The sequence below is a fragment of the Enterobacter sp. MGH 24 genome (genome assembly GCF_000493015.1).
Lineage (GTDB): Bacteria > Pseudomonadota > Gammaproteobacteria > Enterobacterales > Enterobacteriaceae > Enterobacter.
The window spans coordinates 2414560-2472230 of the sequence record NZ_KI535657.1 but is presented as its reverse complement, the minus strand read 5'-3'; the positions used below and the strand labels follow the sequence as shown (position 1 = coordinate 2472230).

General features: G+C 57.0%; 57 protein-coding genes (2 of these 57 only partly in view). 19 read left to right on the top strand and 38 right to left on the bottom strand.

Annotated features, from left to right (window positions below):
• Together cyoE and L370_RS10270 are read left to right on the top strand one after the other, a co-directional pair.
• On the top strand, positions 1-8 hold the 3' portion of the coding sequence (gene cyoE, locus L370_RS10265; protein WP_013095848.1) for a heme o synthase. 880 nt of this gene lie to the left of the window's left edge; the window shows 8 of its 888 coding nt (coding positions 881-888); the start codon falls outside the window, past its left edge; its stop codon occupies positions 6-8.
• A 213-nt stretch (positions 9-221) separates the two neighbouring features.
• The gene (locus L370_RS10270; protein WP_023334702.1) at positions 222-1583 is read left to right on the top strand and encodes an MFS transporter; all 1362 of its coding nucleotides are present in this window, start codon (positions 222-224) and stop codon (positions 1581-1583) included.
• 30 nt (positions 1584-1613) lie between these two features.
• On the opposite strand, the gene L370_RS10275 is transcribed toward L370_RS10270, so the two are convergent.
• Complete coding sequence (locus L370_RS10275) at positions 1614-2105, bottom strand: YajQ family cyclic di-GMP-binding protein (protein ID WP_023334701.1); 492 nt, start codon at positions 2103-2105, stop codon at positions 1614-1616.
• Between the two features lie 121 nt (positions 2106-2226).
• Here L370_RS10275 and panE point away from each other — a divergent pair, with 121 nt between their 5' ends.
• Together panE and yajL are read left to right on the top strand one after the other, a co-directional pair.
• Positions 2227-3138, top strand: coding sequence for a 2-dehydropantoate 2-reductase (gene panE / locus L370_RS10280; protein ID WP_023334700.1), 912 nt, complete (start codon positions 2227-2229; stop codon positions 3136-3138).
• On the top strand, positions 3101-3694 hold the full coding sequence (yajL, locus tag L370_RS10285; RefSeq protein ID WP_023334699.1) for a protein deglycase YajL: 594 nt from the start codon (positions 3101-3103) through the stop codon (positions 3692-3694). The genes panE and yajL overlap by 38 nt, the downstream gene beginning before the upstream one ends.
• A 120-nt stretch (positions 3695-3814) precedes the next feature.
• Here the strand turns inward: yajL and thiI are convergent, their stop codons facing one another.
• Positions 3815-5263 (bottom strand): tRNA uracil 4-sulfurtransferase ThiI, encoded by a 1449-nt coding sequence (gene thiI / locus L370_RS10290; protein WP_023334698.1) that lies wholly within the window; start codon positions 5261-5263, stop codon positions 3815-3817.
• Between the two features lie 191 nt (positions 5264-5454).
• On the opposite strand from thiI, the gene xseB reads away from it, so the two are divergent.
• The 4 genes from xseB to L370_RS10310 all read left to right on the top strand — a co-directional run bounded on the left by xseB (position 5455) and on the right by L370_RS10310 (position 9523).
• A complete protein-coding gene (xseB, locus tag L370_RS10295; protein WP_008503331.1) occupies positions 5455-5697 on the top strand; it encodes an exodeoxyribonuclease VII small subunit in 243 nt (80 codons plus the stop codon).
• Positions 5698-6597: a (2E,6E)-farnesyl diphosphate synthase gene (ispA, locus tag L370_RS10300; protein WP_023334697.1), complete on the top strand. Its 900-nt coding sequence runs from the start codon at positions 5698-5700 to the stop codon at positions 6595-6597.
• A gap of 24 nt (positions 6598-6621) precedes the next feature.
• The gene (gene dxs, locus L370_RS10305; RefSeq protein WP_023334696.1) at positions 6622-8484 is read left to right on the top strand and encodes a 1-deoxy-D-xylulose-5-phosphate synthase; all 1863 of its coding nucleotides are present in this window, start codon (positions 6622-6624) and stop codon (positions 8482-8484) included.
• 64 nt (positions 8485-8548) lie between these two features.
• Complete coding sequence (locus L370_RS10310; RefSeq protein WP_023334695.1) at positions 8549-9523, top strand: aldo/keto reductase; 975 nt, start codon at positions 8549-8551, stop codon at positions 9521-9523.
• A gap of 101 nt (positions 9524-9624) precedes the next feature.
• Here L370_RS10310 and thiL read toward each other — a convergent pair whose 3' ends face one another.
• The 5 genes from thiL to nrdR all read right to left on the bottom strand — a co-directional run bounded on the left by thiL (position 9625) and on the right by nrdR (position 13230).
• On the bottom strand, positions 9625-10596 hold the full coding sequence (gene thiL / locus L370_RS10315; protein ID WP_023334694.1) for a thiamine-phosphate kinase: 972 nt from the start codon (positions 10594-10596) through the stop codon (positions 9625-9627).
• Between the two features lie 77 nt (positions 10597-10673).
• Positions 10674-11093 carry a transcription antitermination factor NusB gene (gene nusB / locus L370_RS10320; RefSeq protein WP_006809908.1) on the bottom strand — a complete coding sequence of 140 codons (420 nt, stop codon included), beginning with the start codon at positions 11091-11093 and terminating at the stop codon, positions 10674-10676.
• A gap of 21 nt (positions 11094-11114) precedes the next feature.
• The gene (gene ribE / locus L370_RS10325) at positions 11115-11585 is read right to left on the bottom strand and encodes a 6,7-dimethyl-8-ribityllumazine synthase (protein WP_006176874.1); all 471 of its coding nucleotides are present in this window, start codon (positions 11583-11585) and stop codon (positions 11115-11117) included.
• An 87-nt stretch (positions 11586-11672) separates the two neighbouring features.
• Positions 11673-12776 carry a bifunctional diaminohydroxyphosphoribosylaminopyrimidine deaminase/5-amino-6-(5-phosphoribosylamino)uracil reductase RibD gene (gene ribD, locus L370_RS10330; protein WP_023334693.1) on the bottom strand — a complete coding sequence of 368 codons (1104 nt, stop codon included), beginning with the start codon at positions 12774-12776 and terminating at the stop codon, positions 11673-11675.
• Positions 12777-12780: 4 nt separating this feature from the next.
• Positions 12781-13230, bottom strand: coding sequence for a transcriptional regulator NrdR (gene nrdR, locus L370_RS10335; RefSeq protein WP_008503337.1), 450 nt, complete (start codon positions 13228-13230; stop codon positions 12781-12783).
• 152 nt (positions 13231-13382) lie between these two features.
• On the opposite strand from nrdR, the gene L370_RS10340 reads away from it, so the two are divergent.
• Together L370_RS10340 and L370_RS10345 are read left to right on the top strand one after the other, a co-directional pair.
• Positions 13383-13922 carry a SadB/YajI family lipoprotein gene (locus L370_RS10340; protein ID WP_023334692.1) on the top strand — a complete coding sequence of 180 codons (540 nt, stop codon included), beginning with the start codon at positions 13383-13385 and terminating at the stop codon, positions 13920-13922.
• Between the two features lie 267 nt (positions 13923-14189).
• Complete coding sequence (locus L370_RS10345; protein ID WP_025756198.1) at positions 14190-15074, top strand: nucleoside-specific channel-forming protein Tsx; 885 nt, start codon at positions 14190-14192, stop codon at positions 15072-15074.
• A gap of 88 nt (positions 15075-15162) precedes the next feature.
• Here the strand turns inward: L370_RS10345 and L370_RS10350 are convergent, their stop codons facing one another.
• From L370_RS10350 to queA, 7 genes are all read right to left on the bottom strand, one after another.
• A complete protein-coding gene (locus tag L370_RS10350) occupies positions 15163-15843 on the bottom strand; it encodes a helix-turn-helix transcriptional regulator (RefSeq protein ID WP_023334691.1) in 681 nt (226 codons plus the stop codon).
• Between the two features lie 14 nt (positions 15844-15857).
• Complete coding sequence (locus L370_RS10355; protein WP_023334690.1) at positions 15858-16223, bottom strand: VOC family protein; 366 nt, start codon at positions 16221-16223, stop codon at positions 15858-15860.
• A gap of 142 nt (positions 16224-16365) precedes the next feature.
• Complete coding sequence (secF, locus tag L370_RS10360) at positions 16366-17337, bottom strand: protein translocase subunit SecF (protein WP_023334689.1); 972 nt, start codon at positions 17335-17337, stop codon at positions 16366-16368.
• Between the two features lie 10 nt (positions 17338-17347).
• Entirely contained in the window at positions 17348-19195 is a 1848-nt protein-coding gene (gene secD, locus L370_RS10365) for a protein translocase subunit SecD (protein ID WP_071787442.1), read from the bottom strand.
• 27 nt (positions 19196-19222) lie between these two features.
• Positions 19223-19555, bottom strand: a complete 333-nt coding sequence (gene yajC, locus L370_RS10370) for a preprotein translocase subunit YajC (RefSeq protein WP_003859109.1) — start codon at positions 19553-19555, stop codon at positions 19223-19225.
• A 22-nt stretch (positions 19556-19577) separates the two neighbouring features.
• Positions 19578-20705: a tRNA guanosine(34) transglycosylase Tgt gene (gene tgt / locus L370_RS10375; RefSeq protein ID WP_023334687.1), complete on the bottom strand. Its 1128-nt coding sequence runs from the start codon at positions 20703-20705 to the stop codon at positions 19578-19580.
• Positions 20706-20758: 53 nt separating this feature from the next.
• Complete coding sequence (gene queA / locus L370_RS10380; RefSeq protein WP_023334686.1) at positions 20759-21829, bottom strand: tRNA preQ1(34) S-adenosylmethionine ribosyltransferase-isomerase QueA; 1071 nt, start codon at positions 21827-21829, stop codon at positions 20759-20761.
• A gap of 92 nt (positions 21830-21921) precedes the next feature.
• Between queA and acpH the strand changes: the two genes are divergently transcribed.
• Entirely contained in the window at positions 21922-22503 is a 582-nt protein-coding gene (acpH, locus tag L370_RS10385) for an ACP phosphodiesterase (protein ID WP_023334685.1), read from the top strand.
• A 127-nt stretch (positions 22504-22630) separates the two neighbouring features.
• Positions 22631-23233 carry a peroxiredoxin C gene (locus L370_RS10390; protein ID WP_010428037.1) on the top strand — a complete coding sequence of 201 codons (603 nt, stop codon included), beginning with the start codon at positions 22631-22633 and terminating at the stop codon, positions 23231-23233.
• Between the two features lie 43 nt (positions 23234-23276).
• On the opposite strand, the gene L370_RS10395 is transcribed toward L370_RS10390, so the two are convergent.
• From L370_RS10395 to phoB, 7 genes are all read right to left on the bottom strand, one after another.
• A complete protein-coding gene (locus L370_RS10395; RefSeq protein WP_023334684.1) occupies positions 23277-24662 on the bottom strand; it encodes a DUF3999 domain-containing protein in 1386 nt (461 codons plus the stop codon).
• A complete protein-coding gene (locus L370_RS10400) occupies positions 24659-27274 on the bottom strand; it encodes a DUF2339 domain-containing protein (protein ID WP_023334683.1) in 2616 nt (871 codons plus the stop codon). The genes L370_RS10395 and L370_RS10400 overlap by 4 nt, the downstream gene beginning before the upstream one ends.
• 88 nt (positions 27275-27362) lie before the next feature.
• Entirely contained in the window at positions 27363-29180 is a 1818-nt protein-coding gene (malZ, locus tag L370_RS10405) for a maltodextrin glucosidase (protein ID WP_023334682.1), read from the bottom strand.
• A gap of 564 nt (positions 29181-29744) precedes the next feature.
• On the bottom strand, positions 29745-31118 hold the full coding sequence (gene proY, locus L370_RS10410; protein WP_008503261.1) for a proline-specific permease ProY: 1374 nt from the start codon (positions 31116-31118) through the stop codon (positions 29745-29747).
• A gap of 81 nt (positions 31119-31199) precedes the next feature.
• On the bottom strand, positions 31200-32519 hold the full coding sequence (gene brnQ / locus L370_RS10415) for a branched-chain amino acid transporter carrier protein BrnQ (RefSeq protein ID WP_023334681.1): 1320 nt from the start codon (positions 32517-32519) through the stop codon (positions 31200-31202).
• Positions 32520-32928: 409 nt separating this feature from the next.
• Positions 32929-34224 (bottom strand): phosphate regulon sensor histidine kinase PhoR, encoded by a 1296-nt coding sequence (gene phoR / locus L370_RS10420; RefSeq protein WP_023334680.1) that lies wholly within the window; start codon positions 34222-34224, stop codon positions 32929-32931.
• A 21-nt stretch (positions 34225-34245) separates the two neighbouring features.
• The gene (gene phoB, locus L370_RS10425; RefSeq protein ID WP_008503265.1) at positions 34246-34935 is read right to left on the bottom strand and encodes a phosphate response regulator transcription factor PhoB; all 690 of its coding nucleotides are present in this window, start codon (positions 34933-34935) and stop codon (positions 34246-34248) included.
• Between the two features lie 187 nt (positions 34936-35122).
• Between phoB and sbcD the strand changes: the two genes are divergently transcribed.
• On the top strand, positions 35123-36328 hold the full coding sequence (gene sbcD / locus L370_RS10430) for an exonuclease subunit SbcD (protein WP_023334679.1): 1206 nt from the start codon (positions 35123-35125) through the stop codon (positions 36326-36328).
• The gene (sbcC, locus tag L370_RS10435) at positions 36325-39456 is read left to right on the top strand and encodes an exonuclease subunit SbcC (RefSeq protein ID WP_023334678.1); all 3132 of its coding nucleotides are present in this window, start codon (positions 36325-36327) and stop codon (positions 39454-39456) included. Before sbcD ends, sbcC begins: the two co-directional genes overlap by 4 nt.
• A 98-nt stretch (positions 39457-39554) precedes the next feature.
• Here sbcC and mak read toward each other — a convergent pair whose 3' ends face one another.
• The gene (mak, locus tag L370_RS10440; RefSeq protein WP_023334677.1) at positions 39555-40466 is read right to left on the bottom strand and encodes a fructokinase; all 912 of its coding nucleotides are present in this window, start codon (positions 40464-40466) and stop codon (positions 39555-39557) included.
• 123 nt (positions 40467-40589) lie between these two features.
• Here mak and rdgC point away from each other — a divergent pair, with 123 nt between their 5' ends.
• Positions 40590-41504 carry a recombination-associated protein RdgC gene (rdgC, locus tag L370_RS10445; protein WP_023310540.1) on the top strand — a complete coding sequence of 305 codons (915 nt, stop codon included), beginning with the start codon at positions 40590-40592 and terminating at the stop codon, positions 41502-41504.
• Between the two features lie 48 nt (positions 41505-41552).
• Here rdgC and ppnP read toward each other — a convergent pair whose 3' ends face one another.
• The 5 genes from ppnP to L370_RS10470 all read right to left on the bottom strand — a co-directional run bounded on the left by ppnP (position 41553) and on the right by L370_RS10470 (position 44189).
• The gene (gene ppnP / locus L370_RS10450; RefSeq protein ID WP_008503270.1) at positions 41553-41840 is read right to left on the bottom strand and encodes a pyrimidine/purine nucleoside phosphorylase; all 288 of its coding nucleotides are present in this window, start codon (positions 41838-41840) and stop codon (positions 41553-41555) included.
• Positions 41841-41911: 71 nt separating this feature from the next.
• Positions 41912-42589: an AroM family protein gene (locus tag L370_RS10455; RefSeq protein ID WP_023334676.1), complete on the bottom strand. Its 678-nt coding sequence runs from the start codon at positions 42587-42589 to the stop codon at positions 41912-41914.
• Between the two features lie 237 nt (positions 42590-42826).
• Positions 42827-43018, bottom strand: coding sequence for a protein YaiA (gene yaiA / locus L370_RS10460; RefSeq protein WP_023334675.1), 192 nt, complete (start codon positions 43016-43018; stop codon positions 42827-42829).
• Between the two features lie 44 nt (positions 43019-43062).
• Complete coding sequence (gene aroL, locus L370_RS10465) at positions 43063-43587, bottom strand: shikimate kinase AroL (RefSeq protein ID WP_023334674.1); 525 nt, start codon at positions 43585-43587, stop codon at positions 43063-43065.
• A gap of 143 nt (positions 43588-43730) precedes the next feature.
• Positions 43731-44189 carry a YaiI/YqxD family protein gene (locus tag L370_RS10470; protein ID WP_010428006.1) on the bottom strand — a complete coding sequence of 153 codons (459 nt, stop codon included), beginning with the start codon at positions 44187-44189 and terminating at the stop codon, positions 43731-43733.
• A 97-nt stretch (positions 44190-44286) separates the two neighbouring features.
• On the opposite strand from L370_RS10470, the gene proC reads away from it, so the two are divergent.
• A complete protein-coding gene (proC, locus tag L370_RS10475; RefSeq protein ID WP_023334673.1) occupies positions 44287-45096 on the top strand; it encodes a pyrroline-5-carboxylate reductase in 810 nt (269 codons plus the stop codon).
• Positions 45097-45112: 16 nt separating this feature from the next.
• On the opposite strand, the gene adrA is transcribed toward proC, so the two are convergent.
• The 6 genes from adrA to L370_RS10505 form a co-directional block, all read right to left on the bottom strand.
• On the bottom strand, positions 45113-46216 hold the full coding sequence (gene adrA / locus L370_RS10480; RefSeq protein WP_023334672.1) for a diguanylate cyclase AdrA: 1104 nt from the start codon (positions 46214-46216) through the stop codon (positions 45113-45115).
• Between the two features lie 102 nt (positions 46217-46318).
• Positions 46319-46639: a phosphate starvation-inducible protein PsiF gene (gene psiF / locus L370_RS10485; RefSeq protein WP_023334671.1), complete on the bottom strand. Its 321-nt coding sequence runs from the start codon at positions 46637-46639 to the stop codon at positions 46319-46321.
• Between the two features lie 89 nt (positions 46640-46728).
• Positions 46729-48144 carry an alkaline phosphatase gene (phoA, locus tag L370_RS10490; protein ID WP_023334670.1) on the bottom strand — a complete coding sequence of 472 codons (1416 nt, stop codon included), beginning with the start codon at positions 48142-48144 and terminating at the stop codon, positions 46729-46731.
• A gap of 99 nt (positions 48145-48243) precedes the next feature.
• Complete coding sequence (iraP, locus tag L370_RS10495; RefSeq protein WP_023293178.1) at positions 48244-48504, bottom strand: anti-adapter protein IraP; 261 nt, start codon at positions 48502-48504, stop codon at positions 48244-48246.
• 209 nt (positions 48505-48713) lie between these two features.
• Positions 48714-49928 carry a multidrug efflux MFS transporter gene (locus L370_RS10500; protein WP_023334669.1) on the bottom strand — a complete coding sequence of 405 codons (1215 nt, stop codon included), beginning with the start codon at positions 49926-49928 and terminating at the stop codon, positions 48714-48716.
• Between the two features lie 168 nt (positions 49929-50096).
• Positions 50097-50780 (bottom strand): extensin-like domain-containing protein, encoded by a 684-nt coding sequence (locus tag L370_RS10505; RefSeq protein ID WP_023334668.1) that lies wholly within the window; start codon positions 50778-50780, stop codon positions 50097-50099.
• A gap of 103 nt (positions 50781-50883) precedes the next feature.
• On the opposite strand from L370_RS10505, the gene ddlA reads away from it, so the two are divergent.
• Complete coding sequence (gene ddlA / locus L370_RS10510) at positions 50884-51984, top strand: D-alanine--D-alanine ligase (protein WP_023334667.1); 1101 nt, start codon at positions 50884-50886, stop codon at positions 51982-51984.
• Here ddlA and L370_RS10515 read toward each other — a convergent pair.
• On the bottom strand, positions 51981-52217 hold the full coding sequence (locus L370_RS10515; protein ID WP_023334666.1) for a DUF2754 domain-containing protein: 237 nt from the start codon (positions 52215-52217) through the stop codon (positions 51981-51983). The genes ddlA and L370_RS10515 overlap by 4 nt on opposite strands.
• A gap of 249 nt (positions 52218-52466) precedes the next feature.
• Here L370_RS10515 and L370_RS10520 point away from each other — a divergent pair, with 249 nt between their 5' ends.
• Positions 52467-52778, top strand: coding sequence for a DUF2755 family protein (locus L370_RS10520; RefSeq protein ID WP_023334665.1), 312 nt, complete (start codon positions 52467-52469; stop codon positions 52776-52778).
• Here L370_RS10520 and L370_RS10525 read toward each other — a convergent pair.
• From L370_RS10525 to L370_RS10535, 3 genes are all read right to left on the bottom strand, one after another.
• On the bottom strand, positions 52775-53872 hold the full coding sequence (locus L370_RS10525) for a DUF1615 domain-containing protein (protein WP_023334664.1): 1098 nt from the start codon (positions 53870-53872) through the stop codon (positions 52775-52777). The genes L370_RS10520 and L370_RS10525 overlap by 4 nt on opposite strands.
• Positions 53873-53886: 14 nt before the next feature.
• Positions 53887-55107, bottom strand: a complete 1221-nt coding sequence (gene sbmA / locus L370_RS10530; RefSeq protein WP_023334663.1) for a peptide antibiotic transporter SbmA — start codon at positions 55105-55107, stop codon at positions 53887-53889.
• Positions 55108-55222: 115 nt separating this feature from the next.
• Entirely contained in the window at positions 55223-55756 is a 534-nt protein-coding gene (locus tag L370_RS10535) for an isochorismatase family protein (protein ID WP_023334662.1), read from the bottom strand.
• A gap of 204 nt (positions 55757-55960) precedes the next feature.
• On the opposite strand from L370_RS10535, the gene ampH reads away from it, so the two are divergent.
• Positions 55961-57121 carry a D-alanyl-D-alanine-carboxypeptidase/endopeptidase AmpH gene (ampH, locus tag L370_RS10540; protein ID WP_023334661.1) on the top strand — a complete coding sequence of 387 codons (1161 nt, stop codon included), beginning with the start codon at positions 55961-55963 and terminating at the stop codon, positions 57119-57121.
• Between the two features lie 2 nt (positions 57122-57123).
• On the opposite strand, the gene L370_RS10545 is transcribed toward ampH, so the two are convergent.
• Positions 57124-57671, bottom strand: the 3' portion of a protein-coding gene (locus L370_RS10545) for a helix-turn-helix domain-containing protein (protein ID WP_023334660.1). Its footprint extends 76 nt past the window's final position; only the last 548 of its 624 coding nucleotides appear in the window; its start codon lies off the right edge, out of view; it ends in the stop codon at positions 57124-57126.

Sequence of the window (57671 nt, the reverse complement as noted above, 5' to 3'; positions counted from 1 at the left end):
TCTGGTAAGTGTGCTGAATTGAAAAAGCCAGGTTAATCACCTGGCTTTTTTTTTGCCCGGCGGCGCTACGCTTGCACGGGCCTACGGGATCGGTAGGTCGGGTAAGGCATCGCCGCCACCCGACGCGGTTTTGCACGATGGTAATATCTCTTAAACAAACACCTATTTACCGCAATTAACACCCCGCCTAAACTAGTGCCTGCTTTTGAACTGAGGTGGCAATGAACGATTATAAAATGACGCCAGGCGAGCTACGCGCGACCTGGGGTTTAGGGACTGTTTTCTCGCTACGGATGCTTGGCATGTTTATGGTCCTGCCTGTTCTGACCACGTACGGCATGGCGCTGCAGGGGGCCAGCGAAGCGCTGATTGGTCTGGCCATTGGCATCTACGGACTGGCGCAGGCGGTATTTCAGATCCCCTTTGGTCTGCTCTCAGACCGCGTTGGTCGTAAACCACTGATCGTCGGCGGGCTGCTGGTCTTTGTGCTCGGAAGCGTCATTGCCGCCCTCTCCCACTCCATTTGGGGGATTATTCTCGGTCGCGCTCTGCAGGGCTCCGGCGCGATTGCCGCCGCGGTGATGGCGCTGCTGTCCGACTTAACCCGCGAGCAGAACCGCACCAAGGCAATGGCCTTTATCGGCGTCAGCTTTGGCGTGACCTTTGCGATTGCGATGGTGCTGGGCCCCATCATTACGCACACGCTGGGTCTGCACGCCCTGTTCTGGATGATTGCCGTGCTGGCAACCATCGGTATTGCCTTAACCCTGTGGGTCGTGCCGGACAGCAAGAACCACGTTCTGAACCGTGAATCGGGGATGGTAAAAGGCTGCTTCAGCAAAGTGATTGTCGAGCCGCGCCTGCTGAAGCTGAACTTCGGCATCATGTGTCTGCACATTCTGCTGATGTCCACATTCGTTGCCCTGCCGGGCCAGCTTGCCGCGGCGGGTTTTCCGGCGGCTGAGCACTGGAAAATCTATCTGGTCACGATGCTGATTTCGTTTGTCTCCGTGGTGCCGTTCATTATCTACGCCGAAGTGAAGCGCAAAATGAAGCGCGTCTTCGTGGGCTGCGTGGCGGTCCTGCTGATTGCCGAAATTGTGCTCTGGGGCGCCGGCCCGCACTTCTGGGAACTGATTGCCGGCGTACAGCTGTTCTTCCTGGCCTTTAACCTGATGGAAGCGCTGCTGCCCTCGCTGATCAGCAAAGAGTCCCCCGCCGGGTATAAAGGCACCGCGATGGGCATCTACTCCACCAGCCAGTTTCTCGGCGTGGCGATCGGCGGCTCGCTCGGCGGCTGGGTGGATGGTCTGTTTGATTCACAAACCGTGTTTCTCGCCGGCGCGCTGTTGGCGACGGTATGGCTGCTGGTCGCCAGCACCATGAAAGAGCCGCGCTACGTGAGCAGCCTGCGGGTAGAAATCCCGGATGATGTGGAGATTAGCGATGCGCTGAAACAGCGTCTGGAAGCCAAAGAGGGTGTGACCGAGGTGCTTATTGTTCCTGAAGAACGCAGCGCTTACGTCAAAATAGACAGTAAAATGACCAACCGCTTCGAGGTCGAGCAGGCGCTCAAAGCGTAAAAAAAGCCCGGTTAAACCGGGCTTTTTATATTAATCGCGGAAGTTTTTAAACTGGAACGGTTGCCCCAGATCGCCGCCGCGCACCAGCGCCATTACGGACTGGAGGTCATCGCGGGACTTACCGGTCACACGAATTTCTTCGCCCTGGATCTGCGCCTGCACCTTCAGCTTGCTGTCTTTAATGAGCTTAACGATCTTCTTCTGCACCGCGCTCTCGATGCCCTGCTTCAGTTTGGCTTCAACAAACCAGTTTTTACCGCTGTGTACAAACTCTTCCGGCACGTCCAGAGACGTCCCTTCGATACCGCGCTTTAACAGCTTGGCGCGCAGAATGTCGAGCAGCTGATTCACCTGGAAATCAGACTCGCTCAGCACCTTAATGGTCTTATTTGCGTCGTTCAGCTCAAACGACGCCTCAACGCCACGAAAATCGAAACGTGACTCAACTTCGCGGGTTGCGTTCTCAACGCCGTTGCGAACTTCCTGGATATCAACTTCGGAAACAATATCGAAAGATGGCATCTTTTCTTCTCCCTTCACTTTTGTTGCGTTGCATAATACCCGCTACGAGGCATAACTCAACAGAAGCTTAGCTGTATAATTAAGCTGTAACACCTGGCGCAGTTGCAGGTGAGGAGGAACAATGAAAATTACGGTGCTCGGATGCGGAGCGCTTGGTCAGCTGTGGCTGACCGCGCTGTGCAAGCACGGACATGAGGTTCAGGGCTGGCTGCGCGTGCCCCAGCCCTATTGCAGTGTAAACCTGATTGGCGAAGACGGAAGCATCTTTAACGAATCCCTCACCGCGAACGATCCGGATTTCCTGGCGCAAAGCGACCTTTTACTGGTGACGCTCAAAGCGTGGCAGGTCTCAGACGCGGTAAAGACGCTGGCCGCGCAGCTCCCCCCCACTTCGCCCATACTGCTGCTGCATAACGGCATGGGGACCCTTGATGAGCTAAAAAGCGTCCCGCAGCCCCTGCTGATGGCGACAACCACGCACGCTGCCCGCCGCGATGGCAACATCATCGTGCATGTCGCCAGCGGCGTGACGCATATCGGCCCCGCCAGAACACAGGATGGCGACTACAGCTATCTGGCCGATGTGCTTCAAAAGGTGTTGCCGGACGTGGCCTGGCACAACAACATCCGCCCTCAGCTGTGGCGGAAGCTGGCGGTAAACTGCGTGATCAATCCGCTGACGGCGCTATGGAACTGCCCGAACGGGGAGCTGAAAAATCATCCGCAGGACGTTGCGACGCTGTGTGCGGAAGTCGCAGCGGTCGTTGAGCGGGAAGGCCTGCATACCTCAGCGGACGATTTGCGCTGCTATGTCGAGCAGGTCATTGAGAGTACCGCAGAAAACATCTCCTCGATGTTGCAGGACGTTCGGGCATTACGCCACACGGAGATCGACTACATCACCGGCTATCTGCTAAAACGCGCCCGCGCACACGGCATCGCCGTGCCGGAAAACGCCCGTCTGTATGACCTGGTTAAACGTAAGGAGAGTGAATATGAGCGCGTCAGCCCTGATCTGCCTCGCCCCTGGTAGCGAAGAGATGGAAGCGGTCACCACCATTGATTTGATGGTGCGCGGCGGCATTAAGGTCACCACCGCCAGCGTCGCCAGCGACGGCAGCCTGGCCGTCACCTGCTCACGCGGGGTGAAGCTCCTCGCGGATGCCCCCCTTGTTCAGGTGGCTGACGGCGATTACGACATCATCGTGCTGCCCGGCGGCTTAAAAGGCGCGGAATGTTTTCGCGACAGCCCGCTGCTGGTTGAGACCGTGCGTCAGTTTCACGTATCCGGCCGTATCGTCGCGGCTATCTGTGCCGCCGCCGGAACGGTTCTGGTTCCGCACGATATCTTCCCCATCGGCAATATGACAGGCTTCCCGGGGCTGAAGGATACGATCCCGGAAGAGCACTGGGTGGATAAACGCGTCGTCTGGGACCCGCGCGTCAACCTGCTGACCAGCCAGGGGCCAGGCACCGCGATTGATTTTGGCTTAAAGATTATTGACCTGCTGGTCGGGCGCGAGAAGGCGTACGAAGTGGCGTCGTCGCTGGTAATGCCGGCGGGAATTTATAATTACTATGAAGAGTAGTGCATAAAAAAAGCCGGGTGGCGCGAGGTAAAAGCAAAACGGCAACCAAAGGTTGCCGTTTTTAATGTTTGCGCCCTCTCCCCGTGGGAGAGGGTCGGGGTGAGGGCATCAGGCCGCACACTACGGGCGATACACCTTCACATTCGCAAAGCCCTGCTCGCGCAGATACAGCGCCTGCAGGCGGCTCATCACCCCGCGCTCGCACCACAGCAGATACGTTTTGCTCTTGTCGAGATCGCCAAATTTCGTGCTCAGCTTATAGAACGGCAGAGAAACCACCTCAACGCCTTCGACGTTCAGCGGGCTGGCGTCCTGTTCATCAATAGAACGAATATCCACAATCACATCGCTGTTACCAAAACCGCTGACGGTTTCAACTTCAACCACTTCCTGTTCGGTCTGCTGGGCAATCTCACGGATATCAATGTTGGAAGCTTCCTCCACCACTTTGTCCAGAATGGCAAAATCGAAGTTCTCTTCTTCCGCTTCGATCTTCGCCTTCACCGCTTTGACGGTCGGGCTTTTTGAGATCACGCCGCAGTATTCCGGCATGGTGCGGGCAAAATCTTCGGTGCCGATTTCGCGCGCCAGGTCGATGATGTGCTCTTTATCATGGGAGATCAGCGGACGCAGGATCAGCGTATCAGACACGTTGTCGATCAGACGCAGGTTGGTCAGCGTCTGGCTGGAAACCTGGCCCAGCGCTTCGCCGGTGACCAGCGCCTGCACGCCATAGCGTTCAGCCACTTTGGACGCCGCACGCACCATCATGCGCTTCAGCACCACGCCCATTTGGCCGTCGTCCACTTTTTCGAGGATTTCGCCGACCACGGGTTCGAAATTAATTGCCACGAAACGCACGCGGTGGGAGCTGCCGAAGCGGTTCCACAGGTAATGCGCGACCTGACGAACGCCGATTTCATGCGCCGCACCGCCCAGGTTGAAGAAGCAGTAGTGCACACGGCAGCCGCGACGCATCAGCATATAGCTGGAAACGCCGGAGTCGAAGCCGCCGGAGATCAGGGACAATACGTCTTCCTGGGTTCCGATCGGGAAGCCGCCGATACCTTCATAGCGCCCTTTCACCAGCAGCAGGCGATCGTTTTCGATCTCCAGATTGACGGTCACGTCCGGGTTGGTCAGGCGCACGCGCGCAGACTCGACGTGCTGGTTCAGACCGCCGCCCACGTAACGTTCCACTTCAATGGAGCTGAACTCGTGCTTGCCGCGACGCTTCACGCGCACGCAGAAGGTTTTGCCTTCGATCTGATCGCGGTACTGGACCAATGCTTTCTCGAAGATGTCGTGCATATCGCTGAACGGAACATCTTCCACTTCAAGGATATGGTGGATCCCCGGGATACGGGTCAGCGCGTCGCGAATATCCTGACGTTTGTTTTCGTCTTTGGCGCGCACTTCAACGTGGTCCCAGTGACGCACCACGGCGAGGGTTTCGTCGTAGTGCTTTAATACGTTACGAATGTTCCCGGTGAGAATTTTAATAAAGCGCAAACGCACAGATTGGCTTTTGATGGTGATTTCAGGGAACAATTTAATGATAAACTTCATGGCGGCAATGTTTCTTAGGCAAGCGTGTTAAGGCTTGTAATGGAAAAGAGTACAGCAGCCCACACCCGTGGCTGCATCCAGGCGCGCAAGTATACCACCATCGCGCCGCTCCTGTGCACATTGCGCGTTATTTGATAATTGCCCTGAGTCCGTTACCATGTCGGGGCTGAGAATATAAGAGTCAATTCACTATGCCGAAGAAGAACGACGCACCGGCCAGTTTCGAAACTGCGCTGAGTGAACTGGAGCAAATTGTTACCCGCCTCGAGAGCGGCGATCTCCCGCTGGAAGAGGCGCTCAACGAATTCGAGCGTGGCGTGCAGCTGGCGCGCCAGGGGCAGGTCAAACTGCAGCAGGCCGAACAGCGCGTGCAGATCCTGCTTTCCGACAGCGAAGACGCGAAAACCACGCCTTTCACACCGGACGCCGAGTAAATGGATTTTGCCAATGAGCTTCAGGCGCGTGTCGTACGCGCCAACGACGCCCTGCGCCGTTTTATTGCGCCACAGCCTTTTCAGAACACTCCACTGGTTGAAGCCATGCACTATGGCGCACTCTTGGGTGGAAAGCGCCTGCGCCCGTTCCTGGTGTACGCCACAGGCAATATGTTTGGTATCAGCGATAACACGCTGGACGCCCCGGCAGCCGCCGTTGAGTGCATCCACGCCTACTCGCTGATCCACGACGATCTCCCGGCCATGGACGACGACGATTTGCGTCGGGGTCAACCCACCTGCCATATCAAGTTTGGCGAGGCGAATGCCATTCTGGCGGGTGATGCCCTGCAAACGCTGGCGTTCTCGATTCTGAGCGACGCGCCGATGGCGGAAGTGGCCGACCGCGACCGCCTGGCGATGATCTCCGAACTGGCAATGGCCAGCGGCGTGGCCGGCATGTGCGGCGGACAGGCACTGGATCTTGAAGCGGAAGGACGTCAGGTTAATCTGGAACAGCTCGAGCGTATTCATCGCCATAAAACCGGGGCATTGATTCGTTCCGCCGTTCGCCTGGGCGCGCTGAGCGCGGGTGAACAAGGGCGCAAAGCCCTGCCGATTCTGGACAGATACGCAGAAAGTATCGGTCTGGCATTCCAGGTTCAGGATGACATTCTGGATGTGGTGGGCGATACTGCAACATTGGGTAAACGTCAGGGTGCGGACCAGCAGCTTGGCAAAAGTACCTACCCCGCCCTGCTGGGCCTTGAGCAAGCCCAACGTAAAGCCCGGGATCTGATTGACGATGCCCGCCAGTCGCTAAATAAACTGGCCGCGCAATCGCTGGATACCTCGGCACTGGAAGCGCTAGCGGACTATATAATCCAGCGTAATAAATAAACTATATATCTCGATGAGCCTTTGATGAGTTTTGATATTGCCAAATACCCGACACTGGCGTTAGTTGACTCCACCCAGGAGTTACGTCTGTTGCCGAAAGAGAGCCTGCCGAAGCTGTGCGACGAGCTGCGTCGCTACCTGCTCGACAGCGTAAGCCGCTCCAGCGGCCATTTCGCCTCCGGGCTTGGCACGGTAGAGCTGACCGTGGCGCTTCACTATGTCTATAACACGCCGTTCGATCAGCTCATCTGGGACGTGGGCCATCAGGCTTATCCGCACAAAATTCTGACCGGACGTCGCGATAAAATTGGCACCATTCGTCAGAAAGGCGGCCTGCACCCGTTCCCGTGGCGCGGTGAGAGCGAGTATGACGTGCTGAGCGTCGGCCACTCCTCCACCTCGATTTCTGCGGGCATCGGTATTGCCGTTGCCGCCGAAAAAGAGAACAAGCAGCGCCGCACCGTCTGCGTGATTGGCGACGGCGCCATCACCGCAGGGATGGCCTTTGAAGCCATGAACCATGCGGGCGACATCAAGCCGGACATGCTGGTTATCCTTAACGATAACGAAATGTCGATCTCCGAGAACGTCGGCGCGCTGAACAACCATCTGGCACAGCTGCTCTCCGGCAAGCTTTACTCTTCGCTGCGTGAAGGCGGCAAGAAAGTCTTCTCCGGCGTACCGCCGATCAAAGAGCTGCTCAAGCGTACCGAAGAGCACATCAAAGGCATGGTCGTGCCGGGAACCCTGTTTGAAGAGCTGGGCTTTAACTATATCGGCCCGGTTGACGGCCATGACGTGCTGGGTCTGGTGACCACGCTCAAGAACATGCGTGACCTGAAAGGCCCGCAGTTCCTGCATATCATGACCAAAAAAGGGCGTGGCTACGAACCGGCGGAAAAAGATCCGATTACCTTCCACGCGGTACCGAAATTTGACCCGTCCAGCGGCTGTCTGCCAAAAAGCAGCGGCGGCATGCCGAGCTATTCAAAAATCTTCGGCGACTGGCTGTGCGAAACCGCCGCAAAAGACAATAAGCTGATGGCGGTGACGCCTGCCATGCGTGAAGGCTCAGGCATGGTGGAGTTCTCCAGAAAATACCCTGACCAGTATTTCGACGTGGCCATTGCCGAGCAGCACGCGGTGACGTTTGCAGCGGGCCTGGCGATCGGCGGCTACAAACCGGTTGTCGCTATCTATTCCACCTTCCTGCAGCGCGCCTACGATCAGGTGATCCACGACGTGGCGATCCAGAAGCTGCCGGTGCTGTTTGCTATCGATCGTGCGGGCATCGTCGGTGCCGACGGCCAGACGCACCAGGGCGCGTTTGACCTGTCGTTCCTGCGCTGTATCCCGGACATGGTCATCATGACGCCCAGCGACGAGAACGAATGTCGTCAGATGTTGTTTACCGGCTACCACTATCAGGATGGCCCTAGCGCGGTTCGCTACCCGCGCGGCAATGCGGTGGGCGTTGAGCTGCAGCCGCTGGAGAAGCTGGCGATCGGTAAAGGTCTGGTCAAACGTCGCGGTGAAAAAGTGGCGATTCTTAACTTCGGCACGCTGATGCCGGAGGCCGCGAAAGTGGCTGAAACGCTGAATGCCACCCTGGTGGACATGCGCTTTGTGAAGCCGCTCGACGACTCTCTGATCCTGAGTATGGCTGAGACCCATGACGTGCTGGTCACGCTGGAAGAGAACGCGATTATGGGCGGTGCGGGCAGCGGCGTGAACGAGGTGCTGGTGGCAAACCGTAAAGCCGTGCCGGTGCTGAACCTCGGCCTGCCGGATCATTTCATTCCTCAGGGTACCCAGGATGAAGCCCGTGCGGCGATTGGCCTGGACGCCGCCGGTATCGAAGCCAAAATCCGCGCCTGGCTGGACTGACCCCTTCCCTCTTTTCCGCTCCTGCTATGCTTAAACCTGGTGTTTAAACAGCAGGAGCGGAACCGTGCAATACACAACATTAGGAAAAACCGACCTTAAGGTTTCCCGACTTTGTCTGGGATGCATGACCTTTGGCGAGCCCGATCGGGGAAACCACGCCTGGACGCTGCCGGAAGAGAGCAGCCGTCCGATTATCAAACGCGCCATTGAAGGCGGCATTAACTTCTTTGATACCGCCAACAGCTACTCCGACGGCAGCAGCGAGGAGATTGTCGGCCGCGCCCTGCGCGATTTTGCCCGCCGGGAAGACATCGTCGTTGCCACCAAAGTCTACTATCCGTCAGGCGATCTGACTGAAGGCCTTTCTCGCGCGCAGATCCTGCGCTCTATTGATGACAGCCTCAGACGCCTGAACATGGATTACGTCGACCTGCTGCAAATTCACCGCTGGGATTACAACACCCCGATTGAAGAAACGCTGGAGGCGCTGAACGACGTGGTCAAAGCCGGGAAAGCACGCTACATCGGCGCGTCGTCTATGCACGCGTCGCAGTTTGCTCAGGCGCTGGATCTCCAGGCGCAGCACGGCTGGGCGCGCTTTGTCACCATGCAGGATCACTACAATCTGATCTATCGTGAAGAAGAACGCGAGATGCTGCCGCTGTGCCATCAGGAGGGCGTGGCGGTGATCCCGTGGAGCCCGCTGGCGCGCGGCCGCCTGACCCGTCCGTGGGGGGAAACCACGGCCCGTCTGGTATCGGATGAAGTGGGAAAAAATCTCTATGCCGCTACAGAAGCCAGCGATGCGCTGATTGCCGAACGCTTAGCCGGAATTGCCGACGATACCGGCGCAACCCGCGCCCAGGTGGCGCTGGCCTGGCTTCTGGGCAAGCGCGGGGTCGCAGCACCGATTATTGGAACGTCGCGGGAAGAACAGCTGGATGAGCTGCTGAATGCGGTGGATATCACGCTGACGCCGGAGCAGATTGCTGAGCTGGAGACGCCGTATCAGCAGCATCCGGTGGTGGGGTTTAAGTAAACACTTGCCGGGTGACGGCTTCGCCTTACCCGGCCTACGATCGCACCCTGTTTGTAGGCCGGGTAAGCGCAGCGCCACCCGGCAATACAGAGCGCACAATCTCACGCGAAGTGATCGTACCCTTTCCAGTCCAGCGTAACGGGCGCACCGCCTTTCACAAACTTCAGCCCTTCGCTCTCGGGCATGATCTGACCGATACAGGTAAATTTCGCGCCGAGATGCGCTAACGCCACGTCCAGCGTTCCGCGGTTGAGCTCAGGCACCGTGAAGCATAGCTCGTAATCTTCACCACCGGACAGCGCCCAGCGCAGCGCCTGCTCAGGTTCCACATGGCGAAGCAGTTGCTCAGACAGCGGGAAGAGATCCAGATCAACGCGCGCACCTACGCCGCTGGCATTCAGAATATGCCCGAGGTCCGAGATCAATCCGTCAGAAAGATCGATAGCCGAGCTTGCCCGCTCGCGCAGCGCCTGGCCGTGCAAAATACGCGGCGTTGGCCGCAGATGGCGTTTCACCAGATACGCCGCATCGTCAGCGTCTTTAACCGATAAACGGTTCTGAAGGATCGCAAGCCCTGCCGCGCTGTCGCCCGGCGTACCGGTCACGTAGATCCAGTCGCCGGGTTTTGCGCCCGAGCGCTTCAGCGCGCGGCCGAGCGGCACGTAGCCGTGGATCGCCAGCGTCATCGACAGCGGCCCGGCTGTGGTATCACCGCCAATCAACTGCATATCGTAATAATTCAGCTGTTCAAACAGCGCGTCGCTAAAGGCTTCAAGCCAGGCTTCATCCACCTCAGGCAGGGTCAGGGCCAGCGTCAGCCACGCGGGATCGGCGCCCATCGCCGCCAGATCGCTAACGTTAACCGCCAGCGCTTTATACGCCAGATCGGCAGGATCGATATCGGGCAAGAAATGACGTCCGCACACGAGGGTGTCGGTGCTGATTGCCAGCGTCTGTTTTTCGGGAATATTGAGAAGTGCACAGTCATCGCCAATGCCGGTTTCAACATCAAGACGAGAGGTTCTGACACGGTCGAAATAACGGGCAATCAGGGAGAATTCGCCGCATGCCATACGTTATGCCTCAGCAAATAAAAGAAAAAACCGGAGCCGCACTGCCCGTCAGGCAATGCAGGACTCCGGTTTGCGGATCACTTTTTGTGGGGACGGATCGCAGGTGCTGCTTTATCGAGTACGCCGTTTACAAACTTGTGGCTGTCTTCAGCGCCGAAGGTTTTCGCCAGTTCGATCGCTTCGTTGATGGCCACTTTATACGGCACATCATCACGTTTAGACAGCTCAAACAGCGCGATACGCAACACTGCTTTTTCCACCTGGCCCAGCTCTTCGAGCAGACGGGACAGGTAAGGTTTCATCAGACCATCGAGATACGCGCTATTAGTCGCCACTCCCGACAGCAGTTCACGGAAGTACAGAACGTCAACGTCTTTCACGTCCTGTTCTGACAGGAACTGGTATTCAACATCAGCGATGTCGTTCTGGGACAACTGCCAGGAGTAAAGTGCCTGGACGGCACATTCACGGGCGCGGCGACGAGCAGCAGGTTTCACGGAATTCCCCTTACAAAAAAATCAGGCCTTGATGGCTTTCAATACATTGATCATTTCAAGCGCGGTCAGTGCAGCTTCTGCACCTTTGTTACCGGCTTTGGTGCCAGCACGTTCGATGGCTTGTTCAATACTTTCGGTAGTCAGCACGCCGAATGCGACAGGAATTTCAGCATCCTGTGCAACGTGAGCCAGACCATTGCTTGCACCGCCCGCAACGTATTCGAAGTGCGCAGTGCCGCCACGAATAACGGTACCCAGCGCAATCACCGCGTCGTATTTACCGGTTTTCGCCAGCGCGCCCGCCGCCAGTGGCAGTTCGTAAGCGCCCGGAACCCAAACAACGGTAATGTTGTCATCTTTAACCTGGCCGATACGTTTCAGGGCGTCAATAGCACCTTCCAGCAGGCTGTCGTTGATGAAGTTGTTGAAACGCGCAATGGTGATGGCGACGCGAGCGTCTGGGGTAGCTACAGCAGCTTCAATAATGTTCATACTCTTCCTTTACGGGTTCATTTGGCCCCGCAGGGGGGCGGATTTTATCATAATACTTTGCGCACTGCTTCCCTATTTCAGGAGCAATTACGCTGTCGTTAAGTGGAGGCAGACATCCGGACCTACCGGACGCATCTCGCTAAATTTGAGTTGCGGTGCGTCGGCCAGTTTTTCAAGGCCGGGCAGCACAAACAGGCCGCGCGCGTCGTGACCTAACAGTTTAGGCGCAACGTAAACAATCAGTTCATCCACCAGCCCGGCCTGTAAAAGCGCACCGGCGAGCGTTGGCCCCGCTTCAACCCAGATGCTGTTCACCTGCTGCCTGCCGAGCAGCATCATCAGCACGACCAGATCCAGATGACCGTTATGCTCCGGCACCATAATGCTGCGCACGCCTTCCGGCCATTCGCGAGCATCTTCTCTGGTGCGGGCAATCCAGGTTTCACCCGGCTGCTGGACGATGCGGTGCTCCGGCGTCACCCGGTTCTGGCTATCAATGACAATACGCAGCGGCTGACGCAGGTTCTCCTGCGGATAGAGCGCCTGGGTATCGGCATTCAGTTCTTCCCAGCGCACGGTCATGGCCGGATCGTCAGCCAGAACGGTTTCACTGCTGGTGAGGATAGCATGGCTTTGGGCACGCAGACGTTGCACATCGCGCCTTGCCTGCGGCGAGGTGATCCACTGGCTTTCGCCGTTTGCCATCGCCGTACGTCCATCCAGCGAGGCGCCCAGCTTAAGCTGAATATACGGAAACCCCGTGCGCATACGCTTCAGGAAGCCTTTATTGATTGCTTCAGCGTCCTGCATCATCAGCCCATGGCTGACGTCAATGCCTTCCTGCTGCAGGCGATACAGACCGCGTCCGGCCACCTGCGGATTCGGGTCCTGCATTGAGGCGACCACGCGTGAAACACCGGCCGCAATCAGCGCTTCGCAGCACGGCGGCGTACGCCCGTGATGGCTGCAGGGCTCCAGCGTGACGTAGGCGGTGGCACCGCGCGCCTTCTCGCCGGCCATGCGCAGCGCATGAACCTCGGCATGCGGCTCGCCGGCGCGATAGTGAAAACCTTCCCCCACAATCTCGCCATCTTTAACGATCACGCACCCGACATTCGGGTTGGGATGGGTGGTAAAACGACCGCGCTGCGCCAGCTTCATGGCTCTCGCCATGTAAATCTCATCCTGCATGAGCTTAATCCTGTAAGCGGGCGATCTCTTCGCCAAACTCTTTGATGTCTTCGAAGCTGCGGTAGACCGAAGCGAAGCGGATATAGGCGACCTTATCGAGCTTTTTCAGCTGCTCCATCACCAGGTTGCCGATCATTTTGCTCGGCACTTCACGCTCGCCCAAACCACGAAGGTAAGATTTTATGTGGTTTAACGCCATCTCAACGTCGTCCGCGCTGACGGGACGTTTCTCGAGGGCCTTCAGCATCCCGCTGCGCAGTTTCTCTTCGTTAAACGGCTCGCGCACGTCGTTACTTTTTACCACGCGCGGCATTACCAGCTCTGCAACCTCAAAGGTCGTGAAACGCTCGTTGCACACCAGACACTGCCGACGACGGCGTACGGAAGACCCTTCGCCCACAAGACGAGAGTCAATGACTTTGGTATCCACAGCGGAGCAGAATGGGCAATGCATACGGTATCCCTGTTATCCGGTTAACTGATTTTCATTTTACCCTGATCTGGCCTGACAACAAAGGAAGAGCTTTTTGAGACAAAGGATCTATGTCTGACCCGACGACGCTGGCTACCATTAGGACGATCCGTTATTTCAAGGAAATAAACGCAATGACAAGACGTTACCTGAAAATTTTGCTGGTGGGGAGCCTCTTCACCCTTAGCGCCTGTGCACAGCAAACCGAAGTCCGTCAGATGAAACAGAGCGTGAATACGCTCAATACGGCGATGGACAAACTGAACAAAGAAACGGTGAAGATCACCCAGCAAAACGCCCTGAATGCCAAATCCAGCAGCGGGGTTTATCTCCTGCCGGGCGCGAATACGCCTGCGCGTCTCAATAGTCAGATTGGCACGCTAAAAATGTCTCTGGTGAATGTGGCGGCGAATGCAGATGGTACTCGCGCAACATTACGCATCCAGGGCGAATCCAACGATCCGCTTCCCGCGTTCAGCGGCACCGTAGAGTGGGGACAGATCCAGGGCACCACGGAAAGCTATCAGGAGGTGAATGTTAACAGTCAGCTGTTCACCGCACCGGCCAGCGTGCTGGCTCCAGGCGATGTTGATATTCCGCTACAGCTGAGCGGACTCCCCCCAGAACAGCTGGGCTTTATCCGCATTCACGACATTCAACCCGCCGCGCAATAACCCCCTCTCCAGCGGAGTGCAATGTCACTCCGCTAACATTTACATTTCGTATGGATTGGCAACATAAATGATTGCCGCTACAATCCCGGCCGTTTAAAGTACGCAAACGTGAACGCAATCGATTACGCATGTGAGAGATATGTGAAACAACACATATTTTTGTGAGCAAGGATTCCTATAATAGGCTCCGCAGAAACACGAAATATTTTGATACGCAAATCGCGCATTTTTCACTCCCGGAAGGGAATTTCAATCAGTGGCATGATTATGAAAAAAACATTACTCGCAGCTGGCGCTGTACTGGCACTCTCCTCTTCTTTCACTGTTAACGCAGCGGAAAACGATAAACCACAATACCTCTCCGACTGGTGGCACCAGAGCGTTAACGTGGTAGGCAGCTACCACACCCGTTTCGGACCTCAGATCCGCAACGATACCTACCTGGAGTACGAAGCATTCGCCAAGAAAGACTGGTTTGATTTCTACGGCTATATGGATGCACCGGTATTCTTTGGTGGTAACACCGACGCGAAAGGTATCTGGAACCACGGTTCCCCACTGTTCATGGAAATTGAACCACGCTTCTCTATTGATAAACTGACCGGTACCAGCCTGGCATTTGGTCCGTTCAAAGAGTGGTACTTCGCGAACAACTATATCTACGACATGGGCCGCAACAAGTCCGGTCGTCAGAGCACCTGGTACATGGGTCTGGGTACGGATATTGATACCGGCCTGCCAATGAGCCTGTCTCTGAACGTGTACGCGAAATACCAGTGGCAGAACTACGGTGCCGCGAACGAAAACGAGTGGGATGGCTACCGTTTCAAAGTGAAATACTTTGTGCCAATTACCCAGCTGTGGGGCGGTAACCTGAGCTATATCGGCTTCACCAACTTTGACTGGGGTTCAGACCTGGGCGACAACGACTTCCGCGACCTGAACGGTAAGAAAGCGCGCACCAACGACTCCATCGCCTCCAGCCATATCCTGGCGCTGAACTACGATCACTGGCACTACTCTGTTGTTGCGCGTTACTGGCACAACGGCGGTCAGTGGAACGACGACGCGAGCCTGAACTTCGGCAACGGCGATTTCAGCGTCCGTTCTACCGGCTGGGGTGGTTACCTGGTTGTGGGTTACAACTTCTAATCAGTGCGGATTCCGCCCGGTGGCGCTGCGCTTACCGGGCCTACGATCCGAATGTAGGCCGGGTTAGGCGTAGCCGCCACCCGGCTTTTTACTGCCTCACCTTGCGTAAAAAATCTGCTAATGACCTGTCTGCACTTTCGCTAAACCGCCTCTCCGTCTGCACAATATTGAGGCATCGGTCGAGCCGGAAACAGCGATAGTCATCGCGCCGTTCGCACCACGCCGCCAGTAACCAACGTTCCCCCCAGAAGAACAGGCCCAGCGGCTGAACCTCGCGCTTTGAAAGCTGCCCAGCCTCATCACGGTAATGCAGCGCCAGCACGCGCTGGGCGGAAATCGCCTGATGGATCCTGTCAAAATCGCTGCGGGAGTGGCTTTGCATGCAAAAATCCGGGGCGTAGATCCGCGTCTGCTCCGCCTTTCGACGACTCTCCTCGGGCAGAATAGCCAACAACTTCTCCTGAGCCGACTCCAGCTCGCGCGACAGCGATTCCCCTCCCCAGGTTTTGAGCAGGCGAATCGCAACGATCAGCGCCTCTGACTCCTTATTTGTCAGCATCAGCGGCGGCAGGTCAAAACCCGACATCAGCCGATATCCGCTCCCCGCCTCACCTTCCACCGGCACGCCGGAAAGCGACAGGTCGCGGATATCGCGGTAGACCGTGCGCTCGGACACGCCAAGCCGGTCCGCCAGATGCGCTGCCGTTGTCAGACGCCTGCCCCGCAGGATCTGCACAATCTGAAACAAACGGTCAGCGCGTCGGGTCATATCTTATTCCGCTCTCAGGCAGGTTGATGGAGGCCGACGCGGTTACCCTCGCTGTCGGTAAACAATGCGATAGTGCCAATACCATGCGGCAGTTCCAGCGGGCCAAACACGCACTCGCCGCCCGCAGAGGCGATGCGATCGAGAGTGGACGCCAGATTGTTAGTATGCAGGTAAATAATAGCGCCCTGCAAAGACGGTGTAACGCCGTCAAATTTTGCCAGCGCCCCGCCGGTACCCGGATCCTCATGCGGGAAAACGGCCAGCTCCGCGCAGTCCATTTTCTCGCGACGCAGCGCGAGCTGCATCACCGGCTCATAAAATTTGATGGCGCGATCCATATCCGCAACCGGAATTTCAAACCAGTTAATTACGCTTTTCATATATTCTCCTGCCTGTTGTTTGGGTTCAGAAGAAGTCTACGACAGGGCTCCTGACAGCATACTGTCAGGAGTGTTTGTCAGGAGCAGATAAAAAAAATCCCGGTCAACAGACCGGGATTTCGATAACGCGCTAAACGTCGCCTTACGGCAGAATGGACGGCTGATCCGCCCCTTCTTTCTCGACTTTCTGCTGGAGCAGGTGCTCGCGCTTCATGCCGAGTTTCAGAGCCAGTGCGGACGCAACGTAGATAGACGATGCCGTACCGATGGTGACACCGATCAGCATGGTCAGCGAGAAGCCTTCCAGTACCGGACCACCGAACAGGAACAGCATCAGGATCACCATCAGAGTGGTACCGGAGGTGATCAAAGTACGGTGCAGCGTCTGGGTCAACGACACGTTAAAGATTTCGTACGGCGTACCGCGACGGATCTTACGGAAGTTTTCACGGATACGGTCAGATACCACGATACTGTCGTTCAGTGAGTAACCGATAACGGACATCAGGGATGCCACAATCGTCAGGTCAATCTCAATATGGAACAGCGACAGTATGCCCATGGTGATCACCACGTCGTGCGCCAGCGCGATAACCACACCGGCCGCCAGTCGCCACTCAAAGCGGAAGCCGACGTACACCAGGATGGAGATCAGCGCCACCAGCAGCGCCATCGCGCCGGTTTGCGCCAGGTCAGCCCCCACGCTTGGGCCGACGAACTCAATACGCTTGACCGCCGCGTTCTGGCTGGTTGTTTCGTTAATCACGCTAACAACCTTGCTGCCCAGCTCCTGGCTGCCGTTGGCATCGTGCACCGGCGGCATACGCACCATGATGTCGCGGCTGCTGCCGAAGTTCTGCAGCAGCGGCTCTTCAAAGCCCGCTTTCTGCAGAGACAGGCGCATCTGGTCCATATCGACCGGTTTTTCCAGGGAGATCTCAATGACCGTACCGCCGGTGAAATCCAGACCCCAGTTAAAGCCTTTCACGCTCATAATGCCGATGGACAGAATCAGCAGTAAACCTGAAATGCCGAAGGCCCAGTAGTCCCAGCGCATAAAGTCCCAGACTTTACGGCCATGGTTCAATTGTTCAACAGTATATTCCTGTGCCACAACGCACTCCTCAGATAGACAGCTTTTTGACGCGCTTGCCGCCGTACAGCAGGTTCACGATGGCACGGGTGCCGACAATAGCGGTAAACATTGACGTTGCGACACCGATACCGGTGGTAATCGCAAAGCCTTTGATCGCGCCAGTACCCACTGCATACAGGATAAGAACCTTAATCAGTGTTGTTACGTTCGCATCGAAGATGGAGCTGAACGCGCCTTTATAGCCTTCGTCAATCGCCTGCTGAACAGAGCGACCGTTGCTCAACTCTTCTTTGATACGTTCGTTAATCAGTACGTTGGCGTCGACCGCCACCGCAAGGGTAAGAACGATACCCGCAATCCCCGGCATGGTCAGCGTCGCCCCCGGCAGCAGGGACATGATGCCGATGATCAGCACCAGGTTCGCGATCAGCGCGGAGGTCGCAATCAGACCAAACTTCTTATAGAAGAAGATCATGAAGAGGATAGAGACCACCAGACCGGCCAGACACGCTTCAAGGCCCTGCTGAATGTTTTGCATCCCCAGCGTTGGACCAATGGTACGCTCTTCAACAATCTGAATTGGGGCAATCAGCGCACCGGCACGCAGCAGCAGCGAGAGCTGACGCGCTTCGTTCGGGTTGTTGATACCGGTAATACGGAAGCTGTTACCCAGACGAGACTGGATGTTGGCGATGTTAATCACCTCTTCCTCTTTCACCAGCACCGCACGACCGTTTGCATCTTTCTTACCGCTGTCTTTGTACTCCACGAACAGGGTCGCCATCGGCTTACCGATGTTGTCCTTGGTGAAGTTAGACATGATGTTACCACCCGCGCTATCCAGCGAGATGTTAACCTGCGGCTGGTTGTATTCGTCCTGGCTCGACGTGGAGTCGGTGATGTGGTCACCGGTCAGAATCACGCGTTTGTACAGCACAACTGGCTGACCTTCGCGGGTCTGTTTCACTTCGGAGTCACCCGGAATACGCCCTGCGGCAGCAGCGGACTGATCGACGTTGGAGTTCACCAGACGGAATTCCAGGGTTGCGGTCGCACCCAGAATCTCTTTCGCACGCGCAGTGTCCTGGATACCCGGCAGTTCAACCACGATACGGTCAGCACCCTGACGCTGTACCAGCGGCTCAGCCACGCCCAGTTGGTTTACGCGGTTACGCAGAATGTTGATGTTCTGCTGAACGGCATATTCACGCGCTTCTTTCAGACGCGCATCGGTCATCACCGCGCGCAGCTGGTTGCTGCCCTGAGAGGTGATCACCAGGTCACGGTGACGTTGGGTCAGGTAATCTACAGCCTGATCGCGCGCCGCACTGTCGCGGAACGTGATGCTCATGCCGTAGTTATCTTCTTTACGCACGGTGGTGTAAGCGATGCCTTTATCACGCAGATCGCTGCGCAGGCTGTCGATATTCTGTTCCTGCAGCTTGCCGAGCGCGGTATCCATATCCACTTCCATCAGGAAGTGAACGCCGCCACGCAGGTCAAGACCGAGTTTCATTGGCTCTGCATTCATCGCAGCCAGCCAACGCGGGGTTGCAGGGGCAAGGTTCAGCGCTACGACGTATTTGTCACCCAGCACGCCCATCAGCGCTTCGCGAGCGCGGAGCTGCGTGTCGGTGGTGTCGAAGCGAGCAAGAATTGCACCCTCTTCCAGAGCCACAGACTTAGCGGTAATTTTTTCTTCTTGTAACGTTTTCTGGACCTGGATCAGCGTTTGCTCACTGGCGGCGACACCGCGCGCGCCAGTGATTTGAACGGCCGGATCCTCACCATACAGGTTGGGAAGCGCGTACAGCAGGCCGACGAGAATCACGACGACCAGCATGATGTACTTCCACAAAGGATAACGGTTTAACACGGCAGTTCCCTTTGGGAAAAGTTGGGATTACAGCGCCTTCATGGTGCCTTTCGGCAGAACGGCAGCTACGAAGTCACGTTTGATGACCACTTCAGTGGTGTCGTTCAGGGCGATAGCAATGTAGCCGTTTTCAGCCACTTTGGTTACGCGACCGACCAGACCACCGTTAGTCAGTACTTCATCGCCTTTCGCAATGGAGTTCATCAGGTTTTTGTGCTCTTTGGTGCGCTTCTGCTGTGGACGCAGGATCATGAAGTAGAAGATCAGACCGAACACAACCAGCATCAGAATCAGAGACATCGGGCTGCCCTGCGCTGGAGCACCTGTTGCCGCTACCGCATCAGAAATAAAAAAGCTCATTCAAATTCCCTCATTATTAAAATTAATCAACGTTCAACGGTGGAACATCCCGCCCCTGACGTTGGTAGAAATCGGTCACGAAGCTCTCTAATTTACCCTCTTCGATAGCCTTACGTAAACCAGCCATTAAGCGCTGATAATAACGAAGATTATGAATGGTATTGAGACGCGCGCCCAAAATCTCGTTGCAACGATCGAGATGATGCAGATACGCGCGAGAATAATTGCGACAGGTATAGCAATCGCACTCGGAATCGAGCGGGCTGGTGTCACTCTTATGCTTCGCGTTACGGATTTTCACCACGCCATCGGTAACGAACAAATGTCCGTTACGCGCGTTGCGGGTTGGCATGACGCAGTCGAACATATCAATGCCGCGGCGTACGCCTTCAACCAGATCTTCTGGTTTACCCACGCCCATCAGGTATCGTGGTTTATCCGCCGGGATTTGCGGGCAGACATGCTCCAGAATGCGGTGCATGTCTTCCTTCGGCTCACCCACAGCCAAACCGCCGACAGCGTAGCCATCAAAACCTATCTCTACCAGACCTTTAACAGAGATATCGCGTAAATCTTCGTAAACGCTGCCCTGGATAATGCCGAACAGCGCATTTTTGTTCTGCAGGGAGTCAAAACGGTCGCGGCTACGCTTCGCCCAGCGCAGGGACATCTCCATGGAGCGTTTTGCGTAGTCCCAGTCCGCCGGGTACGGCGTACATTCGTCGAAGATCATCACGATGTCAGAGCCGAGATCGTACTGAATTTCCATCGATTTTTCGGGATCGAGGAAAATCGGATCGCCGTTGATCGGGTTACGGAAGTGAACGCCCTCCTCGGTGATCTTGCGGATATCGCCCAGGCTGAAGACCTGGAAGCCGCCGGAGTCGGTCAGGATAGGGCCTTTCCACTGCATGAAATCATGCAGGTCGCCGTGAAGCTTCATGATCTCCTGACCCGGACGCAGCCACAGGTGGAAAGTGTTGCCGAGGATAATCTGTGCGCCGGTGGCTTCTACTTCTTCCGGCGTCATCCCTTTTACGGTGCCGTACGTGCCCACAGGCATAAACGCGGGGGTTTCCACCACGCCGCGATCAAACACCAGGCGACCGCGACGCGCGCGGCCATCGGTGGTATCGAGTTCAAATTTCATTTTTTCTCCGACGTCAGAAAAACAGTCCAACGTTGTAAAACGGTGCCGCGGACTTATTCCCCGACACGCTCATTCAAAGCCTGCGGATTGTACGTGATAAACATCGCGTCCCCGTAGCTAAAAAAGCGATATTTTTGTTCTACCGCAGACTTGTAGGCGTTCATCGTATGCTGATAACCGGCAAACGCGGAAACCAGCATAATCAGCGTCGATTCAGGCAGATGGAAGTTGGTCACCAGGGCATCAATCACTTTGTACTGGTAGCCCGGGTAGATAAAGATCTGCGTATCGCCAAAGAACGGCTCGATAAGATTGCGCTTCGCGGCCTGCGCGGCGCTCTCGAGTGAGCGCACGGACGTCGTACCAACCGCAACGACGCGGCTTCCGCGCGCTTTCGCCGCCAGCACCGCGTCCACTACATCCTGAGGCACTTCGGCATACTCAGAGTGCATGATGTGATCTTCAATGCTGTCCACGCGCACCGGCTGGAAGGTTCCCGCGCCGACGTGCAGCGTCACGAACGCCATCTCCACGCCCTTCGCGCGCAGTTTTTCCAGCAGCGGTTCATCAAAATGCAGGCCCGCGGTCGGCGCAGCGACGGCGCCCGGCTTCTGGCTGTAAACGGTCTGGTACAGCTCGCGGTCGGCCTCTTCGTCCGGACGCTCAATATACGGCGGCAGCGGCATGTGGCCGATGGCGTTCAGGATATCGAGCACCGTGCGCTCGTCGTCGAACGCCACCTCAAACAGCGCATCGTGGCGCGCGGTCATGGTCGCTTTGATGCTCTCGTCATCGCCCAGCAGCAGTTCAGCGCCCGGCTTCGGCGCCTTAGACGCGCGAATATGTGCCAGAATACGTTTATCATCGAGCATACGTTCGACCAGCACTTCAATCTTGCCGCCGCTGGCTTTACGGCCAAACAGGCGCGCCGGGATCACGCGGGTATTGTTAAAGACCAGCAGATCGCCAGGGTTGAGCTTGTCGAGCAAATCGGTGAAAGTACCGTGCGTCAGCTCGCCCGTTGGCCCATCCAGTGACAGTAAGCGACAGCTGCTGCGCTCAGGCATGGGATAGTGAGCAATCAGGGATTCAGGTAGTTCAAAGGAGAAATCGGCGACGCGCATGACGTATACTCGTGACTTAAAAACAGGCGGCATAGTCTAGTGCTCACACCCTTTTGCTGCAACAACTAGCCGCCCCTGGACAAATAAAACGCATGAATTTTCTCGCTCACCTGCATCTCGCTCACCTCGCTAACAGCTCCCTGTCCGGCAATTTGCTGGCCGATTTCGTACGCGGCAACCCCGCTGAGGACTATTCCCCTGAGGTTGTCGACGGCATTTTCATGCACCGCCGCATCGACGTGCTGACGGATAAGCTGCCAGAAGTGACGGAAGCCAAAGCGTGGTTTCGCCCTGAAACGCGCCGCGTTGCGCCGATCACGCTCGACGTGATGTGGGACCACTTTCTGTCGCGCCACTGGGAACAGCTGTCGCCGGAGATGCCATTGCCGGATTTTGTGCGCTATGCCCACCAGCAGGTGTCGATCATTCTGCCCGACTCGCCACCGCGCTTTGTGAATCTGAATAACTACCTGTGGTCGGAACGCTGGCTGGAGCGCTATCGCGAGATGGATTTCATCCAGAACGTGCTGAACGGGATGGCGAGCCGTCGCCCGCGCCTGGATGCGCTGCGCGACTCCTGGTATGACCTGGATGAACATTATGATGCGCTGGAGGCCCGATTCTGGCAATTCTATCCACGCATGATGGCGCAGGCGAAAAACAAACAGCTGTAACAGAATTCGCATTGATAGGTAAAAGCTGGCGGAACGATTGTCACCACCTCTTTGTCTTATCCAGGAACACTCTCTATACTGGCTCGCGTTGCGTTCCAAATAACCTTAGTATCTACAGGAGAATCATATGGTTCTGGTAACTCGTCCGGCTCCGGATTTTACAGCTGCAGCAGTTCTGGGCAACGGTGAAATCGTTGAAAACTTCAACTTCAAACAGCACACCAACGGTAAAGCGACCGTTCTGTTCTTCTGGCCAATGGACTTCACTTTCGTTTGCCCGTCTGAGCTGATCGCCTTCGACAAACGTTATGAAGAATTCCAGAAGCGTGGCGTGGAAGTTGTTGGCGTCTCCTTCGACTCTGAGTTTGTACACAACGCATGGCGTAACACCCCTGTCGAAAATGGCGGCATCGGTGCGGTGAAATACGCAATGGTTGCGGACATCAAACGCGAAATCCAGCAGGCTTACGGTATCGAACATCCGGACGCTGGCGTTGCGCTGCGCGGCTCCTTCCTGATCGACGCAAACGGCATCGTTCGTCACCAGGTTGTGAACGACCTGCCGCTGGGTCGTAACATCGACGAAATGCTGCGCATGGTTGACGCGCTGCAGTTCCACGAAGAGCACGGTGAAGTGTGCCCGGCTCAGTGGGAAAAAGGTAAAGAAGGCATGAACGCGTCTCCAGACGGCGTGGCTAAATACCTGTCCGAGAACGTATCCAGCCTGTAATCGGCACGGTTTACGAAAAAGGCCCGCTCATGCGGGCCTTTTTTTATGCCTTACGCTGCGTCTCCCGCCAGATGCGCCAGGCCATGCCCGCCAGCAGAACCACGCCCGCAATCAGTACGCCCCACACCAGCAGCGTGTTCATTCTGCTCTCCCGCTCGGCCGCGGAGGTAGCGGTCAGACGCTCCTCGCCGCCTAACGCGACATTATCCTGAATGTCAGCCTGCGGCAGGTTTTCCATATCATAGGTCTTGCGCAGGTCGGCAGGGATCAGCATACCGGGCTCCACGCTGGCAGGCTTTGCCGCCCCGTTGCCCCAGGCGAGCACGTACGGCGCTTTCCCCTGCGCGTTGAACACCAGATCGTAGCGGTCGCGATGTCCCGTGACGCTCGGCAGGTATTCTGGCAGACGCGCATTCAGCGTCGTGATTTTCACGGCCTGCACCAGGCCCCCGTTAAGCGAAACCGGTGGCGACGTTTTTCCCTCAAGACGGTAAAGAACCTCTTTTTTCAGGGGATGCCATGCGTCCTTTTCCGTACTTCGCCATGCTATCTCCACGGGAAGAACGCCATCGCCATTCAGTAAGATGCTGACAGCGCTCAGCGGCTGCGGGCGCGTCCAGTGCCACTGCGCTTCGCTTGCCGATAACGATTCCCCTTCGCCTTCCAGGTTAACCTCTTCCGGGGCCGCCTGCGCGGGTGCGCTAATTGCGTTTACGCCGGTCAAGGTTATCCCCTGGCTTTTTGTATTCAGCACCACCATAAGATAGCGATTTGCATCGGGAGATAGAACCGTATCGGTATCGATCCGATCGAGCTTAAGACGATCCTGGCCGCTGACGACGTCCAGCAAGGGCATATCCTCGCGCAGGGTATACCAGCGCTTAAGATCCTCGCTGTAATAGACCGACGCCGTTCCCTGCCATGGCGTCTGGGGGGTATTCCAGAGCAGCTGCAGCTGGGATATGGCCATCTCTTCCGTCGCCTGTTCAGGCAGGGTCAGCAGATAATGTTGCCCGGCTGCGGCGGCTTTTTGCCCCTCCAGCACTATTTCAACGCCGTTTCGGGAACGGAGCAGGATCTTATCGCTATCACCGGCGTCTGAGGCAGCCGCAAGCGGCGAGGCGTCCAGCGGAAAGAGGCGCAGCGCCGTGGATTGCACTGGCGCCTGTGGATGCGTCGCGCTGACCAGGCTAAAGGGAACCGGCTCGCCCGACTGGTTAAAGACGCGAACATCACGCAGATCTGGCGACGTGCTTTGCTCGTAGACGGCGAGCGGCAGCATCACCCGATACCACTGGGAAGGAACAGACGTATCGAGTGAACGACCAAAGGCATAATCCCTCGGCGATTCCGTTTGTGCCTCGTCACACAACGCCGGGCCGGAAAGCGCCAGCAGCGCGGTACAGGCTACCGCTTTCATCCATTTCATTTTTCATCTCCTGTTTTAGGCGGCAGCGGGGAGAAATACCCCACGATCAGAACCAGTATCGCCACGCCGATAAACGCCACCGCGCGGGACAAACCGCCTCCGCCCGCGCTGTCCACCAACATCAGTTTAACCATCACCACGCCCAGCAGCGCGGCACCGCAAAGCCACTCCTGCCGGGAAGCCCGACGGGTGGCATGGATCATGACCACCAGCGCGCTCAGCATCCAGAACAGGGCAAAACTGGTCTGGACAAGCCGCGAATCCCACAGCGATGCCATATTCCAGGCCACGTCGCCGTACCAGGCCAGGGCGCGCATCAGCGCACCGTTAAGCCACCAGAAGCCAAGCGCCATAATCGCGACGGCAGGCCACGGGCGGGCCTGCAAGAGCCACGCCGGGTAATAGCGATCCACAGCCCGATAAAAGACGACCAGCCCCAGCAGCGCGAACGCCGCACCTTCTTCAAGCGGGTTTATCAGAGGCAGCCAGGTCTGACGATAGACCACGCCGTCCTGGAAATTGGTCACCACCAGCAATACCAGCAGCGCCACGACCACGGGGATCGGCGCCAGGCAGGCGTAGAGCGCAGGCCACTCCCGGAACGGCCACCCGCGACGCCGTACGGCTGCAGAGAGCGCCATAATTACCCCGCCGCCTGCTGCCATCGCTAAGCCGCTGCCCCAGGCCGCCATGCCCCACGGCAACGACCGGGCAAACCAGTAAAGCTCCGCGGCCAGCGCCAGCAAAATCATCCAGAAAAGCGACAAATGCAGCCCCATCGCAATGCGCGGCAGGAGTCTTTCACCGTCGCGCCGCAGCAGCATCAGCGCGGCAGGAAGCGCAACGCACCAGGCGAGATCCGACCAGCCGGCGGCAACGATCTGCTGGTGCCAGAGCTGATACCCCACCATTAGCAGCATAACCGGCCACAGCAGCCATTTGCTGGCATCCAGCTCCCGCCACGCCAGACGCGCAGCCACCTGCCGCCATCCCCAGACCGACGCCGCCGTCAGCGCCAGCACGCCCGCCAGAATCGGTAATTCCTGCGTCATCACCAGCCCCGATGCGCCCAATAGCGCCACCAGCCAGAACAGCAGCCCGCCTGCCAGCAGCGCCCGGCTGACCGGCATAAAGAGAGTCCGCCACAGCCAGGCCGCAGCCAGCCAGCAAAGACTGAGGATAGAGAAGATCAGCAGCAGGCTCAGCGACGTCACGCCGTTCGCTTGCGCCCACAGCGCGCTGCCGAGCGCCAGCACCAGCAACGCCGTCCCGCTATAGCTCATGCGACGCTGGTTCTGCTGCACGCCCAGCCAGAGGATACCCAGCCCTTCCAGCGCCCAGGCCATCGCCGTCCAGCGTGCCGACAGCGCCAGCGGAATGGCGAGGGTCGCGAACCCGCCGCCAATGGCCAGCGCCACCATGACCAGCGGTCGTCCGATGGAGGGATAGCGCCGCAGCGCAAGGAACGCGAGGGTAAGATAAAATGCGCCGTATCCCAGCGCGCTGAGCGCCGGACCGTAGGTCCAGTGCTGAGTCATGCCATACTGCATTCCAAAACCAACCAGAGGCGGGGCAAACAGCAGCACGCCGTCGATAATCTGCTTCCCTTTCTCCTGCGCCCGCAGCGACAGCGCCACGCTCAGGACGCCGAATATCAACGTATTGGCAATCAGGAACAGCTGGCAGACCCAATAATCTTCAGGCTGGTAGTCATTCAGCCCCCACAGGCCGCCCACGCCGAACGTAAACAGCAGCCCAAGGAGATTCAGCTCGCGCCAGTGCTGCCAGATGCTGATAGCGAGAATGCCGATGGAAAGCAGGAGATAGAAGGAGAACAGCGCCACAAAGCTACCGCCCCCGGTAGATAAGAGCAGCGGCGCAAGATACCCGCCGAGGCTCGCCAGCATGGCCAGGCTCAGCGCCTTCTGCAGCACCGCCAGCCCGACGCTCGCCGCGCATATCACCACCAGCAGCGCAAAGGCCAGCGTCATCGGCAGCATTTGCCAGAGCCGGAAGGCGCCAAACACCGTCAGGTAGAGCACGCCGGTCGCCCCTCCCTGGAGGATCAGCGCATAGACGCGCTGCCTGTGCCGCAGCCGCCACCCGACCACCAGCAGAACGATGGCAAACAGCGCGGTTGCCACGAGGCGCAGCTCAAGCGGGAACAGGGAATGTTCCACGGTATAACGCAGCAGGAATGAAAGACCGAGGAAGAGCAGCAGGATCCCAAGCTTCGCCAGCGGGTTACCCTGCATAAACCAGCGCACCAGCGACGTCAGTATGCCGCCAAAGGCAGAAGGCTGTTTTGCCGCAGGCGCAGGAGCGGGAGCGGGTGCTGCCGCAGCAGCGGGAATATCCGAACGCCAGGGGTCGACAGGCGCGGGTACGTCCTCAGCCACCGGCTCGGCCACTGCCGCCGGCGCGGCGGCCCGTTCAGGTTCCGGCGCGTTCTCCGCGACGCCGCGCTGCTCGAGCGCCTCAATGCGCTGGCGCAGCCGGGCGATCTCCTGTTTCGCCGCCGTGCTTCGGTTAAAGCCGATAACCGCAAGCACCGGCGCAACGCCCAGCGCAAAAACCAGGAACAAACAGCCAAGGATGTAAAGCTCGTCCATGTTTCCACCTTCACCGTAAACGATCCGTTAAGATTGACACAAATAGTTGCATTTGCGCCATCTTAAAAGGTGGAAACATTAACAGGTCTTAGCTGCCGAACCAGATGGTAGCGGATACCGCAGGCAGCGCCAGCACGCCGTCCTGTATCGTCGCCTTGCCCTCTTTATTCTTCCACATAGCCACCTTCAGCAGCGGTGAATCATCCAGCACCACTTCGCAGGCCTCGCCCCGGTTGATGGCGATCAGCACACGCTGCTGGTTATAGACGCGAGCAAACACCACCACGTTATCGTGGGCGTACACCACCTGACAGCCGCCGTAGCGCAGGGCGAGACTCTGCTTACGCAGCTTCGCCAGCCGCTGATACAGGCTTAACAGCACCTTGTCCTGTTTCGCTGGCTCCCACGGGAAGGTTTTGCGGCAGAACGGATCGTTGTTGCCGTCCAGCCCCACTTCGTCTCCATAATAGATGCACGGCACGCCCGGCCAGGTGAAGAGCCAGGTCACCGCAAGCGGCAAACGCGCCACATCCTTGCCGAGCAGGGATTTAAAGCGGGCGGTATCGTGGCTATCGAGCTGGTTGAACATCCGCAGCTGCTGCTGATGAGACAGACCGGCGCGATAGTTCTCCATCCACGCCATGCAGGTTTCAGCGTCGATATGATTCGGATCGTAAGAAATATCGGTGTTAGCGAGGAATCCCCACAGCGGGAAGGTAAAGCCGCGATAGTTCATCGCCGCATCTTCCGCATCGTTCTGCAGCCACTGGCGCGCGTCGCCAAAGTGCTCGCCAAAGACGAACGCCTCCGGCTGGGCCGCTTTTGCCGAGCGCGTAATCCCGGCGACGTGCTGAAGGTTATTCCGCGCCCCGCCCGCTTCACCCAGCATATGCACCACGTCCAGCCGCCAGCCGTCCATATTCCACGGCGCCTTCAGCCAGTGGCGCACGATGCTGTCCTCGCCGCCGTAGATTTCATTCACGAGCGTTGGCGACTGGAAATCCAGCTTCGGCAGGCTGGCATAGCCCAGCCAGTCCAGCGCGCGGCCCTCCTCGTTAAAGCTGTACCAGTCGCGCTGCGGCGAGTCCGGGTTATGACATGCCCCGCCCATCGACTGATTATGGCGGTCAAACCAGGCGTGCGAATCGCCGCTATGGTTGAACACGCCGTCCAGAATCAGGCGCATGCCTTCGTTTTGGGTGTTCTTGCGCAGGCGCAGCAGCGCCTCGTCACCGCCAAACTGCGCGTCAACGTGGCGATAATCTTCGGTATCGTATTTGTGCACGCTCGGGGCTTTAAAAACGGGGTTGAGATAGAGCGCCGTCACGCCAAGCTTTTTCAGGTACGGCAGCTTTTCGCTAATACCGTCGAGATCGCCGCCGTAAAACGTCGAGCCGCCAGCCTGCGCGGTTAACGGCTCATCCCACGCTTTCAGGATAATGTCGTGGCCCGCCGCATGGTGGTGATAGATCTTATCCTGGTCAGCGGTGCGCTTTTCACTGCGTGCGAAACGGTCCGGGAAAATCTGGTAAAAGACCTGATCGTTAACCCACTGCGGGCCGCTATCCGGGTAATCGACCGCGAACTGCTCCAGCCGTGCGGGCGGGAAACGGCTAAACCCCTGCGGGGTAAACCACAGCTGGCGGTTATTCCACAGCAGTTTGAAGCTGTAACGGCGGCGCGGCTGTCCGCTGCGCAGGTCGATATTCGCCCGCCACGCCGTGATCCCCGGCTGTGGCTGGCTGCGCAGCTTGTGCATTTTCAGGCCGGTCTCTTCGTTATCTATTTCGGCGCGGAGCGTCACGCGTTCAGGCTGATTTTCCCCCGCCAGCCAGAGCGTAATCACAAGGTTGTCTTTGTTTTGCTTAACAAATGGGGCAACCGGAAGGTGCCAGGCGTTTAACATCACGAATCCCCTTTGATGAAATTGACGTCACCTTGCCACAGGGTGGTTAAGGATAGCTCACCATGACGTGATTTATTGGGGGAGGAGGACGGGGGAGGAGGTAATAATGCCCGCACGGATGGCTCCCTCTCCCTTGAGGGAGAGGGCTGGGGTGAGGGGGAAACATGCGGCTATTGGGGTAATTCCGTTCACTTCATGTTCCTTGCTACTCTGTAACGACATGACCGGTGAACGTGCCAGGGTGGCTCAATCTGCACTGAACCTCCAGATTCTATGATCTGGTGTCCAGGTTTAGGGGTTCAGTGCAATCGCCACCACCCTGGCGACCCGGGCTCCCGGCGGTAAATCGCCGCTTCGCGGTTCCCTCAGCTTATTCCTTCAGGCTATCGGGTCGGGCATGAGCCTGCATCCCTGCGCCTCGCCCCGGCCTTACGGAAACGCTTCGGCGATTTACAGCCGGACCAGGGCATCGCTGTAAGCCATTCACTTTCCTGAAACCACATGCATCGCTTCAGGTTAAAAATTGCCTGGCAATCCCCTTCCACGGAACAAGTAATACAAATATTACTGTGCTTCCGCCAACTGACGATCGCGGCGGCATTTAAACACCCAACCCACCAGCAGCAGGACGATCCACGCGCAGCCCACGTAAAGGGAAATGCGGGTATCCGGATGGTAGCCAATCAGGCCAATGATAAACACCAGGAAGATCAGCCCGACGACGGTCGTCGCAACGCCGCCCGGTACTTTGAACTTCAGCGCTTTCGCCTCATCCGGCGACAGACGACGGCGGAAGGCAATCTGCGACAGCAGGATCATAATCCACACCCACACCGTCGCGAAGGTCGCCAGCGATGCGATCACCAGGAAAACGTTCTCCGGCATGATGTAGTTCAGATACACCGAGAACAGCAGCGCCACGGTCATGACCACGACGGTCACCCACGGCGTGCCGCGGCGTGAGGTTTTGGCGAACACCTTCGGCGCGCTGCCCTGCTCCGCCATGCCGTGCAGCATACGGCCCACGCCAAAGACGTCACTGTTAATCGCGGAAAGCGACGCGGTCAGCACCACAAAGTTCAGAATGCTGGCGGCAAACGCAATCCCCATGTGCTGGAAGGTCAGAACAAACGGGCTGCCGTTGGTGCCTACCTGATTCCACGGGTAGATGGACATAATCACGAACAGCGTACCCACGTAAAACACCAGAATACGCATCGGCACCGAGTTGATGGCGCGCGGAATGGATTTCTCCGGATCTTTCGCTTCCCCGGCGGTAATACCGATAATCTCGATACCGCCGTAGGCGAACATCACCATCTGGAGCGACATCACCATCCCGAGCCAGCCGTTGCTGAAGAAGCCACCGTTGCTCCAGAGGTTGTGAATACCGGTCGGCTGCCCGCCGTTGCCGATTCCCCAGATGATGATGCCGAAACCGGCCACAATCATGATGATGATGGTGGCGACCTTGAAGAAGGAGAACCAGAACTCCAGCTCGCCGAACACCTTCACGCTCATCAGGTTGACGGCACAAATGATCAGCACCACGCTCAGCACCCAAATCCAGTGCGGCACCGCCGGGAACCAGACGCCCATATAGATGCCAAACGCCGTCACGTCGGCAATCGCCACAATCAGGATTTCAAAGCAGTAGGTCCAGCCGGTGATAAACCCGGCCAGCGGGCCGAGGTTTTCCTGCGCGTAGCGGGAGAAGGAGCTGGCGGACGGGTTGTGAACCGACATTTCGCCGAGGGCGCGCATGATGATATACGCCGCCACGCCGCCGATGATGTACGCCAGCAGAACGCTGGGACCGGCCATTTTGATGGCATCTGCCGAGCCATAAAAAAGACCGGTGCCGATAGCAGAGCCCAGCGCCATAAAGCGGATGTGGCGCGTGCTCAATCCACGTTTAAGTTTGTTAGTGCTTTCCATTTAAATCTTGCCATTCAACACGAAAAAAACAAAAAACCACGGGGCCTTAAGCCCCGTGGTTAAACAGTTTGTTGCCGTTGATTAATGGACGTTCGATGCGACCTGACGCCCTGCAGCACGGTCCCAGATAATCGCCAGAACCAGTGCAACAACGGTAGGCATCAGCCAGGCCAGACCCTGCTCGGACAGCGGCAGACGCTGTGTCCATGCTGGCAGTATGTGCGCGAAAGCTGATGCTTTAATCCCGTCAAGGATACCAAAAATCAGGCTGATAAACATGGCTGGCGCAATAATTCGTGAAGAGTTGTTCCACCACGGGCGAGTAAAGCTCAGCACCACCAGCACGATACACGGCGGATAAATCGCCGTCAGTACCGGAATCGAGACCTGAATCAGGTGGCTCAGACCGAGGTTGGACACCGCCATCGAGAAGATACCGAGGATAAACACCAGGGTGCGGTAAGAGAGCGGCAGATACTGTGCGAAGAACTCTGCGCAGGCGCAGGTCAGGCCAACCGCGGTGACCAGACAGGCCAGGAAGATGAGCGCCGCCAGCAGCATACTGCCCGCACCACCGAAGGTGTGCTGAACGTAGGCGTGCAGGATAGCCGCACCGTTGGCGTTCTGATCGACCAGCATGGCGCTGTCGGAACCCAGACGGAACAGCGCCAGATACAGCAGCGTCAGCCCCACGCCGGCCATCAGGCCAGCCCAGATGGTATAGCGGGTCAGCAGACGCGCTTCGGTCACACCGCGGGAACGCGCGGCGTTAACGATAACGATACCAAACACCATCGCGCCCAGCGTATCCATCGTCAGGTAGCCGTTCACAAAGCCGTTAGAGAACGCGGCGTTTTTATAGGCGTCCATCGCGTCGCTAATCGGGCCAGCGGGCCACACGATGGCCGCTACCGCCAGAACAATCAGCGCCACAATTTTCAGCGGAGCCAGGAAGTTACCCACGGTATCCAGCAGCTTGCCAGGATAGAGGGAAACCAGAATTACGATCGCGAAGTAGATCAGGCTGTAGATAAACAGCGGCATCGCACCGTCACCGGTCAGGGGAGCAATACCCACTTCAAAGGACACGGTTGCCGTACGCGGGGTCGCAAACAGCGGGCCAACGGCCAGATAGCAGACGGTTGCCAGCAGAACGCCCGCCACTTTGCCAATCGGGGTGCTGAGGCTATCCACGCCGCCGCCGACTTTCGCCAGCGCGACGACGGTCAGTACCGGTAGACCCACGGCAGTGATCAGGAAACCAAACGCGGCGGTCCAGACGTGTTCACCCGCCTGAAGGCCAACCATTGGAGGGAAAATGATGTTGCCTGCGCCAACGAACAGCGCAAATGTCATAAAGCCCAGCGCGATGATGTCACGCGATTTTAAGTGATGGGTCATAAAACCTTACTGCCTGTGGATGTGGTGTTGAAAACATTGAGATTTTCGATATCCCTGACGGGACGATACAGCCGAAAACTTGCTCAATTTCAGCGGGAAATGCTCCCGTCCTGGCGTGGAGAAGAATAGTTTTTCGATTTACCACGCAAATACAGTCGGTCTGACAGTATCTGGGGCGCAATTTAAACGCTTATAACGTTTAAAGGCAAGGTGGGATCGTAAAACCAGAACAATATGCCAGCATGAAAATACGCGTTAGAATAATACGCTATTTATAAGAAAAACCCATGGCTAATCATGCGAACAAAAAACAGTCAGCCGTATATAATTCATCCGCGTTTCGCTTGACTGCAAAGCAAACGGGCCAGCGATGGCTGACCCGTGGAAAGGTAAAATGACACGCCTGCCGTCAGGCGATCTTTTTGGCAATTAATCGTTCCGGAATAACGAAACTGAAACGGGTTCCTTTACCCAACGTACTCTGAATATCGAGACGGCTTTCATGGTGATTCACCGCGTGTTTCACAATTGCCAGTCCCAGGCCGCTTCCGCCTGTCTGCCGGGATCGCGCTTTATCCACACGGTAAAAGCGCTCGGTCAGACGCGGAATATGCTCAGGCGCAATCCCCGGCCCGTTGTCTTCCACGCTAAACTCAGCACCCGTTGGGGCATGGTGCCAGCGCACCACGATATCCGTCCCTTCCGGCGTATGATTCACCGCGTTGTACACCAGGTTAGAAATGGCGCTTCGCAGTTCATCTTCGCTGCCCAGCACCTTCAGCGTATTGTCGACCTCAAAGGTCAGGTGATGCTTTTTGTGGCTTAACGTCTGCGCTTCACGCTCAACGACCCGCAGCATCATCGGGACATCAATGGTCTCATTTAGCGCAAGCGTTGGCGCCGCTTCAATCTTCGATAGCGTCAGCAGCTGCTTCACCAGCCCTTCCATCCGGTGCGTTTGCTCGCGCATGGTGTGCAGCGCTTTTTCACGCGGCGCGCCTTCAAGCGTTTGCTCCTGCATCATCTCCAGGTAGCCCTGAAGTACGGTCAACGGAGTACGCAGTTCGTGACTGACGTTGGCGAAGAAGTTGCGGCGCGCCCCTTCCAGCTGGTGCATCTGGGTAACATCGCGCGCCACCATCAGCCACTGCTTATCGCTGTAGGGCATCACGCGGATTTCCAGATGGCGACCATTGTTGAGCTTCAGATTATGCGGGCGGGTAAAATCACGCGTTTTCAGATACTGCGTGAACTCGGGATAGCGCAGAAGGTTAAGGATATTCTGACCATTGTCGTCGGGCCAGCGCAGGCCCAGCAGCTGTTGTGCAAGGCCGTTACACCAGAAGATCGTCCCTTCTTCGGTCGTCAGAATAACGGCATCCGGCAGCGACTCTGCACCGCTGCGAAAACGCTTAATCAGGCTTCCCAGCTCGCGGCGACGCTTTTTATTACGCATCTGCATCTGATGCAGACCGTACAGCAGCGGCTCCCAGCTGCCGCTTCCCGGCGGCGGCGTCATACTTCGGTCAACCCACAGCCACCAGGAGAGGCGCAGCAGGTTCCAGAAATGCCAGATTAGCAGCCCGGTGACCGACGCCAGCAGAAACCAAGGCAGGTGTCCAAGAAAGGCCCCCAGAAGGAAGGCCGGAATACAGCATAAGATCAGTTCAAAGACGAGCCTTTTCCATGACAGACGTTCCAGCACGCGTCACACTCCTGTCATTGTTCAGAAACGGGTAGAAAAACGATAACCCGTGCCGCGGACCGTCTGCACCATGCGATCGTGGCCGCTCAGTTCCAGTGCTTTTCGCAGGCGGCGAATATGTACGTCAACCGTCCGGTCTTCGACATACACGTTAGTTCCCCAGACGTTATTCAGCAACTGCTCGCGGCTGTATACGCGTTCCGGGTGGGTCATAAAGAAGTGCAGGAGTTTAAATTCGGTAGGCCCCATGTCGAGGGGATTTTCACCCGTCATCACGCGGTGTGAAGTGGGGTCAAGGCTCAGCCCCTGCATCTCAATCACCTCTTCCACCGCCATCGGCGAAATACGGCGCATCACGGCTTTAATGCGGGCAACCAGCTCTTTTGGGGAGAACGGCTTAGTAATGTAATCGTCCGCGCCGGTCTCCAGACCGCGCACGCGATCCTCTTCTTCTCCGCGCGCCGTCAGCATCACAACCGGGATGTCGCGGGTCAGCGCCTCGCGCTTCAGGTGTTTGATAAACTGCAGTCCGGAGCCGCCGGGCAACATCCAGTCCAGCAGAATCAGATCGGGCCAGGGTTCATTCAGCTGGTTCACTGCGCTGTCATAATCTTCCGCTTCAACCGGCTGGAAGCCGTTTTGCTCGAGCACGAAGCACACCATTTCACGAATTGGAGCTTCATCTTCTACGACCAGAATACGTCTCGCCATACTTTGCCCTGTCTTATCTTATTTAAGTTACAAGTTTGTAATTCGGCGCCATTATGCGTCAGATTTATGACAGATTTATGAAAAACAGTACCACGATAACGGGCAAACCGTTGTTTTATTACAGCGGTTATTTTCCCGTCTCTGAAGGTTTATAATCCCGCTTTCTCTTTTTTGCCACGGATCAGCTATGCGCATACTTCACACCTCGGACTGGCATCTGGGTCAAAATTTTTACAGCAAAAGCCGTGCGGCTGAACATGAAGCCTTCCTGAACTGGCTGCTGGAAACGGCCCGGACGCACGAGGTGGACGCAATTATTGTGGCGGGTGACATCTTTGATACCGGCTCGCCCCCCAGCTATGCGCGTGAACTGTATAACCGCTTCGTGGTGAATCTGCAGCAAACCGGCTGTCATCTGGTGATTGTCGCCGGCAACCATGATTCCGTCGCGACGCTCAATGAATCCCGCGACATCCTGGCATTTCTCAATACCACCGTGGTCGCCAGCGCCGGGCACGCCCCGCAGATCCTGAAAAAACGCGACGGTACGCCGGGGGCGGTACTGTGCCCCATTCCCTTTTTACGTCCACGAGACATCGTGCAAAGCCAGGCGGGGCTGTCGGGTGCCGAAAAGCAGCAACATTTATTACAGGCTATCACCGACTATTATCACCAGCAGCATGCCGAAGCCTGCGCCCTGCGCGGCGACCAGCCGATTCCGGTGATTGCGACCGGGCACCTCACCACCGTCGGGGCCAGTAAAAGTGACGCCGTGCGTGACATCTATATCGGTACGTTGGACGCTTTTCCGGCGCAGAACTTCCCGCCAGCCGACTACATTGCGCTCGGACATATCCACCGGGCGCAGATCGTCGGCGGCAGCGAGCACATCCGCTACTGCGGCTCGCCTCTTTCGCTCAGCTTCGATGAAACGGGTAAAGCAAAATCCGTGCATCTGGTGAGCTTCTCCGAGGGCAAACTCCGCGCCGTCGAGACGCTGGAGGTGCCCGTCACCCAGCCGCTGGCGGTGCTGAAGGGCGATCTTGACGCCATTACCGCCCAGCTTGAGCAGTGGCGCGGAGCAGCGCTTAACCCGCCCGTCTGGCTGGATATCGAAATCACCACCGATGACTACCTGCACGATATGCAGCGTAAAATTCAGGCGCTGACGGAAGATTTGCCCGTCGAAGTCTTACTGGTACGCCGCAGCCGCGAGCAGCGCGAGAAAATTCTGTTAAGCGCTCAACGCGAAACGCTCAGTGAGCTTCGGGTTGAAGAGGTGTTTGAACGCAGGCTCTCGCAGGAGGAAATTGACGACGCGAAGCGCGCAAGGCTCAGCGAACTGTTCAGCCATACCCTGCATGCGCTCAATGATGAGGAAGAAAACGCATGAAAATTTTGAGCCTGCGCCTGAAAAACCTCAACTCCCTCAAGGGCGAGTGGAAAATTGACTTTACCGCAGAGCCGTTTGCCAGCAACGGTCTGTTTGCCATCACCGGCGCGACCGGGGCAGGTAAAACCACCCTGCTCGACGCTATCTGTCTGGCGCTTTATCACGAAACGCCGCGACTGCAGAAGGTCTCTCAGGCGCAAAACGACCTGATGACGCGCGACACCGCCGAGTGCCTGGCGGAAGTGGAATTCGAGGTAAAAGGCACCGCCTATCGCGCCTTCTGGAGCCAGAACCGCGCGCGCAACCAGCCGGACGGAAACCTGCAGGCGCCGCGCGTGGAGCTGGCGCGCTGCGAAGATGGCAAAATCCTCGCCGACAAAGTGACGGATAAACTGGAGCAAACCGCTGCGCTCACCGGGCTGGACTATGGCCGCTTTACCCGCTCCATGCTGCTCTCACAGGGGCAGTTTGCCGCCTTCCTTAATGCCAAACCGAGCGATCGCGCCGAGCTGCTGGAAGAGCTGACCGGCACCGAGATCTACGGCCAGATTTCCGCCATGGTGTTTGAAAAACACAAAGCCGCCCGCAGCGTGCTTGAAAAGTGCGAGGCGCAGGCGGCGGGCGTCGTGCTGTTGAGCGAAGAGCAACAGCAGGAGTTACAGCAAAGTTTGCAGGCACTTACTGACGAAGAGAAAACCCTGCTGGTTCAGCAGCAAAGCCAGCAGAAAGATTTTCAGTGGCTTACGCGCCGTGATGAGCTCGTGCTTGAGCAACAGCGCGTCACCACGATGCAGCAGCAGGCGCAGCAGGCGCTGACGAACGCTGCGCCAGAGCTGGCAAAGCTCCAGCTCGCGCTGCCCGCCGCCCAGCTTCGACCGCTTTGGGCGCACCAGCAGGAGCAAACCGCGCGTCTGACGCAAACCCAGCAGCGAATTATCGAAGTAAATACTCGCTTACAAGCCAAAACCGCACTGCGCGCGCGGATCCGTCATACCGCCCAGCGTAATCATGAGCAGCTTCAGACCGAACTGACGGCGCTGGCGCAGTGGCTGGCGGAGCACGAGCGCTATCGCCTGCTGGGGCAGGAAATTGCCGGCTGGCGTGCCCAGCTCTCGCAGCTTAACCGCGACAAAACGCAGTTAGCCTCGCTAGCTGCGCGGATGGGTGAATTACGCAACAGGCTGGCTGAAATGCCGGAAAATGCGCTGAGCCTGACGGCGGATGAGGTCAGCGCGGCCATGGAGCAGCAGTCCCGGTCACGCACGCTGCGCCAGCGGCTAACGTCGCTGCATGCGCGCTATCAGCCGCTGCAAAAGCGCCTGCGCCAGAGCGGTGAAAACGTGCAGAAGGCCCGGGCCGATCAAAATAAACTCAATGATACGCTGACGCTGCGCCGCCAGCAGTACAAAGAGAAACACCAGCACTATCTGGACCTGAAGGCCCTGTGCGAACGTGAAGCGACGATTAAAGACCTGGAAAGCTATCGTTCCCGGCTTGAGGCAGGCAAACCCTGTCCGCTGTGCGGTTCCAGCGAGCATCCCGCCGTTGAGCAATACCAGTCGCTTGAGCTGACGGATAACCAGCGCCGCCGTGATGCCCTGGAAAAAGAGGTCGCCGCGCTTAAAGAAGAAGGGCTACTGGTGCTGGGACAGGTTAATGCCCTGACTCAGCAGATCCAGCGCGAGACAGACGAAGCGCAGACTCTCTCTCAAGAAGAGCAAGCACTCACTAAAGAGTGGATGGAGGCCTGCGCTTCCCTGCACATCGCGTTGAATATTCAGGAAGATATCACGCCGTGGATGAACGAGCAGGAACAGTACGAGCGCCAGCTTTATCAGCTCAGCCAGCGTCTGACCCTGCAAAACCAGTTAAACGAGCAGGAAGTGCAGGAGCGACAGTTCCAGCAGCAGCTGACGGCCGCGCGCCAGGCGCTGGAACACGCCCTGCTCTCGCTATCGCTTAACGTACCTGAAGACGGTAATGAAGCCGCCTGGCTGCACGCCCGCGAAGCGGAATTCGCGCAGTGGCAGGAGAAACAAACGCAGCACGGCGTGCTTCTGGAACGCATAAACGCTCTCAAGCCGCTGCTCGACACGCTTCCGGAAACGCACAGCGAAGAGGCCGAACCGACCATTCCGGCTGGCTGGCGCGACGTCCACGACGAATGCGTGTCGCTACAAAGCCAGCTCACCGCGCAGCAGCAGCAGGAAAAGCTGGAGCAAGAGCGCCTGCAGCAGTCCCAGACGCAGTTCACCGCGGCGCTCTCAGCGAGCTGTTTTGCCGATCGGGACGCGTTCCTTGCCGCGCTGCTGGATGACGACGCTATTCGCCACCTCGAACAGCTGAAACAGTCGCTGGAAAGCCAGATACAGCAGGCCGCGGTCCTTTCCGGCCAGGCGAACCAGCAGCTGCAGGCTCATCTGGCGCTGCGGCCGGAAAGGCTCGACGCCGATGCTCCTGCGCTGCAAAGCCAGCTGCAGCAGCTGGCGCAACGGCTTCGCGAGAACACGACGCATCAGGGCGAGATCCGCCAGCAGCTTAAGCAGGACAGCGATAACCGGCAGCACCAGCTGGCGTTGATGCAGCAAATTGATGAGGCCGCGCGCCAGGCGGACGACTGGGGTTATCTGAACGCGCTGATCGGCTCCAGCACCGGCGACAAGTTCCGTAAGTTCGCGCAGGGGCTGACGCTGGATAATCTTGTCTGGCTCGCAAACCAGCAGCTTAACCGTCTGCACGGGCGTTATCTGCTGCAGCGTAAGGCCAGCGACGCGCTGGAGCTGGAAGTGGTCGATACCTGGCAGGCGGACGCGGTGCGCGATACCCGTACGCTCTCGGGCGGCGAGAGCTTCCTGGTCAGCCTGGCGCTGGCGCTGGCCCTTTCCGATCTGGTGAGTCATAAGACGCGGATCGATTCCCTGTTCCTGGATGAAGGGTTCGGCACGCTCGACAGCGAAACGCTGGATACCGCGCTGGATGCGCTCGACGCGCTGAACGCTACCGGAAAAACCATCGGCGTGATCAGCCACGTAGAGGCGATGAAAGAGCGCATTCCGGTGCAGATCAAGGTGAAGAAGATCAACGGGCTGGGGTACAGCAGGCTGGACAGAGAATTTGCGGTGCAGTAAAGGTCCACTCCATCTGTAGGCCGGGTAAGGCGTAGCCGCCACCCGGCTTTTTTTTTGCGGCTGCCTGAATTCGCCCGGTGGCGCTTCGCTTACCGGGCCTACGAATTTACTGGCCACAGCCACGCCGCGCCGCGCACGCCGCTGGAGTCACCGTGGACAGCTTTGCGGATCGGGGTTTCGCACTCGCCGCCGAAGACCCACTGTTTCACCAGGTTCGGCACCGTGGCGTACAGCCGATCAACGTTGCTCATGCCGCCGCCGAGCACAATAACGTCCGGATCGAGAATATTCACCACGTGCGCCAGGGATTTCGCCAGCCGCATTTCGTAGCGGCTAAGGGCCAGCTCGGCAACCGGATCCTGCTCGTCGACCAGACGCATAATTTCGTTGCCCTTCAGCGGCTGGCCGCTCAGACGGTGGTAGTCGGTCGCAAACCCGGTGCCGGAGATAAACGTCTCAATACAGCCTTGCTTTCCGCAGTAGCACGGCACTTCAGCGCGGTATTTAAGCTCATCTTCGTCCATCCACGGCAGCGGGTTGTGTCCCCACTCGCCTGCCGTGCCGTTGCCGCCGATATGAGCGCGCCCGCCGAACGCCACGCCCGCGCCGCAGCCGGTACCAATGATCACGGCAAACACGGTCCGGGCACCGGCCGCCGCACCGTCGATAGCCTCAGAGACCGCCAGGCAGTTGGCATCGTTGGCCAGACGCACTTCCCGGCTCAGGCGCACGCTCAAATCCTTATCAAACGGCTGACCGTTGAGCCAGGTGGAGTTGGCATTTTTAACCACCCCGGTATACGGCGAGATCGACCCCGGGATCCCCATCCCGACGCTGCCGGTTTGCCCTGTCGCCTGCTCTGCCATCTCAACCAGGCTGGCAATCGTCTCGATAGTCTGGTGATAATCATCGCGCGGCGTCGGCAGACGATGGCGAAACAGCTGCTCCCCCTGCTCGCTCAGTGCGATGACTTCTGTTTTGGTGCCGCCCAAATCGATCCCAATACGCACAAGACTCTCCTCATTATTTTGATTATCAACAGAGTAGAAGCACGCTTCCCGATTAGCAATGCAAGCGATGCGACAATTCGTTATCATGCCCGCTGATTTAACGACAAGGCCGTGGAAATTATCATGCTGTGGTTCAAAAATTTGATGGTTTACCGTCTCAGCCGCGACGTTTCGCTGCGTGCAGAAGAGATGGAAAAACAGTTAGCCGCTTATACCTTTTCCCCTTGCGGTAGCCAGGATATGGCGAAAACCGGTTGGGTTCCGCCAATGGGTTCACAAAGCGATGCACTGACCCACGCCAGCAGCACGGGTCAAATCATCGTCTGCGCCCGCAAAGAAGAGAAAATCCTGCCGACGCCGGTGGTTAAGCAGGCGCTCGAAGCAAAAATTTTCAAGCTGGAAGCCGAACAGGGCCGCAAGCTGAAAAAGACCGAAAAAGATTCGCTGAAAGACGAAGTGCTGCACTCCCTACTGCCTCGCGCCTTCAGCCGCTTCAGCCAGACCATGATGTGGATCGACACCGTCAACGGGCTGATCATGGTGGACTGCGCCAGCGCCAAGAAAGCAGAAGATACGCTGGCCCTGCTGCGCAAAAGCATCGGCTCTTTACCGGTCGTTCCGCTGGCGCTTGAAACGCCGATCGAGCTGACGCTGACCGAATGGGTACGCAGCGGCGCTGCGGCACAGGGTTTCCAGATCCTTGATGAAGCCGAGCTGAAAGCCCTGCTGGAAGATGGCGGCGTGATCCGCGCGAAGAAGCAGGATCTGGTGAGCGACGAGATCGCCGTCCATATCGAAGCGGGCAAAGTGGTCACTAAACTGGCGCTCGACTGGCAGCAGCGTATTCAGTTCGTGATGTGCGACGACGGCTCCGTGAAGCGTCTAAAGTTCTGCGACGAGCTGCGCGATCAGAACGAAGATATCGACAGGGAAGATTACGCCCAGCGTTTTGACGCGGACTTCATCCTGATGACCGGCGAGCTGGCCGCGTTGATTCAGAATCTGGTGGAAGGTCTCGGCGGCGAAGCGCAGAGATAACAGGCAAAACGCAGGCCGGGTAAGCGTTAGCGCCACCCGGCTTATTTTTTATTTCAGGTAGCGGCACAGATAAGAGGTGGGTTCAGCCACCTGCAAATGAAATTCGCTGTGGCCAGGGACGTTGAAAACTTGCCCGGCAGCGTAAACTTTCCATTCCGTTTCACCCGGCAGTAAGACGTTCAGCGCCCCGCTGACGACCGTCATTTCTTCAGCTTCCGCCGTGCCAAAGGTGTATTCCCCTTCCGCCATTACGCCGACACTGGCGCGGCCAGTGCTGCTGCTGGTAAAACCAATGGATTTCACTTTACCGGAAAAGTATTCGTTACTTTGAAGCATGAACTGGCCCTTATACTTATAGATAAAAATTCACTATAGGGGCCATGCTCATCACCTGTCACGCAAAATCATTACATGAGAAGTTCCGAGGCCAGGCGAGCCATCAGAACGTTGGATAACAGCACGGGAACATCCAGCGCTTTTTGCAGCAGGTCACGATGATGCTGATGGAAACCCAGGCAGTCCAGGATCAAGACGTCCGCCCCTCTCTCAAGCAGTTCCTTCCCGGCAGCAATGAGCTTGGCCTCACTGTCCCAGAACGGATTTGCCAGCGCGTACAAGGGCACTTTTTCCAGCACCTGCCATTTTGCCTCCTGGTTATCCATGAGCTCCTCAATGGGAACAATCACCCCTACCTGATGGCCATCAACGATAGAGGCCACCAGCGGTGGAATGATCCGCATCGGCTCCAGCAAAATCGCATTCCGCGCCGTAAGCCCCTTAATGGGTGCGGTACTCATCAGCAAAATAACGTCATAACCTTGATTATCGAGCACTTCTATCACGCCCTGCAGCGAGCGCTCGATTTTCTGACGTGAAACGTGCGCCAGTTTACCGTCACTTAATAACGTCGCCAGGGGATCCTCCCCCGCCTCGACAGCGTAGTCTTCCATGACCTCTTCCCGACTCATCTTCCCCAGCAGGCTGAGATGCGTTATCTGTTGTTCAGATACATGCTCGGTTAAGAGCGGTAACACTTCGCTTACAGGGACCACACCAATAGTGAGGATCGCCAACGTTGCCTTCATTTTTATCGCCTTCCATTACTCCAACATCGTGTACACAGGTACAGGCTCACTACGCTGCACAGTTCGTTTTTTAAACAAAACAGGACCAAGCGTAGCAGGTGATCCCGACATCGAAATGTAAAGATCGCCTGCCGATACCGGAGTTACTTGTAATAACTAAATATTAACTCCTGCTTAACTTTCCCGATGAGTAAAAAGTGTGATTCAGGCACGATATTGGAGCGTTTAGGAAAACATTCAGGTTATATCGGGATCTTCGTAGCGCCGTTTCGCGTCCAGCGCTTCCTGTTCAGTCTCGTGTTCACTGATCAGCGAGTCCGGCTTGGGGTGATCGGCGCGCAGTTGATACCAGGTCACGGTATGACCCGTATGGCCTTTTTCAACGGTAACAATGCGCGCTTCACGCGGATAGGGAGGTCTGGTTGGCATAGCTCATCCTTTTTTTATGTCTGAGCTATAAGTATAGACGCCGCTTAGCTGGCACAAGCCAAACGCAGGGCGGTAATAATCTGAATCACAACGTCTTCGGGAGACGCGGACGCATCCACCACGTGGTGAGCCGCTTCGCGGTATAGCGCATCGCGTTCGGCCAGCACTTCACTCACTTCTTCGTTGAGTGGCCTGGAGGTCAGCGCGGGACGCTGCCCCTCTTCCGGAAACGCTTCCAGACGCCCTACCAGAGCCGACACCGGCGCGCTGAGATAAATCACAATCCCCTTTTCGCGCATAAAGTGACGATTACACTCCGCCAGAACAATGCCCCCGCCTGTTGCGATAACCGCAGACGGGATAGTGACCGCTTTCAGCGCGGCGGTTTCGCGTGCGCGAAAGCTCTCCCAGCCCTCTTGCTCAACAATCTCAGCGATGGTTTTTCCGGCCTCGGTTTGCAGCCAGTGGTCGGTATCAACAAACTGGCGATGACACACGCGTGCCAGCTCCAGGCCAACGGTGGTTTTCCCACAGCCGCGAGGGCCAACTAAAAAGATGGGTTGGGTCATGCCAGGTGTTCCCCTTGATGCCGGATGGCTGAAGAGTGTAAAGAAATAATTGCAGAAGATGTTGCGATTACTTTACTGCAAAGCGGTACGGGATGACAACCCTGTGGAGGCCACACTGTACCACAAATTGACAATAATTATCATTACGCTGTGCGGCGCTTCACTTCCAGTAGCCATTTATCCAGCTCGGCAGCGAACTGCTGGCGATCGCGCTGGGACAGGCTGTCCGGTCCACCGGTCTGCACGCCGCTGGCCCGCATCGTATCCATAAAATCGCGCATGGTGAGCTTCTCGCGAATGGTCGAAGGCGAGTAACGCTCCCCGCGCGGATTGAGCGCCGCCGCCCCTTTCTCCAGCACTTCGGCGGCCAGCGGAATATCCGCCGTGATCACCAGATCCTCGGCGCTGCACAGGCGAACAATTTCGTTATCCGCCACGTCGAACCCGGCCGGCACGCGCAAAGAGCGGATGAACCGCGAAGGCGGTACGCGAATATTCTGGTTTGCCACCAGCGTCAGCGGCATCTGAACGCGCTCGGCGGCGCGAAATAAAATCTCTTTAATCACATTCGGACACGCGTCCGCATCAACCCAAATCGCCATATTGTCTCCCCATAATGACTCTGTCGACTATTGTCGCCTGCATTTCGTTGTTAAGCTATCAATCAGAGAAAACAACGCATAATGACGGAGAATCGTGATGGACAAGAAAATCGGGTTTATCGGCTGCGGTAACATGGGCAAAGCCATCCTGGGCGGTCTGATCGCCAGCGGGCAGGTGCTGCCGGGTCAGATCTGGGTCTATACCCCGTCACCTGACAAGGTCGCCGCGCTGCGCGATCAATACGGGATCAACGCAGCCGTTAGCGCGCAGGAAGTGGCCCAGGTCGCCGATATCGTCTTTGGCGCCGTCAAGCCAAACATCATGATCAAAGTGCTGAGCGATATCACCTCCAGCCTGAATAAAGAGACGCTGGTCGTGTCGATTGCCGCGGGCGTCACGCTCGATCAGCTGGCGCGCGCGCTCGGTCACGATCGTAAAATCGTCCGCGCGATGCCCAACACCCCCTCGCTGGTCAACGCCGGCATGACCTCCGTCACGCCTAACGCGCTGGTGACCACGGAAGAAGTGGCCGATGTGCTGAATATTTTCCGCTGCTTCGGTGAGGCTGAAGTGATTGCCGAATCGATGATCCATCCGGTGGTCGGCGTGAGTGGCTCAGCCCCTGCCTATGTTTTCATGTTTTTAGAAGCGATGGCCGACGCCGCCGTGCTTGGCGGAATGCCGCGCGCGCAGGCGTATAAGTTCGCCGCGCAGGCCGTCATGGGTTCCGCCAAAATGGTGCTGGAAACCGGCAAACACCCGGGCGAGCTGAAAGATATGGTCTGCTCCCCGGGCGGTACCACCATCGAAGCGGTGCGGGTGCTGGAGGAGCGCGGGTTCCGCTCGGCGGTCATTGAAGCGATGGCAAAATGCATGGAAAAATCAGAGAAGCTGAGTAAATCCTGATCCTCGCCGTCGGGCGTCAGGCCGCCACTTCGGTGCGGCCGCGCCCGGCATTTTTCGCCTTGTACAGCGCCACGTCAGCCGCCTTCAGCCATTCCCGATAGTGTCCAAACTGCGGTCCCCAGGGGGCAACGCCTACGCTAATGCGCAGCGCTTCTTTTGGCGCGCACGGTAACGTCAGCTTTTCCAGCCGCTCATGCAGCCGCGACATCACGGCGATGGCGCTTTCCGCCGCCGTCTGGGACATGATCACCGCAAACTCATCCCCGCCAAACCGGCCGATAGCATCGCCTGATCGTACCGACCGCTGGAGCTGGCGCGTAATAGCAACGATCGCCTCGTCGCCCACGTCGTGCCCCCAGGTATCGTTGATGTTTTTAAAGTGGTCGATATCAATCAGCAGTATCGTGGCGGTGCGGTGGTCGCGCCGACAGTGCTCAAATTCATTTCGCAGCAGCATTTCCCAGTGTCGTCGGTTAAAGACCCCGGTCATGCCGTCTCGGGTGCTCATCATTTCCAGCCGCCGCTTGTGCTCCGCAAGCCTGACGGCGGTGCGGTGGCTGAGCCAGGCAAACAGCATGGGATAAAGCATGAGTACGGGCAGCGTCAGGATCCACTCTACGGGGTCGGGGTTGAAGACGACCACCTTCCCGACGAGCGGCAGGGTCACCAGCGCGGAGAGCAGCGTCAACGCGATCCCCGGGATGAACAGACGACAGCCGCCGGAGCCCATCATATTCATCCCCACCATCATCACCAGCGCTGCGGTGGGTAATGCATTCATCCCCATCACGCCGATCCAGAGCCCGGCAATAATGGCATCGATTTTGAGATTAAAAATTTCCTGCTGATGAGGTGAAGCGGCGCGGCAGGATAGCTGCCAGGCGAAATGGGGCCAGACGAACGCCCACCCCACCAGTAAAAGCCACCAGCCACCGGGTAAAAAATGGGTGACCAGCATCCCCGCAACCGGGAAAAACATCGCCGCCAGCCCGACGGCGCGCGCCAGCCGAACTCGCCGGGCAAACTGAATGCCGGCGCGGTGAGGGTCATCCTGAGAAAGGGTTAAATTCCACTCTTCCCGAATGCGCTTTTTGTTGTAATACGTTTCATCATTCATCATTTTTGGGAATATTCTGAAACATTTTCCCAAATTATAGAGAGGGGGTCTGCGGGGAAAGTATGAAATTTCGGGTGAGCCGCCGAAGCCGCTCACCCGTTAGAACTACACTTTTTTCTTCAGGCAGGCACTCATGAACTTGCTGCGGTCGTCCCCTTTCAGGGACTGTTCCGTCGCTTTCGCATTACACTCGCGCATTTTTTGCTGCTGCGGCGTCAGGCTTTTTTCAGCGGGCTTCGCGGCGCCATTTTTAAGGCAGTCGCTCATGTAGGTCTTGCGGGCATCTCCCTTCAGACTCTGAGACGTCGCCTGTTGATTACAGGTGGTCATACGCTGTTGTTGCGGCGTTAGCGTTTTCTCTTCCGCGTTCGCCGATGCGACCAGGAACAGGCCGGAGAGCAGAGTAACCAGTAATGTTGTTTTCATTGCACCATCCTTTTGTGAACATTCCCTGTAAGTCTGGTTCGTGACGGGAAAAAAACCACCCGGCAGACGTGATTTCCGCCGGGATTTTATTATTTAAGACCCAGCGCCGCCTTCATGGTGTAGAACAGATCCGTTTGATCGGTCAGGCCTACCACGTTTGCCGCGTGCGGGCCGTAGGCTGCAATGCGCAGCTGGGTGCCGGTGTGCTCCATGGACTCTTCTTCAGAGTTGCCGTAGCTCATCACCATAACGGCGCCATCTTTGGTGTTCAGCGCCTGCGTCAGGCCCGGGGCTTTGGTATCTGCCGGGATGATCTGGCTGGCGTGCGCATGGTCCGCGGTGACGATCACCAGGGTGTTGCCGTCTTTTTTCGCGAACTCAAGCGCCTTCTGCACCGCTTCGTCCAGATCGACGGTTTCGCCAATCTGGCCGCACGGGTTCGCCGCGTGATCCTGCTTATCGATCGACGCGCCCTCTACCTGCAGGAAGAACCCTTTTTCGCTCTTGCTCAGCAGAGAGATGGCTTTATCGGTCATCGCCGCCAGCGTCGGTACGCTGTCAGTGCGTTTCGGGTTCGGGGTGCAGGTCACGGCAGGTTTATCGATATTGCCGTGATAAGAGGCTTTTGGTCCTTCCCAGCGCACGGGCATGTTGCCGTCAGAGAATAGCCCCAGCAGCGGTTTGTCCTGGTTCGCGTCGGTAATTGCCGCCAGCGAACTGGCGTCACTCACCAGCTGATAGCCGCGGGCCTGCGCCTGCTCGCGCAGCGTTTTGCCCTGCCACTCGCCCGCCGTCGCGGTTTCCGCGAAGGTTTTCGCGCCGCCGCCCAGGGTCACGTCAGGACGCGCGTTCAGCAGCTGTTCCGTAATCGAGCCTTTGCCACCTTTTTCCAGCGCGTTCGTTGGGCATTTTTCGCTGGTCACTGACGGGCCGTAGCATTTACGCGAGGTCACGTGCGCCACCAGTGCTGCAGGCGTTGCATCCTGAAGCTCAGCGGTAGAGACGTTGCCGGTCGCCAGACCCGCCGCTTTTGCCATCTCCAGAAGGGTTTGATGATCTTTTTCGTGAATATCCACACCCAGTGCGCCATTATAGGTTTTCACACCGGTGGACCACGCCGTGGCAGAGGCCGCGGAGTCCGTAACGTAATCCGGTTTACCGGTTTTTTTATCCAGCGCGTAATGGGTATATTGTCCGGTCAGCGGTAATGCGTCGATACCTTTAAAAAAGCCGCCCGCACCCTCAGCGTAATTCCGCGCCGCCGTGATTTCGGAATCGCCCATTCCATCGCCAATTAGCAGAATAATATTTTTCGCCGGCTTATCATTCAGCGAAGCGCGAATAGCGGCAGTTTGATCTTCTGATAAACGGCGTGCGCCGCCAGGCTGGGTGATATCCCCTTTTGCCGCACGATTATCCAGCACGCTGGTATGAGAAGTGTCGGCATAAATGGCGGGAGTAATTAACAGGGGAAGTAATGCAATGAAAAGTGCGCTCTGTTTCAATTTATTTTCTCCATGTACAAATACATAAAAATAAAAACAGAGCGACTATAGGCATCCTGCATGACAATTCTATGACACGTCGTTACGTCCTGTGACGGTTTAGCTGCGCGGATGCCTTAACAGCTTCTTTACGTATTGGTGGAGCATCTCTGCATCTTCAACCGGTACCTGCGATTCAGGTCTGACGCTCTCCAGCGCCCCTTCAACGCTCTCAATCAACGCCTGTTGATCGGTTTTCGCCATTTGTCGCAGCAGCGCGGTGACCACAATTTCCAGCGCTTCGACCTGAGCGACCAGCTCTTTTGACTCTTCTTCCTTTTGTGCCAGCTTGACCAGCAATTCAGCAATGAGATTTTTCATCGTGCCAGTTCCTTTTTCAGTTTTGTCTGACGTTATCACTCTGAATCCATAATGCAAAGAGAAGAAATTTATTATGGTATGCAAAAGTGATGCAGGAACGGAATTAAAGGACAGTCACGGTGAGCGAAACGTTTTTCTATAAAAAAAGCCGCATTTTGTTATATAAAAATGCGGCTACTATAAGAATATATAATACATCAACGAAATGATTATCTCGCCGACTTAGCCTCCGCCATTTGTCTGCGGCGACGCAGCGCAATAGCCAGCTGGATAATATTGATTAAAACGACAATAGCTGTGGCCGCAAATACCCAGCGAAAACCGGCCATCGCGGAAACGGATGCGCCAATAAGCGGACCGGCAACATTCCCCAGATACATAAATGACTGGTTATAGCCAAAAATACGCCCCGTCACCTGGTCGCTGGAATATTTAACCAGCAGGGTCTGTACCGCTGGCAACATGGCGCCATCAGCAAACCCGAGCAGAAATCGCAATACGCCAAGCTGAAGCGGAGAGGTGACAAACGACATCGCGAAGAAGAGCACCACCGCAAAGATCAGCGTCGCCATCAGGATGCGCGCCGTGCCGATCCTGTCACCCAGTTTTCCCAGACGCGGCGCGGAAATCAGGGCGGATACGCCCGGCACGGCGGCAATCATGCCGCTCAGAAAAGCGATATTTGTGCTCTCCGGCTCCATCGACTTGATAAACAGCGCCAGAATCGGACCGACCGAACCGTTACAAAGCTGGATAACCATGGTGGTCACAAACAGGCTGATCATCAGCCCAGGATAAGGCAGAGAGGCGAAGACGGCCCTGCCGCTCAGGCGTTCCGATTTACTGATAACCGGGCGGCCTCCCTCTTTGATAAGAAAGAGCGTGACCAGAAAACTGACCACCAGCAGGATCGCAGTGATGATAAATACCGCGCGCAGCCCGACGTGGTCCGCCAGAAAGCCGCCCAGCAGCGGACCGCCGATGACGCCGCTGATCTGCGCCGTGGAGAGCGTACTCAGCGCCCAGCCGCTACGCTCGCGCGGCACCTGAGAGGCGACCAGCGCCATGGCATTCGGAATGTACCCTGACGTCAGCCCCATCACCGCGCGCAGGAAAAACAGCTGCCAGACGTTGGTGGCGAAGGCCTGCAGCAGAATGGCAATCGCCATCCCGAGCGAGGCGCGCAGCAGCATCAGTTTTCGGCCTTTCCGATCCGCCAGGCTGCCCCACATCGGTGACACAATGGCGGAGACCAGAAACGTGACGCTGAACGTCAGGCCGGACCACATGGAGAGCGCTTCATGCGAGGTCACCCCCAGCTGCGAAACGTACAGCGGCAGGAACGGCAGGATCTGGCTGATGGCCAGCCCGGTGAAGAAGCAGCCGAACCAGACCGAGATGAGATTAACTTTCCAGGATTCCATAAAGAAATAGTCTTCATTTTTAGGCGAATTCGCCTACAGATTAGCAAGTTACGCGTTTTGACGTCGCACCAGAGATGCGGCCTGACTGACTTTGGTGTTTTATCTTCCCAGTCATCATATTTGTGAAATAAGTCACAAATCATCCATTTTCTGGCGGAATATTATGCTTCAGCGGCAGAGCCCAACACCGCGCATCCCCAGATGAAAGTGGTTGGCGTGCGCCGCGTTATACTCTGGCCCCAGACCGTTCCCGTAGTAGCCGCAGCTTGCCGCCAGCATTGCCTTCAGCCATGGCTGCGTTGTTGCCGCCTTCCAGCCGTTCAGCACCGTGACGCGTTCCCCGTTCGCCAGCCGAAAAGCGGCGATATCCAGCGCTTCCGCCGTGGCATGTTCGCTGCGTCGTGCGTCAGGGCGGTGGTAAATATTGCGGCAGGCAAAGCTGCCGAGATGGTCGATGCGGGTCAGGTCGCTGCCCGTATAGCGTTTTGTCAGCGGCCGGGCCTGCTGGCTGATAAACAGCGCAGAGCCGAGCGCCAGCGGACAGCTGGCAAGAAAGCTGCTGTTCAGGCTGACCGGGCCGAAGTCACGTACGCGCACAACGTTGTTAAGCGGACACGCGCCGCCGCTGTTCGCCACCGGCTGGGTGCGGATGAGATCTCTTTGGTTAGCCTGCGACAGCAGGCTCGCGCACGCCTCGGGGGTTAAGCGCCGAAGCTTATACTGGGTGATTCGGCCCGGCGGGTCGTCAAGGGTCAGCGGCATGAAAGGGTTGTAGTAAGACGGCAACCAGCGGTAACCCGCCGTTGCAACGGCCACAATAATCAAAACGGTCAGCAGCGTTTTTCCTTTCACTCTCCCCCCTCAACATTCCCCAAAACATTATGGCAGAAGGCCGCGAAACCCGCCGGGCATCGTGGTATGTTATTGGCTTTTCGTCAGACTGGAAGAGAGTGAGATGGCTAAGCAGCGCGTAGGTATTGTCTTTGGGGGAAAATCAGCGGAACACGAAGTGTCATTGCAATCGGCCAAAAATATCGTTGATGCAATCGATAAAAGCCGTTTCGACGTGGTGCTGCTGGGCATTGATAAGCAGGGCCAGTGGCACGTTAACGATGCCAGCCAGTATCTGCTGAATGCTCACGATCCGGCACACATTGCCCTTAATCCTTCAGAAGTGAGCGTCGCCACCGTACCCGGCGTCGTGAAGGGGCAGCTCATCGACGCCGGCAACGCGCAGGCTCTCGCCCAGATCGATGTTGTCTTCCCCATCGTCCACGGCACTCTGGGGGAAGATGGTTCCCTGCAGGGGATGCTGCGCATGGCCAACCTGCCGTTCGTCGGTTCGGACGTACTCGGCTCTGCCGCGTGCATGGACAAAGACGTCACCAAACGCCTGCTGCGCGATGCCGGGCTGAACATTGCGCCATTCGTGACCCTCACCCGCGCCAACCGCGACACGCACACCTTCGCGCAAATTAGCGGAGAGCTGGGTCTGCCGCTGTTTGTGAAGCCGGCAAACCAGGGCTCCTCCGTAGGCGTCAGCAAGGTCACCAGCGAAGCAGAGTTCACGCAGGCCGTCCGTCTGGCGTTTGAGTTCGACCATAAAGTGGTGGTTGAGCAGGGCATCAAAGGCCGTGAAATTGAGTGCGCCGTACTGGGCAACGATTTTCCACAGGCGAGCACCTGCGGTGAAGTGGTGTTAAACAGCGACTTCTACTCGTACGACACCAAATACATTGATGACAAAGGGGCGCAGGTTGTCGTGCCTGCGGATCTCGATCCGGCGGTTAACGATAAAATCCGGGCGATCGCCATTCGCGCTTATCAGACGCTCGGCTGCTGCGGCATGGCGCGCGTGGATGTGTTCCTGACGCCGGAAAACGAAGTGGTGATCAATGAAATCAACACGCTGCCGGGGTTCACTAACATCAGCATGTATCCGAAACTGTGGCAGGCGAGCGGCCTGAGCTACCCGGAGTTGATCACTCGCCTGATCGAACTGGCGCTGGAGCGTCACGCCGCCGACAGCGCGCTTAAAAGTTCCGTAAACGGTTAATCGGCGCGCTTCGCCGACTCCGCCTCATCCGCTGTCGTCTCTTCAGGGCGACGGCGGATAATCAGCCCCGCCAGCCAGAAACTTATCACCCAGGTCACCAGCCCGACGGCATACGTTTGCCACCCTTTTGCTTCAAACCCCAACAGGCCCACGACGCCGTTAAGAATAAAGATCAGCCCGATGGCAAAGGCGTAGTAGTGCCAGTCACGGCGTAGTTTGGACGTGAGCTTCATAACAACTCCGGCAGGAAAAAAAGACATCCTCTCACAGTTTTTCGGCCAGGTCTGTGGCAGATACGGAAATTCTGAAACGCGACGCAATTTCACTTAAGTAATGAAATTGTGATGTGCTGCAGAAATCGACAATCCAGGAGGATTCCTGAGCGCAAATTACCACGATTCTGATATTGACAAATGCGATGACCTGTCAAACTCACCCCGTAAGACGCGTATTAAAACAGAGTGATACCACGGGAGGTCAACATGGCTGACTTTACATTGTCGAAACCGATTTTTGGCGGCAAACCAAAAACCTCCACGGCGGGTAATATCGCTTATGCCCTGTTTGTCCTGTTCTGCTTCTGGGCCGGTTCCCAGCTGCTCAATATGCTGGTCCATGCGCCTGGCGTTTATGAACACCTGATGCAGGTGCAGGATAACGGACGTCCGCGAGTTGAGATTGGGTTTGGTGTCAGCACACTGTTCGGCCTGATTCCTTTCCTCGCGGGATGTATGATTCTGGGCGTTGTGGCGTTAGTGCTGCGCTTTCGCTTCCGCCGTCGCCGTCGCCGTTAAAGCCCCATACAGCGAGCCCGACGATCGTCCACGCGTTTTGCAAACCATGCGGTAGTGAGGTTACGCGTGATCTTCGGGCTTTCCAGCTGGATCCCCGGCAGGAAAGCCCTCGGTAACGCTTTCCCGCTTTTCTGCTCCGCAAGCGCAAACACCTTCCTGTACAGATCCGTTTTCTCGAATGCCAGGCTGTCGCCTTTTTCAAGCTGACGGCGAATGTCGCTGTTGCTCAAGCCAAGCGTGGTCGATAATTTCCGTACTGCCAGCTCGGTGCTTCCCGCCTCGCTGCTGCCGTAGGCGATGAGATCGCCGTCCAGCGCCAGCTTGACGCCGGTTGCGCGGCTGACCGCACTCTGGAATGCCGCATTACGGCTGGCATACCAGCCCGCGTTAAAGTCGGCAAAGCGGTACAGCGGCTCATTGTAGTTCGCCGGATAGTTCAGCAGATGATACGTGCCGAACCACAGCCCGCCGCGCAGGGAGAAGACCTCCTGGCGCACCGTACCGTCGATTTTCCACGGGTAGCCGTCGGTATGCTTCTCCGCGAACGCAATGCTCACCTGCATCGGGCCACCGGTGTGTACCGGGTTCAGTGAACCAAACAGCTTCTGCCCCATCGGGACCATACTGATGAAATCATCAAAGATGGCGCTAAGCTGTTTTTCGGTTTTCACCGCATCCAGCCGTTCGCTGTAGCTTTTGCCGTTCGGCGAGGTGATTTTAAGCGCGGTATGCACTAGGAACACCGGGATATGCATGGATTCCGCGCGGCGGTCGATCTCTTTCCAGGCAATTTTGTTCAGACCCGGCACGACCGGGTCTGACTGGTACATCGACTCCTGCTGCGCCACCGCCAGCACCGAGCAGATATTCTCCTCGGTCGGCGCGATCTTTTGGCTTTCAAAGGTTTTTGCCAGCGCATCTGCCCACGCATTGCGATCCTTCACGCTGGCGGGCATTTTCTGCCGCACTACGCTCGCCACATCGACGGGCTTCTCCCCCTTTTTGAGCGGAGCGGCCCCTTTTTCGGCACAGCCTGCCAGCACAAGAGCGGCCAGCAAGGACAACGGTAACGCGCGCGGTACGGCAAAAGACATAGCAACTTCCTGTATTAGCTAAATGTGTTGGTGACTTCCTGCAGATCACGATCGTCCAGCTCACGTTCAAAGCTGCGCAGACGCTTATAGATGGACATCAGTTCTACCAGGGTGGTCCAGGAGCTGATCAGGTACTGGAACGACCCACGTACCTGACCGAAAACGTTAGTAATCTGCGTCATCAGACCGAGCGTAATCGTACCCGCAACAATCGACGGGAACAGCAGGAACAAACCGAAAACATTGTCCACCTGCAGATACAAGATACGGGCAATATTGAAATACATATAGTGGAAGTAGAGTCGGAAGTAGTTACGACGCACGGCGCCAAACAGCTCGCGGACGGTCGGCGGCGAGGCGCGGTTAGCATCATCTTCACCGTAAACCAGCTCTTTACGGTAAGCGGCTTCCACGCGTTGATTTTTAAACTCCAGGCCCGGCAGTTTGATCCCCACCACCGCCAGCAGGCCCGTACCCATCAGCGACCAGACGATCGCGGCAATCACCAGACCATACGGAAGATGACCGACAATCGGCAGATCCGGCACATGCGCAGAGAGCGTTACCAGCACGGGCAGGAAGGCGATCAGCGTCATGATGGCGTTGATAAAGCTTACGCCCATGTCTTCAAGGGTGGAGGCAAAACGCATGGTGTCTTCCTGCACACGCTGCGCGGCGCCTTCGATATGGCGCAGGTGCTGCCAGTGCGCCATGTAATGTTCATTCATCGCGGTACGCCAGCGGAAAACGTAGTGGCTGACGAAGAAGTTGTTCATCACGCCGATGATCACCGCAATAAGGGCGATACCGAGGAAGATCCCGACTTCATGGTAGAACTGATTGATGGTCACCTTGTGCGGCGAGCTCAGCGCGGTCTGAATCAGATCGTAGAACGGCGCATACCAGGCGTTAACCGCCACACCCACTTCCACGAGGAACCAGGTGACAAAGATAATCAGCGATGTGCCGAGGATCGACCAGTACTGCCAGCGGTGCGGAGAATAAACAAACCAGAACAGCGCAAACAGCCCCACGCATACCATGTAGTAGGCATAAAACAGCAGATAGCTCAGCGACCAGAAGCGCGCCGCGCTAATCGGCACATCACCCGTTGCCCCCGTGATGCGCGTCAGCCATGCGCCGCCGCCCGCCTGCCAGAAAATGACAGCGATGAGTGCCCAAATAAATGCCGACAGGAAAAAAGGCCCCGGCTTTGGGAAAAAAGACTTAAACATAATGCTTCCTTCTTGTTGTTATGGTTGTTGCTGTGCACAACACGTTACCACACGAAAAACCTGCCCGAGCCAGCCTCCCGGCCTGGGCAAAAAGGTCAGACCCGAGGGTTGATTATTAGTTCGCTTTCCAGTTTTCGAGAATTGTTTCGGTGCGTTTCACTGCGAGAGGATTCGCCGGCGCGATGAAGTTACGCCAGACGTCATTGTGGTGGTTAATCACGATCTGCGCCTCTGCCGCCGGGCGATTGGCGGTAGTATGGGCATCTTCCGCGACGGTGATGTGATAACCCCGGCTGACGCCGTTCTTCACCGTCGCATCGACGCAGTAATCGGTGGCGCAGCCGCAGATAACAAACTCGCGAATGCCCTGCTCACGCAGCAGCGCCTCAAGCGCGGTGTTATAGAAGGCATCGCAGGCGGTTTTGGTCACGTAAAGCGCGTCAGCAGGCTGATGGAGTTCAGGCAGTAGCGCAAACCCTTCGCTTCCCTCTTCAAGACCTCCGGCCTCGGTATGCTGAATAAAAATCACCTTGTCGGCTGCCTGCGTAAGCTGGTTGATCAGAAAGACACACTTTTCGCGCTGATGACGAGGGGTTTCAAATACCCCGTTCTGCATATCGACAACCATAACCACACGCTTCTCAGACATACCGTTCTCCGTAAGATTGAGTGACACTGGTGCCTATCATAAGCCCGATGTCACAAAATGGGAGATGGCTCGTCAGTAAATTGTTCATATTTACCCATGGTTACGTTTTTCTCGCTATCGTTATACAATTCGGGGCATTGCGCGGTACCGATTAGTAGTATAAATACCCATTACTTTCCTCATTCACTTCATGGATGCTTTTCGTTGAAACGTTGTCTGCTCTCTTTTGCCGCGCTGTGTGCGGTGAGCTTTTCTACCGCCCAGGCAGCCCAACCGCTGACGGCGCCCGTTTTAGCTTCAGATATTGCCGATCGCTACGCGAACCTTATCTATTACGGCAGCGGCGCGACCGGGATGGCGATGGTCGTCATCGACGGCAACCAGCGTGTGTTCCGCAGCTTTGGCGAAACGCGCCCGGGAAATAACGTTCACCCGCAGCTGGATTCCGTTATCCGCATTGCATCCTTAACCAAGCTCATGACCAGCGAAATGCTGGTGAAACTGCTCGACCAGGGCGTGGTAAAACTCGACGACCCGCTCAGCAAATACGCGCCGCCAGGCGCCCGGGTTCCGACCTGGCAGGGAACGCCGATCCGGCTTGTGAACCTTGCCACTCATACCAGCGCCCTGCCGCGTGAGCAGCCGGGCGGGGCGGCGCATCGTGACGTATTTGTCTGGCCAACGCGCGACCAGCGCTGGAGCTACCTGAGTACCGCCACGCTGAAGGCGGCGCCGGGTTCGCAGGCCTCTTATTCAAACCTGGCCTTTGACCTGCTGGCGGACGCCCTTTCAACGGCGGCGGGTAAACCCTATACGCAGCTATTTGAAGAGCAGATTACCCGCCCGCTGGGTATGAAAGACACCACCTTTACCCCGTCCCCGGATCAGTGCCGTCGCCTGATGGTGGCAGAGAAAGGCGCGAGCCCCTGTAATAACACGCTCGCGGCCGTGGGCAGCGGCGGGGTCTATTCCACGCCTGGCGACATGATGCGCTGGATGCAGCAGTTCCTCTCCTCGGATTTCTACGCTCGCACCAGCCAGGCCGATCGCATGCAGACTCTGATTTATCAGCGTACTCAACTGCACCGCGTCATCGGGATGGACGTGCCGGGTAAAGCCGATGCGCTCGGCCTGGGGTGGGTCTATATGGCGCCGAAAAATGGCCGTCCGGGAATTATTCAGAAAACCGGCGGCGGCGGTGGATTCATCACCTATATGGCCATGATCCCACAGTCAAACGTCGGCGCGTTTGTGGTGGTCACCCGCTCCCCACATACGCGTTTCGTTAATATGAGTGACGGAATTAATAACTTAGTGGCTGAACTGAGCGCCAACAAAGCCCAGGTGCTCACCGCGTCTAACTGATCTTAATATTCCGTGGGCAAGCGGTTAATGCTGACCAGCTTGCCCCGGCTCATATTGATGTAGTTACCTTGCCGCAGGGCAGCGAGAACCTCAGCAACCACTGAACGTGAAATACGCGTACTTTGTTGAATATGATTCATCACACCAATTTTTGAGCGCAGCGTTTCATCCCACTCTGCCATATTCAGCAGCATGGCGCGGATCTGATGGTAGGAATTATTTCCCACCAGCTGCATATCACGTTTCTCAAGAATGTAGTTTATCCAGGATAACCAACCGAAGGCCTCTTTCCACAGCGCGTTCTGTTGTATAAGTTGACGAGTGGTTTCAGTGGGCAAATAAAATCCCGTGCAGGCTGTTTTGGCTACCACTCTATATTCCTGACTATGATTAATCATCACGGTGGACAGCCCTAAAATAAAAGGTGCTGTTGCGATGCCCACAAGCAGCTCATCTGAACAACGATAAATTTTGATTATACCGGTTTGTAATACGGTCGTGCGGGGTTCATGACACTCACCTGGTGTAATTAATTGTTGTGGAGCAGTTT

Coding starts and splice junctions, on each gene's coding strand:
- L370_RS10270 (WP_023334702.1), top strand. CDS start 222: ATGAACGATTATAAAATGACGCCAGGCGAGCTACGCGCGACCTGGGGT.
- L370_RS10275 (WP_023334701.1), bottom strand. CDS start 2,105: ATGCCATCTTTCGATATTGTTTCCGAAGTTGATATCCAGGAAGTTCGC.
- panE (WP_023334700.1), top strand. CDS start 2,227: ATGAAAATTACGGTGCTCGGATGCGGAGCGCTTGGTCAGCTGTGGCTG.
- yajL (WP_023334699.1), top strand. CDS start 3,101: ATGAGCGCGTCAGCCCTGATCTGCCTCGCCCCTGGTAGCGAAGAGATG.
- thiI (WP_023334698.1), bottom strand. CDS start 5,263: ATGAAGTTTATCATTAAATTGTTCCCTGAAATCACCATCAAAAGCCAA.
- xseB (WP_008503331.1), top strand. CDS start 5,455: ATGCCGAAGAAGAACGACGCACCGGCCAGTTTCGAAACTGCGCTGAGT.
- ispA (WP_023334697.1), top strand. CDS start 5,698: ATGGATTTTGCCAATGAGCTTCAGGCGCGTGTCGTACGCGCCAACGAC.
- dxs (WP_023334696.1), top strand. CDS start 6,622: ATGAGTTTTGATATTGCCAAATACCCGACACTGGCGTTAGTTGACTCC.
- thiL (WP_023334694.1), bottom strand. CDS start 10,596: ATGGCATGCGGCGAATTCTCCCTGATTGCCCGTTATTTCGACCGTGTC.
- ribE (WP_006176874.1), bottom strand. CDS start 11,585: ATGAACATTATTGAAGCTGCTGTAGCTACCCCAGACGCTCGCGTCGCC.
- ribD (WP_023334693.1), bottom strand. CDS start 12,776: ATGCAGGATGAGATTTACATGGCGAGAGCCATGAAGCTGGCGCAGCGC.
- nrdR (WP_008503337.1), bottom strand. CDS start 13,230: ATGCATTGCCCATTCTGCTCCGCTGTGGATACCAAAGTCATTGACTCT.
- L370_RS10340 (WP_023334692.1), top strand. CDS start 13,383: ATGACAAGACGTTACCTGAAAATTTTGCTGGTGGGGAGCCTCTTCACC.
- L370_RS10345 (WP_025756198.1), top strand. CDS start 14,190: ATGAAAAAAACATTACTCGCAGCTGGCGCTGTACTGGCACTCTCCTCT.
- L370_RS10350 (WP_023334691.1), bottom strand. CDS start 15,843: ATGACCCGACGCGCTGACCGTTTGTTTCAGATTGTGCAGATCCTGCGG.
- L370_RS10355 (WP_023334690.1), bottom strand. CDS start 16,223: ATGAAAAGCGTAATTAACTGGTTTGAAATTCCGGTTGCGGATATGGAT.
- yajC (WP_003859109.1), bottom strand. CDS start 19,555: ATGAGCTTTTTTATTTCTGATGCGGTAGCGGCAACAGGTGCTCCAGCG.
- tgt (WP_023334687.1), bottom strand. CDS start 20,705: ATGAAATTTGAACTCGATACCACCGATGGCCGCGCGCGTCGCGGTCGC.
- queA (WP_023334686.1), bottom strand. CDS start 21,829: ATGCGCGTCGCCGATTTCTCCTTTGAACTACCTGAATCCCTGATTGCT.
- acpH (WP_023334685.1), top strand. CDS start 21,922: ATGAATTTTCTCGCTCACCTGCATCTCGCTCACCTCGCTAACAGCTCC.
- L370_RS10390 (WP_010428037.1), top strand. CDS start 22,631: ATGGTTCTGGTAACTCGTCCGGCTCCGGATTTTACAGCTGCAGCAGTT.
- L370_RS10395 (WP_023334684.1), bottom strand. CDS start 24,662: ATGAAATGGATGAAAGCGGTAGCCTGTACCGCGCTGCTGGCGCTTTCC.
- L370_RS10400 (WP_023334683.1), bottom strand. CDS start 27,274: ATGGACGAGCTTTACATCCTTGGCTGTTTGTTCCTGGTTTTTGCGCTG.
- malZ (WP_023334682.1), bottom strand. CDS start 29,180: ATGTTAAACGCCTGGCACCTTCCGGTTGCCCCATTTGTTAAGCAAAAC.
- proY (WP_008503261.1), bottom strand. CDS start 31,118: ATGGAAAGCACTAACAAACTTAAACGTGGATTGAGCACGCGCCACATC.
- brnQ (WP_023334681.1), bottom strand. CDS start 32,519: ATGACCCATCACTTAAAATCGCGTGACATCATCGCGCTGGGCTTTATG.
- phoB (WP_008503265.1), bottom strand. CDS start 34,935: ATGGCGAGACGTATTCTGGTCGTAGAAGATGAAGCTCCAATTCGTGAA.
- sbcD (WP_023334679.1), top strand. CDS start 35,123: ATGCGCATACTTCACACCTCGGACTGGCATCTGGGTCAAAATTTTTAC.
- sbcC (WP_023334678.1), top strand. CDS start 36,325: ATGAAAATTTTGAGCCTGCGCCTGAAAAACCTCAACTCCCTCAAGGGC.
- rdgC (WP_023310540.1), top strand. CDS start 40,590: ATGCTGTGGTTCAAAAATTTGATGGTTTACCGTCTCAGCCGCGACGTT.
- ppnP (WP_008503270.1), bottom strand. CDS start 41,840: ATGCTTCAAAGTAACGAATACTTTTCCGGTAAAGTGAAATCCATTGGT.
- L370_RS10455 (WP_023334676.1), bottom strand. CDS start 42,589: ATGAAGGCAACGTTGGCGATCCTCACTATTGGTGTGGTCCCTGTAAGC.
- yaiA (WP_023334675.1), bottom strand. CDS start 43,018: ATGCCAACCAGACCTCCCTATCCGCGTGAAGCGCGCATTGTTACCGTT.
- aroL (WP_023334674.1), bottom strand. CDS start 43,587: ATGACCCAACCCATCTTTTTAGTTGGCCCTCGCGGCTGTGGGAAAACC.
- L370_RS10470 (WP_010428006.1), bottom strand. CDS start 44,189: ATGGCGATTTGGGTTGATGCGGACGCGTGTCCGAATGTGATTAAAGAG.
- proC (WP_023334673.1), top strand. CDS start 44,287: ATGGACAAGAAAATCGGGTTTATCGGCTGCGGTAACATGGGCAAAGCC.
- adrA (WP_023334672.1), bottom strand. CDS start 46,216: ATGATGAATGATGAAACGTATTACAACAAAAAGCGCATTCGGGAAGAG.
- psiF (WP_023334671.1), bottom strand. CDS start 46,639: ATGAAAACAACATTACTGGTTACTCTGCTCTCCGGCCTGTTCCTGGTC.
- iraP (WP_023293178.1), bottom strand. CDS start 48,504: ATGAAAAATCTCATTGCTGAATTGCTGGTCAAGCTGGCACAAAAGGAA.
- L370_RS10500 (WP_023334669.1), bottom strand. CDS start 49,928: ATGGAATCCTGGAAAGTTAATCTCATCTCGGTCTGGTTCGGCTGCTTC.
- ddlA (WP_023334667.1), top strand. CDS start 50,884: ATGGCTAAGCAGCGCGTAGGTATTGTCTTTGGGGGAAAATCAGCGGAA.
- L370_RS10515 (WP_023334666.1), bottom strand. CDS start 52,217: ATGAAGCTCACGTCCAAACTACGCCGTGACTGGCACTACTACGCCTTT.
- L370_RS10520 (WP_023334665.1), top strand. CDS start 52,467: ATGGCTGACTTTACATTGTCGAAACCGATTTTTGGCGGCAAACCAAAA.
- L370_RS10525 (WP_023334664.1), bottom strand. CDS start 53,872: ATGTCTTTTGCCGTACCGCGCGCGTTACCGTTGTCCTTGCTGGCCGCT.
- sbmA (WP_023334663.1), bottom strand. CDS start 55,107: ATGTTTAAGTCTTTTTTCCCAAAGCCGGGGCCTTTTTTCCTGTCGGCA.
- L370_RS10535 (WP_023334662.1), bottom strand. CDS start 55,756: ATGTCTGAGAAGCGTGTGGTTATGGTTGTCGATATGCAGAACGGGGTA.